Genomic DNA, 49,833 nt, shown 5'->3' on the forward strand with positions numbered 1-49,833 from the left:
GACGCACTTCGTGAATGCCCAAAGCCCATTATCGCCGCAGTCAATGCACACGCGATTGGCATTGGACTCACAATGCTACTTCATTGTGACCTCGTTTACGCACATGAAAGCGCTACTTTTGGCGCACCATTTGTAAAGCTGGGCGTTGTGCCTGAAGCAGCGTCATCCATGCTTTTACCTGAAGCAGTCGGTATGGCAGTTGCCAACGACATTTTGCTAGCAGGCAGAACATTAAACGCTCAAGAAGCGCTCGACTTTGGGCTAATATCGCGCGTCTTCAGCGATGCTGATTTCAAGCCATCAATAGAGGCCCTCGCGCACAGCATTGCAGGTTCAGCCCCTGAATCTATGCGCAAATCCAAGGATTTGATCCGCAATTATCGTGGTAATATGACAGACCACATGAATGCTGAATTCTCTGATTTTGCCGACCAGTTAAAATCACCCGAATTTGCCGAAAGCATCGCGGCTAAAATGCAAAAACGTAAGCCTGTTTATAAATAGGTCTTCGTATCAGAGGGCAGATACGCTGCCCTCATCACTTATCTAGAACCGCGTAAATTCGTAATCGCGCGGCCAATACCATCCACTGTCAGCGGATACATGCGATTATCAATGATTTCTCTAATCATTTGATTAGATTGCGTATAATTCCAATGCTCTTCACGCTCTGGATTAATCCAAGAGAATTTAGAATACACATCAACAAGCCTTTGCAACCAAACAGCTCCCGGCTCTTCATTCATATATTCAGATGCGCCGCCCGGCATAGCAATTTCATAAGGTGACATCGCAGCATCACCCACAACAATCACTTTGTAGTCATGCGGGTATGTGTGAAGTATATCCCACGTATTCAGCTTCTCAGTCCAACGACGTGAATTGTCCTTCCACACATAGTCATAGAGACAATTATGGAAGTAGAAATATTCCATATGCTTGAACTCAGCACGCGCCGCTGAAAACAGCTCTTCAACAAGTTTCACATATGGGTCCATTGACCCACCAACATCAAAAAAGATCAACACTTTCACAACATTGCGGCGCTCTGGACGCATCTTGATATCCAGATATCCAGACCGCGCCGTTGAATCGATTGTATTCTTTAGATCAAACTCTTCATCTGCTCCTGAACGTGCAAAATGACGAAGCTTACGCAAAGCCATTTTTAGATTCCGCGTTCCAAGCTCAACGCTGTCATCAAGATCTTTAAACTCACGTTTATCCCAGACTTTAACAGCCTTTTTATGACGGCTTTTGTCTTGTCCAATGCGGATGCCTTCAGGATTATAGCCATTAGCACCAAAAGGAGATGTCCCGCCCGTTCCAATCCATTTATTGCCGCCTTCATGGCGCTCTTTTTGCTCTTCAAGTCGCTTTTTCAACGTCTCCATCAGCTTGTCCCAACCACCAAGCGCCTCTATCTGCGCTTTCTCTTCTTCGGTCAGGAATTTTTCGGTCAGTTTACGCAGCCATTCCTCTGGAATGTCTTTTTCTAAACCTTCCGAAACACTCTCTAATCCTTTGAAAACATGCCCGAAAACTTGATCGAATTTATCTAAATTACGTTCATCTTTCACCAAACTAGCGCGAGAAAGATAATAGAAATTCTCTACCTTTTTTTCAGCAAGATCAGCATCCATGACCTCCAGAAACATAAGGTATTCTTTGACAGATACAGGAATGCCCGCCGATTTTAATTCATAGAAAAATTTTGTGAACATAGCGGATAAATCCAGCCAATCTATAAAAGCCTAGCGTTCTCTGCGCGCCATAAATGCCAAACGCTCAAACAAGTGAATGTCCTGCTCATTCTTTAGCAAAGCACCATGCAAAGGCGGAATCGCTGTGCGTGCATCATTCGTCCGTAAAGTCTCCGGATCTATATCCTCAGACATCAATAATTTCAGCCAGTCGATCAATTCCGATGTAGATGGTTTCTTTTTCAGACCCGGCACTTCTCGCATATCATAAAAAGTGCTCAAAGCGTTCGCGACAAGACGTTTTTGAATCTCAGGAAAATGGACATCCACAATGGCTTTCATGGTGTCTGCATCTGGAAATTTGATGAAGTGAAAGAAACAGCGACGCAAAAACGCATCCGGTAGTTCTTTTTCATTATTAGAGGTGATGATCACCAAAGGCCGTTTTTCGGCTTTTATAGTCTCTCCAGTTTCGTACACAAAAAACTCCATACGATCGAGTTCTTGAAGTAAGTCATTTGGAAACTCAATGTCGGCTTTATCAATTTCGTCAATCAGCAGGATTGGCTGGTCATCCGCAACAAATGCTTCCCATAATTTTCCGCGTTTAATGTAATTGCTAACGTCAGCGACTTTTGGATCACCCAACTGAGAATCTCTAAGCCGAGAGACTGCATCATACTCATACAGCCCCTGCTGGGCCTTTGTTGTGGATTTAATGTGCCATTCAATAAGCGGGCGACCAAGAGCTTGCGCCACTTCATGCGCCAACACAGTTTTACCTGTCCCCGGCTCACCTTTAATCAAGAGAGGTCGTTCCAGAGCAATCGCTGCATTCACAGCAACCTGCAGATCTTCAGTCGCGACATAGGTTTCAGATCCGGAAAATTTCATCGTCTCATCTCTTTTCGTATTTAATGCACTTAACATTAGATACGGCATAAACCCACGACATCAAGATCTAACGTCGGGGCATGCATGCGCACTATTTTTGTGTTTTGATATTATCATGAAACACTCACTAGATGCTGCTGACATATTTTTGTTGGTCACAAGGTATATAAAAGTCAGCATGAGACTGGCGCAACAAACTATGAGGAAGACACGTGTTCACAAACACTCACCCACAAAACACCTCAAAAGATGCAGATCTCGCTAAAAAATTTACAGCAGTTCGGGAACGCACAGTCTCGATGTGCAAAACGCTATCCGACGCAGATGCGACAGCTCAATCCATGCCAGATGCAAGTCCAGCCAAATGGCATTTAGCGCATACTAGCTGGTTTTTTGAAGAATTTATCATCGCCCCAGAATTAGATGAAAGCGCCAGATTTAATCCTGCTTACGCCTATCTCTTCAACTCCTATTATGATGCGGTTGGGCCGCGCCATTTGCGCAATAAACGCGGCTTGCTCACCCGCCCGAGCCTAGAAGAAATTTATGCTTATCGTAATCATGTAAACACGCATATGCATGCCTTAATCCAACAGGGTAAAGTTCCACTCGATATTCTGGAATTGGGCATAGCCCATGAAGAACAGCATCAGGAACTTTTCTTAACTGATATCCTGCATCTCTTTGCCCAAAATCCGCTAAAGCCAGCCTTTACAGAATTTCCCGCGCAGCCGGACACAAGCGCAGCAACCACTCCCCCACTTTCTTGGACACAATTTGAACCTGCTACACCGCAGATAGGACATACAGGAGATGGTTTTGCATTCGATTGTGAAACACCCCTCCACCCAGCTCTGACGCCAGCATTCAAACTCGCAAATCGTAATGTCACCAATGCTGAATGGATCAATTTTATAGAAGCGGGTGGATATGAAAATTCCAAATATTGGCTGTCTGACGGGTTTGCCACCAAGACACAAAATGAGTGGCACGCTCCTCTTTATTGGGAAAAAAAAGACAATGCATGGTGGACAATGACTCTTTGCGGCTTTGCGCCGGTCGAACTTGATGCCCCCGTGTGTCATATCAGTTTTTACGAAGCAGATGCATATGCCTGTTGGGCAGGTGCTCGCCTCCCCACAGAAGCAGAATGGGAACATGCTGCTAAACAAACGGGCGCAACAATTCCATCCTCATCTCCGCCACTAAAACCCCTGGCACAAACCGGTGATACACTTACGGGCATGTTTGAAAATGTCTGGGAATGGACTGCCAGTGCCTTCCTGCCCTATCCGGGGTTTCAAATAAATGACGGCGCTATTGGCGAATACAATGGCAAATTTATGAGCGGGCAAATGGTATTACGAGGCGGCTCTTGTGGAACTTCACCCGCACACACACGTTCCACTTATCGAAACTTTTTTCACCCTGATAAACGTTGGCAATTTTCCGGCCTTCGGCTCGCAAAGGATATCACCTAATGCAAGACCTCATGACTCGCCCCGATTGTGAATTTCTATCCGATGTTATCTCAGGCTTGTCCTCAGCTCAAAAACGCTTGCCATGCAAATATTTCTACGATGAAAAAGGCTCTGACCTTTTTGAACAGATCACAAATCTTGATGAATACTACCCGACACGCACCGAACTAAAACTTCTAAAAGAATGCGCGCCGGAATTCTCAGCTCATATTCCCCAAAATGTACGCGTGGTGGAATATGGTGCAGGCGCTCTACGCAAAATCCGTATTTTACTTGATGCGCTTGAAACACCATCTGGATTTGTACCCATTGATGTCTCCGAAACATTTTTGCTCAACGCGTCCAAACGCTTGCAAACAGCATATCCAGAATTAGAGGTTTCGCCCGTGACTGGAAACTTCCTCGACCCAGAACTAAACATCCCCTCAAGCGATGACCCATCTCTTGGTTTTTTTCCCGGCTCCACACTTGGAAATCTAAATGATAGAGAGATAAACACCTTCCTCTCAAAAGCCCGCCAAGACTTATCCGAGAATGGTCAATTCCTGCTTGGTGTAGATGTAAACCAAAATCCTGAAACGCTAATTCCTGCCTATAATGATGCAGATCAAATCACGGCGGAGTTCAACAAAAACCTGCTCGCTCGCATCAATAATGATCTAGATGCGGATTTTGATCTCAGCGCTTTTTATCATGACGCCCGTTGGAATGACGCAACTGACACGATTGAAATGCACCTCGTGAGTAAAGAAAACCAAACCGTTACGATAGATGAGCAAACTTTTGAATTTCTCGCTGGTGAAACCATCCACACAGAAAATTCACGTAAGTTTTCAGTTTCGAAAATTGATCAACTTGCCCAAAACGCGGGCTGGAACATCCAGCATGTATGGACATCACCCAGCCCCAGCATGGCTCTGTTTTTACTTAATTAAACCAGCTTCATTACCCAAGATAATGGCAAATTCCTCATTAGAAATCCCATTGGTGCCCAAGGCCAAGCGGGAACGCAGGCTTTCTCTTTCTTGGCCTCAATAGCTTTGACGAGAAGATCACACCCCTTATCATTCGAGACAATATAAGGCGTTTTCCCCTTAGGTGCCTGCGCTGTCATCTCGCTCTCAATATAGCCGGGGAATATCGTGGAAACTGTAATTTTTGGCTTTCGCAACATATCCGCCCGCATACATTCAGCTAAATGCGCAACCGCAGCTTTACTTGTGGAATAACAAGCAATTGAGCTTCTCAAACCACGCATCGCGCTCATAGAAGAAATGATGACGAGATGCCCTTCTCCTTGCTCACGAAATATCTGCATACTCGCTTCTGATTGAGCCAGAGCAGCAATAAGGTTTGTTTCCAGCACAGCTTTGTTTTTCTGAAAGCCGCCCTTCCCGATAGGTGCTCCCGAACCAATACCTGCATTGATGATGATACGATCAATTTTGCCAAACCGCGTTTTGAAATCTTCAAAAACGGTGAACACAGCATCATGATCATTCACATCTAAAGGTGCCAATTCAACGCGAGCCAAAGGCGCAGCAGATAAAATCTCAAATTTCAATTCTTCTAGTTTTTCAATACGCCGCGCACACAAAGCCAGATCATAACCTTTCTTTGCAAAGCGAACAGCCATACCTGCCCCCAGACCGGAACTTGCACCTGTTATAACAATAACTGGACGACGATCTGCTTTATCAGCGATGGGTGATGAGTTTGGCATCTTCTGCCTCCAAATGGTGATGTTGATTAAAAGCAATCATATGTGTGCGATTGGATGAGACCGAGATCGTGGTGACACTTGCATTATGAAGCACGCGCTCAACCTGACGTGTGGTTGCTTCGCTTAAGTCCATAACTTCTTGAACAACGGCGCTGATCGGACCGCCAGATGAAAACACAAACGCTGTTCCATCTTTTGGAAGCGAATTGGCTAGATCATGAATGGCGCTGCGAATACGCAATCGAAAATCAGATCTGCTTTCATTGTAGTCTTGATCATTTTCGCCATCTGCCCAGCGTTGAACAGCTGCATCATATATGGCCTGGAATTCAAGGTTTGGATTCTTGGATTTGGCAACGAAATCGCCAATAGCCTGCGAGGAGTCAAACTCAGGTCGCATCGCGCCAATGATATTTAAATAATCAAATTCATTCCATCTTGGATCTTGCTCATATGCCACTCCAGCGGCAAATCCCTCAGCGGTCTGACGATGACGCTTTAACGTGCCACTATAGAGTCTCCCTGCCCCCTCGCGCCACATTGCCTTTCCTAAGACCTTCGATTGTAAATGCCCGATTTCAGACAGATTATCGTAATCTTTAGCCCCAAAAGAAGCCTGTCCATGGCGGACGAAATGAAGTCTTGGCATCTTAATGCACTACCTTTTTGTCATCACAATTGTGATCTTTTAATTAGCTTTCAGGGCGAGCCATACGTTCAGCTATTTGCGCAACCTGTCCCCGCAGCATATTTAGGAAATCTGCAAAAGGCATTGATTGCTTTGCTTTTAATGCTTGTTCCGCTTCTGGATGCGTAAAAATGTGTGACGTATTCTTCCGAATGCCGTCAGCAATTTTTTCTGCAATTTCATCTGCGCCTATGCGTGCGCGCTCAACCAAACGCTTCGTCATTTGCTCCGATTCTGCACTACTTGAGCGCATATTCTTTGCCAGATCCGTTCTAAAAAAAGCAGGACATACAACTTGAACACCGACATTATACTTTTCAAACTCCAGCATAAGCGTTTCAGACATTGCAATAACGGCTGCTTTAGTCGCGTTATATGCCGCAGCATCAGGCATATAAAGATAACCCGCCATTGACGCGACATTGACAAAACGTCCAGAGCCTTGGGCTTTGAATAATGGCAGGAAAGCTTTGGTGGATCTCACAATTCCCAAAATATTGATATCGATAATCCATTGCCAGTCTTCAATAGACACCTTCTCAATGGGCCCCATTTGCGCCACACCAGCATTGTTCACAACCAGATCAACGCCGCTCCAATTGTCAGATAACCATTGTGCTGCATCTTCCAAATCGTTGGAAGTACACACATCACAATGCAGATAAGCAGCTTCGGCCCCTATATTTTTCAGCTCTGCAAGAGTTGCTTCACCGGCTTTGTCATCAATATCGGCAATGCAGACTTTCACCCCCTGTTTGGCGTAATTTAGCGCAAGTGCTTTGCCTAAACCAGCAGCTCCACCCGTTATAAATACACGATCTATTTTACGCATCTTCCGCCCCTATTTTGAATAATAGGCCCGTCCTACCAACGATACTGAGCCAGATTTTATTATATTCTGCACCATCTCCACACATCATTTAACGTGCGGGTCCATTTATGGATTTACGAACGAAACTAGCGCAAATCTTTTCGCAAAACCTTGCCTACAGGTGATTTTGGCAAAACGTCGATAAACTCTATGTGTTTAGGGCGCTTGTATCCGGTCAACTCATCGCGGCAGTATTGACGAATATCCTCTTCAACCAGATCCGAATGTGACTTCACAACAAACACTTTAACGGCTTCGCCAGTCTGTTCATCAGGCACACCAATAGCAGCTGCTTCTGCAACGCCCTCTAAGCTGGCGAGTACATTTTCAATTTCATTACAATAAACATTGAAACCAGAGACAAGGATCATGTCTTTTTTCCGGTCAATAATTCTTACATACCCTTGCTCGTCAAATCGACCGATATCACCGGTGGCAAAATACCCATTCTCACAAAAAGATTCTTTAGTGGCTTCAGGTCTATTCCAATAGCCCGCCATAACATTGGGACCTTTTATCCACATCTCACCATCTTCACCAATTGGCACTTCATTGCCGTTATCATCTCGAATGGAGATGAGAATAGATGGCGCAGGTAAACCAACTGAACCTGTAAATTCAGACTGCGGATAAGGCGTACATGTCCCCGCTCCGGTTGTTTCAGTCATGCCCCATCCCTCAAGAATGGGTTCACCCGTCAATTCTTTCCATTTTTCAGCAGTATTTCTATGCGTTGCTGTTCCGCCAGCGATAAAAACTCTCGATTTAGAAAAATCAACACTGCCAATATCTTTGTGACTAAGAAGGCCCGCATATAATGTGTTTAATCCCATCATCATATTGAATGGGGATTTGGCCATCACTTTTACCATAGAATCTTGATCACGCGGATTGGGAATAAACACTGAGCGCGCGCCCATAAATAATCCAAGTGATACAATATAGAGCGTAAACACATGATATAATGGCAAAGGTATCAAAAACTTTGGCACATCAATTTTGGGTTCAATATTGAGTGCAAGATCGACCCAAGCACCCGAACATTTCGCAGCAGCTAAAAGATTTTTCTGCTGAAGAATTGCGCCTTTTGAAACGCCTGTTGTCCCGCCAGTATATTGCAGAACTGCCACATCATCTTGATGATGTGTTTGCGGCTTCCATTGAAGAGATGCTCCGCGCTGGAGGAAGTCTTTATATTTCTGTGCCGCTGGAATATCAGATGGCAAAACACTCTTCTTCACATGGCGTTGAACAAAATTTGCCAAATGCCCTTTAACGCCGCCAATTGTATCACCGATTGTCGTAACAATCGTATGCTTCACAGGTGTTTTGGAAATCACTTCTTTTAGGGTTGTCGCAAAGTCTTCAAGTATAAAAACAACTTCTGCACCACTATCATTTAACTGATGCTCTAATTCGCGCGGCGTATAGAGCGGATTTACACTCACCGCAATCAATCCCGCCCTAAACACACCAAGCAAAGTCACAAGATATTGCGGGATAGTCGGCATCATAATCGCAACACGTGCGCCGTCATCCAACTTCATAGCTTGAAGAGATGCCGCAATCTGCGCCGATTCTTTATCTAATCGAGCATAACTCCAAACAGCACCAAGGCATTCAATCGCTTCACGATCAGCGAATTTTTTCATGCATTCATTGATGACTTCAATAAATGTATCATCACCCAGATCAATCGACGTGGGGATGCTATCAGGATAATTTTTTGTCCAAAATGGTGCTTGCGCACTTGTGTCGCTTGGCATTGTTTCTTCCCCGTAAACTGCTCGTATGAGCTAAGTCAGTCTATCTCTTCGGATGATCTGACATACATAGTGTATCACCTTCTCCCTTCATGATTGATGAATCAAGTGATATATATTAAACCAACACTATGAATAAAATTCACAACAGAACAGACAGACTCGATTTAAATCTGCTCAAAGTCTTTGAAGCGGTTTATCGAGAACAAAATCTAACCCGTGCGGCCAACCTCTTATCGCTCAGCCCCTCCGCCGTCAGTCATGCCTTGCGCCGCCTAAGAGCCCACCTTAACGATCCCCTCTTCGTCAAAGAGGGACGCATCATGCGACCCACGCCTGTGTGCGCCCGTATGGCACCAGATTTACTCGATGAGATAGACCGGCTGCGCGCCCTTCTGCAAAGCTGGGGAAAATTTGACCCAGCTCAAAGCAAAATCGTTTTCACCATCGGAATGCCCGATGCCATGGAAATTGTTTTCTTTCCTGAATTTGTCGAAAAAATCCGGCAATTGGCTCCAAATGTACGCATTATCAGCGCCAGATATGATCGCAATGAGATGGTCGCCTCTCTATCAGGCCATACACTCGATATCTGCGTAGACATCGCGCTCCCAACCTCAAAGCAATTGCGCCACCATCCACTCACGGCTGATGATTGGTGTATTGTTTCCAAAACCCACACAATACAAACGGCAGCCGATTATCTCGCCCAAGAACACATCGCTGTATCCGCCAGAACCGTTGGCACAGTGCTTGAAGATTCTGCATTGGAACAACGCGGCATTTTCAGAGACGTCAGAGTTCGTTGCCAAAACTATCTTAGCGCATTGGCCATCGTTGAGCGCTCGGACCGAATTTTAACCATGCCCAAAAGACTGGCCCAATCCATGATACAATCGCGCCCGCTCAAAATTCAAGATGTACCATTCTCCATGCCGCCTATTGAGCTAAACCTATATTGGCATTCCGACAATGAAGCAGATTCAGCCAATAAATGGCTGCGTGAAATTGTGATAGATACAAATGATATCTTCTCCTAAACTCTAAAACAGGCATGTCTAGGCGTAAATTAATTTGTCAAATCGTAAAGAAGTTGACATTTTTTTGAGCGCGTTCATCGTATAAAAAAACAATCAAAATAAGTGAGGAAACACATGTCTGAGTCGAACGCCATGAACAAAGAACCCGGTTTTGGTATTCCCGATCCGGCAAATTTGGAATCCATAAAAGGATCTGTGTCTGAAGCAGAATGGAGTTTACGTTGCCAGCTTGCTGCCACCTATCGCCTCTGCGCCATGTATGGCTGGACAGACCTTGTTTTCACACACATTTCTGCCCGTCTTCCTGATGAGCCCAATGCCAATGGCGACATGGAAGAGCGTTTTTTGATCAATCCTTATGGCTTGCTTTTTGGTGAAATCACGGCCTCCAGCCTCGTCAAAATCGACCTGAATGGAAACATCTGTCAGGACACACCCTATTTCATCAATCCAGCCGGTTTCACCATCCACAGCGCCGTGCACGCCGCACGTGAAGACGCCGGTTGCGTCATCCATGTCCACACACCTTATGGCATTGCAGTATCCGTTCAAAAAGCCGGCTTAAGACGCTACACCCAGTTTTCAATGCAGGTACAAGATGATCTCGCCTATCATGATTATGAAGGCATTGCGCTTGATCTTGATGAACGTGAGCGCATCGTCAAAGATTTGGGTTCCAAAAGTCTACTCATGCTACGCAATCACGGCACATTAACAGTCGGCCCCAATTGCGCCATTGCTTTCTTGCGCATGTATTTCCTTGAAAATGCCTGTAAGGCCCAAATACTCGCTCAAGCTGCTGGCAGCGAAGATGCTTTGCATGAAGAACCCGCAGAAATGGGAAACAGGGTTTATTCTCAAGGCGCTGCCGCCTTCATGCCGGGCATGGGGGACAATCTTGTGTGGCCTGCCCTCATCAGAAGCTTAAAAAGAACCAATCCTGGCTATGATCAATAATCCTCTCTTAGCATAAAGGCGTGCCTCACCCTTTTTCAGGAGCGCACGCCTTAAACGCCCTCTCCCTTTAAAGCTTTATCCGACTTTAAAAGGTCCAGTAACCGCGTCACTTTCGGCAATAAGTGACGCCGCTCAGGGCACACAGCCCATATTGGTTCAAAGACGCGGCTTTCAGTCTCCAATACATGCACCAATTTCCCCGATTTGAGATAATCAGCGACATAAAATTCCGGCAATTGGCATAACCCCATTCCAGATAATGCGGCATCCCTAACGGCCACCCCGCTATTGCATCGCCACCGCCCCTTGGGCAGCCAACTCACTTCTGATCCATCAACTTTAAATCGCCAATGCGTCGATGTTCCGGCCAAACAATTGTGATTTTCTAAATCAGCAATGCTTTCAATGCGACCATGTTTTTCAAGATATTCTGGCGCAGCACACAAAATAAGCCGACGCGAAGCAATCCGCGTGACGACAAGCTTGGAATCCTCAAGATACCCCGTGCGAATAGCCAAATCAAAGCCTTCTGATGTCAGATCAATAATCCGGTTTGTCAGATGAATAGACACAGAAACATTGGGAAATTGCTCTGCATATCGCAGCAATATTGGCGCAATAAAACGCTCGCCCATAGACATAGAACACGTCACCCGCAATTCACCTTGCGGCTCACCACTTCCCGTTACCATGGCTAAAGCTTCATCGCGGTCATCCACAAGCTGGCGACATTGTTCAAATAATGCACGGCCTGTATCTGTCAGCGTCACCTGCCGCGTCGATCTAAAAAACAATGGCGCGTGGATACGGTCTTCAAGCCCCATCACTGCACGGCTCACATGCGAGGTTGATTGCCCTAGATATTCAGCCGCCAGCTTGAAATTTCCGCGCTTTGCCACCGCCACAAATTCTTCAATCCCAAGCCATTTATTCATCAACACATTCTCTTATTTCCAATCAGATGGGCTTCAATCTCTTTTAAAATTCATGACAAGATAATTATCCCTATATTGCAATAATATATTTCAATATTGTTTGTTTATCGCAATACTAGGATTAGGTATACTTTCCAAAATTGCAAAATCCAGAATGAGTTTCCATCATGAAGACACGTGCCGCCGTTGCATTTGAAGCAAAAAAACCACTCGAAATCGTCGAATTGGACCTTGAAGGCCCAAAGGATGGCGAAGTCCTCGTCGAGATCATGGCAACGGGTATTTGTCACACCGATGCTTACACATTAGATGGTCTTGATTCTGAAGGTTTATTTCCATCTGTCCTCGGTCATGAAGGCGCAGGAATTGTCCGTGAAGTGGGTAAAGGCGTCACCTCTGTAAAGCCCGGCGATCACGTCATCCCGCTCTACACACCCGAATGTCGCCAATGTAAATCCTGTCTTTCAGGTAAAACAAACCTATGTACAGCCATCCGCGCGACACAAGGCAAAGGCGTTATGCCGGATGGGACATCTCGTTTCAGCTATAAAGGTCAAACAATTTTCCATTATATGGGCTGCTCCACTTTCTCAAACTTCACAGTCTTGCCAGAAATTTCTGTCGCAAAAATCAGAGAAGACGCGCCATTTGATAAATCTTGTTATATTGGTTGCGGCGTGACAACCGGCGTTGGAGCCGTGACAAATACAGCCAAAGTAGAAGCTGGAGACAATATCATTGTTTTCGGTCTTGGCGGTATCGGCCTCAATGTTTTGCAGGCCGCTCGCATGGTTGGTGCCAATAAAATTATTGGTGTTGATATCAACAATGACAAAGAAGAATGGGGCCGCAAATACGGCATGACCCATTTCGTCAACCCAAATGAAATTGAAGGCGATATCGTTCAGCACCTCGTCGAGCTAACTGATGGCGGCGCAGAATACACATTTGATTGTACAGGCAACACAGTCGTGATGAGGCAGGCACTAGAAGCATGTCATCGCGGATGGGGTGTTTCCATTGTGATCGGTGTTGCAGAAGCAGGCAAAGAAATTGCCACACGACCATTCCAGCTGGTGACGGGACGCGTCTGGAAAGGTACGGCCTTTGGCGGCGCCAAAGGTCGTACTGATGTCCCTAAAATCGTTGACTGGTACATGAATGGGAAGATTGAAATCGACTCCATGATTACCCACACCCTTACCCTAGAGGAAATCAACAAAGGATTTGACCTGATGCATGAAGGCAAGTCTATTCGATCTGTCGTGGTTTACTAAATAGGGAGAAAACAATGTACAGTCACATGATGGTCGGCACAAACGATATGGAAAAGTCGAAGGCTTTTTACGATGCGCTCTTCACATCGGTCGGAGGCAGACCAGGACGGATAGACCCCAAAGGTCGCTGTGTTTATGTTCACAATGATAATGTATTCCTTGTGACACCGCCAATCAATGGCGAGCCAGCCACATGCGGCAATGGCATGACGATTGGATTTGCGATGGCAAACCCAGAAGAAGCCGACGCATGGCACAAGGCCGGCGCTGCTGCGGGTGGAGAAATGATTGAAGATCCTCCCGGTTGGCGCGAAAGCGGAGACATACGCCTTTATCTCGCTTATTTGCGAGATCCAGACGGCAACAAATTATGCGCCTTACACCGCGGATAACTTAACCTGACATATATCCCGAAAATGCACTGTGTTTTCGGGATATTTTTAATTCTATCCCCAGCGAGCATTTCATGACCCTGACAACAATTTCCACCAATTTATCTCATGGCGGCGTACAAGGCGTTTATTCACACGCCTCCACATCCACAAACACAGATATGACATTCTCTGTGTTCGTCCCGCCGCACAAAGAAGGTGAAACCTTACCAATCATCTGGTATTTGTCCGGCCTTACGTGCACGCATGCCAATGTCACTGACAAAGGTGAGTTTAGAGAAGCTTGCGCCAGACTTGGCGTCATACTGATTGCACCTGACACCTCCCCCCGAGGAGAAAATGTGCCTGATGATCCAGATAAGAGCTGGGATTTTGGTTTAGGTGCTGGCTTTTATGTGGATGCGACCCAAGCCCCATTCGATAAGCATTACAAAATGCGCACATATTTAGAAAAAGAATTGCCGGAACTTATCGTTTCATCTTTTCCGGTCGATATGTCTCGCCAATCCATCATGGGCCATTCTATGGGCGGACATGGCGCGCTAACAATTGGATTGCGCAATTCTGACCGCTTCAAATCTGTATCTGCATTTGCCCCTATCGTGTCGCCACTCAATTGCCCTTGGGGTGAAAAAGCACTCACTGGCTATATTGGCCCCGACAAATCCAATTGGCGTGAATATGATTCTTGCGCATTGATTGAAGATGGTGCCCGCGTTTCTGATCTGCTAGTCGACCAAGGCAGCAAAGATAATTTTCTGGAAGAACAGCTAAAGCCAGAACTCTTAAAATCAGCGTGTGAAACCGCAGGACAAAAACTCACATTGCGGATGCAAGAAGGTTATGATCACAGCTATTATTTCATCTCAACTTTCATGGCCGACCATATCGAATGGCACGCTAAAAAACTGAAAGCCTAATTCCATAGAAAGGGATTTATCTCTTCGAGATGATGATTTGATATTCAATTGATATTCATTGCAGACAAAGCGCGCAAAACCGCACCACTACGACAACAAAAACGACGCATTTTTGGCACAAAAGTTCGACATAAACACGTCACTAAATTGAGTTAGAACTGTTCTTTCAAGAGAACAAACCACATGTCTAACGGTCATTAAAACGAAAAAACCAGCAACCCGATTTTCACATCCGGTTGCTGGTTTTTAAATGCGTTTACATTTCTTCGAGGGTTTTACCCATTGTTTCTTTTACAAACTTGAAGACGAAGATCACAGATATTCCAGCAGCAACCGCATACAGCGCATAAGCACTAAACAAGCCTGTTGTCGCGAGCAAAATCGGGAATGTCATCGTGATGCCAAAGTTGGCAACCCATTGGAAGAATCCACTGACAGCCAGACCTGAACCACGCACCTGATTTGGGAACATTTCGCCAAGCATAACCCACATGACCGGTCCCCAACTGAAGTTGAAGAATGCCACATATATAACAGCAGCAATCAATGCCACAGGCCCTAGTCCAGCCGGTAATGCAAGCCCTGTTTCTGTGACCGAAGCCATAGAGAAGACACCTGCCATCACTGCCAGAGATGCCGCCATCCCAATAGAACCAATTAATAACAATGGCTTACGGCCCATTTTATCAATAAGCGCCATCGAAACTAACACAGCTCCAATACTTACAGCCCCCATGATGACATTGGTCAACAAACCGTCTTCTTCGGTGAAGCCAACAAACTCCCAGAGAACTGAACCATAGTAAAAGATCACGTTAATACCAACAAATTGTTGGAACACGGCCAAACCAATACCAACCCAAATAATTGGACGAATGCCCTTACCTTCTGGATCAAAAATATCTTTCAAGCTTGGCTTGTGATCAGCTGCAAGTGTGTCTTCAATTTCCTTGACAACAACACCGGCTTTTTGCTCACCCGCAAGACGCGTCAGAACACCGTGTGCTTCATCCTTTTTACCGGCCGAAACAAGATATCTTGGGCTTTCAGGAATAAGGAATAGTGCAAAGAAGAAAATCGCCGCTGGGATTAATTCCACCCAAAACATCCAGCGCCATGCCTCAAAGCCCATCATGAATTCAGCCGTTGAATCACCAGCGACTTTCACAATGAAATAATTGCTAACAAAAGCAGCCGTCAAACCAACGATAATCGCAACCTGCTGAATAGACGTCAAACGCCCACGTAGATGAGGCGGTGCAATCTCACTAATGTATGCAGGTGCCATCACACTAGCTGCACCCACTGCAAGACCACCTAAAATACGATAAATGATAAATTCATTCGTAGTGCCAGCAATACCAGAACCCCAAGCACTAATGACGAAAAACACTGCAGACATTAGCAATAATGGCTTACGTCCGAACATGTCCGCCAAACGGCCAGCAGCAGCAGCACCGACAGCACAACCAAGCAGCATTGAGGCCACGCTAAATCCAGTTCCAACGGAGTTAGATTGAAAAGCGACCTGCAAACCTTTAACAGTGCCGTTAATCACGCCACTATCATACCCAAACAAAAAGCCGCCAAGTGTGGCGACCGTTGTAATCAAAATAGCTAAACCGATACCATGAGTATCAGGTTGAGCACTTGTCGTTTCCTCTAAGGACATACCTTTTTCCCTATTTTTATTGAATTGGAGGTCGCCCGTATTGTCCCGTATTCTCGTTGTATTTTTAATTTTTTTTCACACAAGCAAATTTGAGGTCAAAAATCAATCTTGAAGATCAGATTTACCATAAGAAATTCAATGCATAAGAAAGTCGCCCTAGATACAATGTAATCTTTTTAGCTCTGTATCATTGCCCCTTGTAACTTGATCCAAATACATTTTTCAGACAAATTGAAACCATGTTTCTAACTTGTTTTAGAAACACATTACGAAATTTAGAACTTGCGTTTATATTGACTTAGCGGGTTTTCAACAGCCTCACCCTATTCTATTCATAGACTGAAATTTACATCACGATGAAGGGTGCCCAAGAAAAACAATGGATATTTTTTCACCCGAAGAAAATGCTCGCGCATTTCGAAGCGCTCTAGGTAGCTTTTCAACTGGTGTCACTATTGTCACTACGCAGTCAAAAGACGGCCCAATCGGCATAACAGCTAACAGCTTCTCTAGCCTTTCACTCAATCCAGCTCTTGTCATGTGGGCACCTGCAAAACAATCATCACGATATGAGGCCTTTATAAACGCAGAATTTTTCGCAATTCACGTACTGACCTATGAACAAAAATTTGTATGTGATGCATTTGCCAAATCCAAAAACAAATTTGAACACTGCGATTATCTTCTAAACGAATACAATATACCTATTATAAATGATTGTTTGTCTGTTTTTGAATGCAAAAAACATAAAATACACGATGCTGGAGATCATTCCATTATCATTGGCAACGTTCTTAGAGCACGTCAAAAACCCGGAAACGCGTTGATATTTTCTCAAGGCTCATTTATCTCGGCGAGCGCATTTCAACCAGACTAGCTCTATTTACGCTACGACAATATTTAACTTTGAAGAATTCATTCCTATATTAAAGGTCTAATACACCCCCAGCTTCAATATAAGGGATCCCCAATGGGAAGGAGTGAAATAGAAATCGCAAAAGCAATTGATATTTCCATGGAAATTTTCAAACGCGACGGATATGAGCGCACGGGAATAGATAGTCTAGTTGAAGCGACTGGATTGAATAGATACGCAATCTACCAACAATTTGGCGGCAAAAGAGAACTATTTCTAGCAGCCTTGCATCGTGATCACGATCTCACCATTACTGAATTAACAGACCGCTTGGAAAATCGTAAGACGTCTGCAATGGCCACATTGAAAGAATACATGCTCGGCCCACTAGAAGACCTTGTCGGAGCATGTTGCAGCTCAGAAATGCCTGGATCACTAGTATGTCAGGCAACTTTTGAGCTGGCACCACACGATCCTGTTATTGCCCAAAGCGTGAAAGTTTTCATGGACAAAAAAGTCTCTGCTATGGAGAAAATTTTCCAGATAGCCCAAGACGATGGATCACTTCGTGAAGGGATCATGCCAAAGGATGCTGCGCTAATGGTTATAACCACCATGTATGGCTTAACCGCCCTGTCACAGTGTTCAGAAAGCAAACATTTATTAGAAGCTTCTATGAACTCAACCTTGGCAATATTGTCAGCAGAAAAGCTCTAATCAATTGCACCCAGAGTTTGCCCTAACCCTTGATTAATGAGTAGCGAAATACTTTCAGCAACCTCTTCAGCATTCATATCAAGTTTACCTGAGGCATGCGCTTCTAAAACTGAGTTCACTGCCCCAGCAACAAAATGCGTAGACACCTCAATATCTAAAGCGGACAAGCCAGAATGCGGTACTTTTTCAGCCCGAATGAGAACCATCTTCATCCAGTAACTGCGCATCAATTCCAAGGCTTCATTACCAGCGCGCCCCGCAGCAGCACTAAGCAATATTCCATCATTTTCTTGTAACATCTCAATATAATAGAGCAGCAGAACTTTTACTCGCTGTCGCGGCAACAACTTCTGATCCACATCAATTGTCCTAAATTTTTCCAATAAAGTTTGCATCAACTCATCGACATATTCGATAGCGATCGCCTGCAAATCCTTATAATTGGAATAAAAAGTCGGTCGTGTGACATGTGCAGCTTTTGATATTTCTTCTATTGTTATTTTTTCTAAGCTCTTCGTCCGTAGTATTTTTGCTAAAGCCTTTTTTAATTTCTGACGACTTTTAACCCGACGACCATCCAATTTGATGATTTTAGAAACATTCTCTCTCACAATTTCCACCCCTACTATTCTCGCCTTTTCAATTCTAGATTTTTTCTAGAACGAATTTGACGACTTCTCATTATCTCTTTTTTCTCAACCGAACACTTACCTAGAATTTATTTACGCCAAGTATACAAACTTGTAGCTGCGTAATTCCACACCGCGCCAACGATAATGCCTGCTAAAGCCGACAACACCCAGTGCATTTCTTCTGCATACAGGAAATTCGCTATGCCAACATTTGCAGCCCCTCCCAGAGAGCAAATGCCCATGAAACTCAACAAACCGGTGAACCAATGTATTTCTGTTCGGCGTTTGTCTCTATAGGTGAGCTTATTGTTGAGCCAATAATTAAAGACCATCGAAATTGCCATCGCGGCAGCCTGCCCCAAAAAAAACGACTTCTCCACCACTTGATAAATCACAGTCAGAGTCAGGAAGTGCACGATTATTCCAAGCCCACCCACAAAGGCAAAAGAAACAAAACGCACAGGTAGCAAAAAACCGACTTTTTTATCTATCAACAGCATCGTAAAATCCCATGCTGCCGAAGTATCCAGCTTGCTCTCGCCTTCTTCTCGAATGCGGAACGTGTATGGGATTTCTGCAACCTTAAGCGCTGGGCGCGCAGTCGTCAGAATATCTAGTAAAATTTTAAAGCCCAAGCCTGACAATCCATGCACGACACCAAGTAATGTTTGTCGGCCAACGAGGAAAAATCCACTCATCGGGTCGCTAAGTTTAACTCCGGTCATTTGCTGTGAGACCCACGTTGCAAAGCGACTAATTTTCTCACGGGTTCCATCCCATTCTCCCGTTGATCCCCCCTCCACATAACGAGTGCCGATAGCGATATCAGCTCCGTCTTTTACAGCTGTTAGCATTTGAGGAATTATTGTTTCATCATGCTGCAAATCACCGTCAATAACGGCAACATATTCAGCCGTTGACGACATCATGCCTTCAATCGCTGCAGACGAAAGTCCACGCCGACCAACACGGTGAATTAACCTGACACGGCGATCTGTTGAAGAGATGTCACTGACGGCGCCGGCGGTTCCATCCGGAGAGTCATCATCAACAAAAACAACTTCCCATTTTATACCGTTTAAAGCCGCATCAAGCGCCGCCACCATGCGATCCACATTACCAACCTCTTTGAAAACAGGAACCACAATCGTCAATTCAATGCATGGAGACAATCTATCAGTTTCACTAACAAGGCTATTTTCCATCGACATGACCAACTCCCACCTTGTCGCAATGTTCAAGCTTATAGGCTAATTCCCTCGTGCTACAAACCGCGAGCGACTTCATCTCCCCCAGACTAAGCTTAAAGGCCCCCCAGCGGTTACAGCCCCAAGGCCGCTACGTTAAGTTTATCTTTTTTAAGCTGGCTTTGATTTAGGTGTTTTCAACCTCCATTTTCAATGCAAACCTTAAGAAAAAGCACAGAAAAAAGCATTGCATATTGAGGGGAAGAAACACTCATGATCAAATCACACGCGGCGCTCATATCCATTAGCTTAAGCGCGCTCTTTTTAAGTCATTGCACAAGTCACGAAACGATTGCACCTCCTGAAACGGCCAAAGTATCGCATCTTTCAGAACCAATATCTCAGCCTATAGCCGCTTCTGATAAGGGACAATTTATAAAAATTGCTGAGTTTGAATCACAATTCATACAACCGCGCGGTCTAACGATATGGCTCCCCCCCGGATATGATCCGAATAACCAAAAATATCCTGTGATTTATGCTCATGATGGCCAAAACCTTATGGAAACAGAAGGTTCATATCGCGGTGTTGAGTGGAATTTAGATGAAGTTTCAACGCGGCTAATAAAAGAAGAAAAAGCACGCCCTGCAATTATTGTCGGCATATGGAACACGGATAAACGTTGGTGGGAATACGCCCCTGAAAAAATCATCAACAACCTTCCTGAAGAAGCCTTTGCTGTTTCTGAGGATAACCCTGAAGGCGTTAAACCCGAATTATATAGCGATGCATACCTGAAATTCATCGTCGAAGAACTAAAGCCCTATATCGACTCAAAATACGCCACTGCCCCCGGGCGGGAAAATACGTCTATCATGGGCTCAAGCATGGGCGGTCTCATCTCTTTATATGCCCTTGGTGAATACCCAGAGGTGTTTAGCAAAGCCGCTTGCCTCTCCACGCATTGGGTTTTGGCTCGTCCTGAATCTCCCGCTGCAAACGCAGCCACACAAGCTATATTGGCTTACCTTGATAGTTCTAAAATCGGTGAATATCCCCAAACCATTTGGTTTGATCACGGCACTATCGAACTGGATCAATACTATGCCCGTCATTCAGTCGACATTGAAGCATGGTTTCGTGAAAATGGTTGGGATAAAAATGCCGCCCAATTCCGCGTTTACGAAGGAACTGGTCACAAAGAAGAATACTGGGCATCAAGAGCACACGAATATCTTGCATTCTTAATGGCACAATAATGACTCAAAATGACGGTGTACAATATGAGGTTCGCCCTTGTACTGCACACCGTCAATTATTGGCTCTAGATATGTTCGTCATTATATAACGTCCAACAAAACAGATATTCAATCGGTTATGCTGCCGTCGCCGGTTCGCGTGACACATTATTGCACATGCCTCGCACGATCTTCACTTTATTTGTGATTTTTTGATGCCTGTTTATCTGTTCTAACTTGCTAATTACGCTTTTGGTTACGTTTTGCCCAGCTGCCAGAAGTAACCGGCCACTACTATCGTGAAGGTCCTCCACGAGAACATCACCTTCTAACAAATAAAATGCTTCAACCTCTTTCAGCACCGCATTCGAAGCATCTGTTTGATCACTCAAAATACCACGTAACAATGCAAATATGGACTGGCTAACTGGCGCAAGTCCATTGCTCAGCTTATCGAGATGTTTCAACTCGACTGAACCAGTTCTCAAATCTGCATAAAAAGATGCATTTATAAGCAATTGTAAAAGCAGTGCTGATTTTGGCCGTGCCTCTGGCGCAACTGCCTGACACGCGCCATCACAACTCAACAGCAAAATACGCGAGATTTCACTGACCCTGGGAATATTGTTCAGCAACTGTGAGATAGATAAATATGATGCGGCCAGCAATTTATGATCTTCAGTGTTCAAATCCTCTCCAGCATTTCTTTTCGCAATCAGATCATCTGGCAGCAAAAGATAACTGAGCGGCCAAAGCTTTGATGCGACCTCCAATTCCCAAACATCATCAATGTCCAGAAATTTCGCTGCTTTTACAGCCCATGTATGGACGAGATTTGCACGCTGAAATGCTTTGGGATGAGTCATAGATAGCATGTCGGTCAGCAAGTTAATGCTACCTGTCAATGTTTCCTCGAGGATTAATCGTTCATTTTTCAACATCAAATGATGTGCATGAGCCTGCTTGACCACTTCCAGTATTTCATCTGACGTACATGGCTTATTGAGAAATTTAAAAACAGCACCATCATTAACAGCCGATACAGCTGTTTCTTGGTCATTATTTCCAGTAAATAAAACCCGAACTGTCAGAGGGAAATGCTTGGCAATCTTGGCCAAAAAGGTTGTGCCTTTCACTTGGGGCATATTCTGGTCTGAAACAACAACCGAAAACGGCCCTTTTTTCTCCAAACACCTCACGCCTTCCAACGCACTCTCTGTTACGGTGAGATCAAATTCCTTACGAAATTGTCTCTTTAAGCCCTGTAAAAGCGCTGGATCATCATCCACAAATAGCACACGTATTTTATCACTCATTACGCTACCGCCTTATCAAACATAAGTGAGGCCAGCGCGTTGGCGCGATCACTCGGATCGACAAATCTATCCGATTGTTGTGTGTTCAAAGATGAAATCATTGCGCTCATATGTGCAGGAATGCCCAATAAACATGCCGCATATCCAGAAACACTAATTGCATTCAAATGCAGAGACGCAGCATCCAAGCCCATATCAGTCCCAGCCACGAGAGAATCTCCGGCCCACGAAAGTAAACCTGTTGAATAAGCTGCCTCTGCTTCTGTTTCGCTTGTCCCTCGCTCAAGGGCCAGTTCATACAACATTTGCGCACACTTCACTGCGCAACTGGAAATGTCTTTGAGCGCTTCATTATTTGATTCGGTGGTTACTTGATCGACGAGACGGTTCGTCTCAAGTAAGGATCTAAGAACATCCGAACCAATGGTTGTCACCGCCTCGTATATGCTCAACGTATTGGCCGGTTTTCCAAAATACGCTGAATTTGCTAATTGAAAAATTCGTAAGGCCAATGTGGGTTCTTTGGATACTATATTCGCAAATTCACTCAACCCTGCTTCACGAGACAATGCTCTCTTGGCTTGCGCAACAATATCGGCCGCGCAAGGCAATGTTCTCAAAGCAGATGCCACTCTAGCCTGATCATTGGACGATAGCCGGCCTAAAAATGAAACAGGCAGATCTATTGCACGAACAAGTTCTATATTTTGACAAGGCTTCGACAGAAACTGATGGGAACTAAGAACAGTTCGATATGTAAGTTCCTTGTCTGCCTCGCCCGACAATACGATTCTGACATATCCCTTATTGTTTTCAGCGGCGAAATTTAAAACATCCGCACCATCTTTAACCGGCATACGCATATCGCTCACAATGGCATCTACATCATTCTCAGATAACCATTGGATGGCCTCGGGACCGCCTTCCATAAACACCATATCCCATCGGTTTCTCTCAGGGCGCAACATGCGTTTCAAGCCGCGTAAAACATTTGGCTCATCATCGACAAACAAAACTGTGGGATTGCTCATGATACACCTCCAAATTCACGCGGTAATGATATCGTAAATGTAGTGCCTGCGCCTTCGCTCGATACCACCTTTATATCGCCACCGTGCTTTTGCTTTATTATATTGTAAGAAATGGCTAGGCCTTGCCCAGTTCCTTTTCCCACATCTTTTGTTGTAAAAAACGGATCAAAAATACGACCAACAACGCTCTCATCCATGCCACATCCAGTATCTGAAATATCCAGATAAATGCTCGTATCATCAAATCTGGTTTGCAGCGTAATCGTGCCTTTATCCCCTGACCCCAACTCATCAATGGCATCAGCCGCATTTACAATCATATTCAATAGAACTTGATTTACATCTCCTGGGTAACACACAACTTCAGGCAGATTAGGGTCAAAAAGGAATTCAACATCAGCGAGATATTTCCACTGATTTTTACAAAGCGTTGAAGAGGAAGAAGCAAGCTCATTTAGATTTATCGATTCAGCATCGCCTGAACCGGGATGAGAAAATTCTTTTACAGCTTTTACAATTCGAGCAACTTGATCAAGGCCATAGAGCGACTGCTCTAATGAGGCTGGCAATTCTGCTTCCAAAAACTCAAGATCAATTTCTTCTTTTTTTGCTTCAAGCTCCGCGTCCGAATACTTTGAATCTTGCAAACGCATCAATGCCATCAAATCCGCAAAGCTGTCTTGCAAGAAACGCAAATTGTCTCCAACATACTGAATAGGCGTGTTAATTTCATGCGCGACGCCACTAGCTAACGTTCCCAATGCTTCAAGTTTTTGCGCTTGGGCCAGCTCTTTTTCTAGCACTTCTCGTTTTGCATCATCTTGTTTACGTCTCGTGATATTGCGAACAATCCAAACATATTGCTTGGACCGTGGCGCATCTTGTTTAACTAGTGTCACGCCAATCTCTATAGGAACTTGATCTCCATAAATCGTTATTCCGACTGTTTCGTATATTCTTGCCTGACCGAGTTCTTTTTGTGCTTGTCGTACGACATGTGGAACATCGAGATCTGCATGAAAAAGATCGATGATTTTTAGATCCAGCAAGGTTTCTTGACACAGATTAAAAATCTCCATGCCAGCTTTATTCACCCGCAAAATGTGAAAATTCGCGTTGGTGAGAAAAATACCACCGACAGTATTATCAAGAATAATATCAAGCTGCTGTCTTTGTTCTTCTAAATGGTGCGCAACTTTTTCGAGTGCTTGATTAGATGCGATGAGCGATTTGCTTTTATCCTTCAAAAGACACTCAGCACTTTTGCGTGCAGCGATTTCCCGCTGAAGGCGCTTTTCTAACTGTTCATAAGATTTGCTGCCTGAAAGTGGCGCTGCATGTGTTGAAACGGCCCCCATGAAATCCTCCTAGATCTTGCTAACCTTCTCCCTCCAAAGGCTTGAAGTTGATCCATAATATTTCACAGATTTGATATTTAACTTATCCCCATATGGGGACAGATTTATTCGCTCAGCCATGCAAAATCAGATAAAATGCAGAATGGAGGCTGAATTTGACCACCCATAGTGAGATTTTGAATTTCCCCCAACGTCCGGATAAATCAACGAGTTATCGGATCCTCATGGTTGATGATGAATTGCCTGTATTATTGACAATTAAACGTCGCTTACGCATGCATTTTGATATTGTGTCGGTTCTTAGCCCAACTGAGGCGCTGCAGCGCATAGCCACTGACAAGCCTTTTGATATTGTCATTTCAGATATGCGAATGCCAGAAATGTCTGGTGTTGAATTTCTAAGCAGGGTTCGCAAAATCGACCCAAGCATTGCTCGTATCATGCTAACTGGAGACCATGACCGCGAAACACTTCTTCAGGCTGTCAATAAAGCTGAAGTATCCAAATTTCTTGAAAAACCCGTCTCTTCAGATCAATTATGTGAAGCGATAATGGAAACTGCTGCAGAAAGAGATGTAAGGAACACGATTAATTCAACATCGTCCCATCTGCTGGCAAATATTGAAGAAGAATTTCAAACACCTCTAAAACACATTATTGGTTTTGCGAACATCATTTCAACCTCTAATCTACCTGCAAAAGACATAAAAGAATATGCAGGATACATTATTGAAAATGGCAATGAAATTCTCGCTGCAAGTCAATCTCTTGCAATCCTTTCAAAAATTGAAAGCGGGGATTATTTGTCCCAAGTTAGTCAATTCGACTTACATGATATCATACTAGAAAACACCAATCCGCTAAGACGTAAGGCCAAAAGCCGAGACTTGAAATTCGATATTGATATGGAAGCCTCAAACACAGTTGTGAAAGCAGACATGCATATCTTTTCACTCTTGATATCAACTTTGATGTCTTACGCTATCAAACATGCCCAACCGTCCAGCAAGATTTCTATCAAAACTTGGCTTGTGAACGCTGATTCAATTGTCATGGAAATTAATAATCACAGCTCAGCTGGGACGAAAAAGATGCCCCCCGTTTCGCAGACACCTCTTACCTTAGTAGACATATCAGCGAGCAAAAAACTGAATGGCCTGGAACTAGGGCTACGCCTTTTAAAAGCATCATCGCCTTATTTGAAAAAAGAACCACTTATCAAATATCAAGAAAACAGCGGTTTTTCAGTAAAATTACTGATACCCATTCAAATATCATATTCTCAAGCCCATAATGTCGGGAGCTAACGCGATGTTGGTAAAAGATTTCCTGTCGTCGCGCATATGCTTGCAACAAGTGCAGCTTGGCTTGAAGTACCTGTTTTTTGATACGCACGCTTGAGATAGGTTCTAGCACTAGAAAGTGCGACACCTGAAGCGGACGCGGCTTCTGCGAGAGGCAAACCATTTGTCAATGCAAGCACAATGCGCGCTTCAGCGGCGGACAGTTGGAAAACCACTTGAATCGCTTGTAGAGATACATGCGCATCCTTTTGGGATGGTGAAAGCAGGATCGACACAACCCTACGCCCGTTTGACATTATTTTGGGTTGAAGCACCATTCCAACGGGAAGTCGGTTTGCCGATACTTCCAACCTTAACCAAATAGGTCGATCACAATTTCCATTGAAAACAAGCTTTAAACTATCCTCAAATTGTTTTCGGTAGGTGCTATCATTAATCCTGCAAACCTTGTCATTTCCAAAAGAAAATACATCTCCTTGCTGGAAAAGCGCATCAGCGGCCTGATTAGAATATATCAATCGTGCGCTATCATCCAATATAAAAACAGGTGCGCACATATCTCCCATCGTTATTTCTTGCAGCTCATAAGATTGGGAGCCATCTTCTTCTATCAGCTTCAGGCAGGCTTCAATTTCAACAATAAGTTCATTGCAAGAAAATGGTTTGGAATGAAAGCGCGATATATTTAGCTGGTTAATTGCTGTCATCGCGGTGCTATAATCACCAGACCCTGTTAGCATAATAAAGCGTGTGTGTATGTTTGGATTCAACGCCTGCATCTTGGATACTAGATCCAAACCATCCATTCCCGGCATACAAAAGTCTGTCACCACAATGTCCGCACCTCTGCTTCGAAATGCTTCCAATGCGTTTTCTGGTGTTTGATTTTTGTGAACAATCCAATCCGGTCGTGAACGTTTGACTTGCCGAACGAGACTGTCCAACAAGTTCCCATCATCATCTACAAATTGTATGACCGGAGAATGTACCATCTCAGATACATACAATAATAATGTAAAATATAGCCCTCACAAGAGTATAAAATTTCTACTCTACGTTTACTATAAAACAAATAGAAACCAACAACAGAACAATATGCCGAAAACAACTATCAGCCAAAACCAAATTCATTGTAAAATAAATGGTGCGCGGTACAAGGTTCGAACTTGTGACCCCTACGATGTCAACGTAGTGCTCTACCACTGAGCTAACCGCGCGCAAGCCATCCGGCTGCATTGAGAGAGCGGTTTCTAGGGGTTTTCGACATTGTTTGTCAATCTCCTCATCTCATTTTTCAGCAATTGAGCTAATCCCAATAGGATTAAAGACTAGACGCAGCAATTGTGATTGCGCATAACCCCCTAGTTTCTTGTAGCGTGAGGTCTTGATAGCCATGTCCAGTCAGACGTCTTTTGTTAAAGTGGACAATTTAAACCACTCCTATGCCGGCTCCTCAAAACCCGCCTTATCCGATATTAGTCTCGTTATCCCTAAAGGAGCCTGTTTTGGTCTGCTTGGCCCCAATGGCGCAGGGAAAAGCACGTTTATTTCTCTCTTAACGGGCATGATAAAAGTTCAAGAAGGCACGATCGCAATCAATGATGTTGCAATAGATAAAAATGGAAAAACGTTTAAATCCATTTCCGCCATTGCCCCACAAGACCTCGCTTTTTATCCCAAGCTGACGGTCAAAGAAAATCTGACATTTTTTGCCGGTGCCTATAATCTAAAAAGAGAAACGCTAAACGAACAAACAGCCTTCGCTATCAAAGTCTGTGATCTGGAAAACGTCCTCAACCGGCGCAGTGATACGCTATCAGGTGGCCTCAAGCGACGGCTCAATCTGGCAATTGCCCTACTCAACAAGCCAGACATCCTCTATCTTGATGAACCAACTGTCGGTATTGATGCGCGCTCGCGTCAAACTATTCTCAACGCCATTAGCGAAATGAATAAGCTCGGCTGCACCATTGTTTACACCTCCCATTATATGGAAGAAGTCGAAGCTATTTGCGATCATATTGGTATCATTGATGGCGGCAAATTGATTGCACAGGATACCAAAACAGCATTTCTGGATAAAGCTGGTCGCCAAAGCTTGCACATAACCATGAGCGAACCACTTCCCAGCTATGCCACAGACGAACTAACTGCACGTCGCGCCAAATTGCTCTCCCCTCGGGAATTTATCATTGAAGGCCTCAACCCTGCACTCATGACAGACGTGATCAATCTTGTCGCCGAATTGGGCGGCGAAATCGAACAATCCCATTATGGAAAAAGCCGCCTTGAAGATGTCTATCTGGATCTCCTCAATCAAAATGAGGCGCAATAAATGATAAAACCTTTAAGCGCTGCCATCACAAAAGAATTTACACTTTTGAGCCGAGACAAGCATGGTCTAGGTTTGCTCTTCATATTGCCGATTGTTTTCATCCTCATCATGTCCCTTGCTCTTCAAGGCAGTTTTGAAAGCCGTGGCGGCAAAGGCATAGATGTTGAAATACTCGATGCGGATCAGTCAGATGCCTCAAAGGCCCTCATTGCCCGCCTCAGCGCCAATGATGCTTTCAATGTTGAAACACGCGCAACAGAAAATGCGCCAGCTGAGCTGGGACAACTCCTAGCCAATAAAGATCTTGGCTTTATTGTCTCCATTCCCACTGGGTTTGATGAGTACCTGCTTGAGGTTAGAGACGAACAAAAAACAATAGATATCGCCGTATCTTCTAAATCCGACCGGCGCACATCCCTGATTTTCACTGCTTCTGTTAAAGAAGCCATTGGCCGCATCAAAACAGAAGCCATGATTAGCGGCATGATGGATGAAGCAGACACATTAGGCATAGATGAAATATCCGCTAGCGATTTAGAAGCGCCCGTCAATGTCTCCTATGCCTATTCAGGTGCAACAGATAAGCCGCCCACAGCTGTGCAACAAAACGTGCCGGCTTGGCTGGTTTTCTCAATCTTTTTCGTGGCTATCCCTTTTTCAAACACCTTTATAAAAGAGCGTGATTTAGGCATGCAGCGGCGTTTGCGCACGACGCATTTAGGGCCGCTTTCTCAATTTGCCAGCAAGCTTATTCCTTATTTCATCGTCAACCAGCTTCAGGTCGTTTTGATGTTGGCTGTGGGTGTATTCTTGGTGCCATTATTTGGCGGTGAATCTCTTATTATCCAGGGGCACCCACTCGCATTGGCGGCACTCTCCGCCAGCATTAGTTTTGCTGCATTAGGTATGGCGCTATTTATTGCAGTCATCTCTAAAACGACAGAACAAGCCACAATGATGAGCGGGTTGGGCAATATTTTATTGGCAGCCGCTGGTGGTGTGATGATCCCTAAATTTGTTATGCCAGAAAAAATGCAGATATTTGCCAGTCTTTCCCCAATGTCTTGGGGTTTAGATGGCTTCCTCGAACTCTTCCTTCAAAACGGTGATGTGATGAGCATCTCGTCATTTTTAATAAAGCTAATTGGCTTTGGTTGCGTAATGCTAATATTATCTTGGCTGGTACAATCACGACAACGCGCTTAAACAGTGATGATTGATTACGGGGAAAATAATGGCCGAGCTAGATAAAGACACCTTGATGGCAGAACTCAAAGCAATGATCGTTGATGAATGCGACACAGAAGTTGAAGCTGATGAAATCGACAATGATATGCGCCTTGTCGGTGAAGGTCTTGAGCTAGACTCCCTTGATGCTCTTCAAATCTCTTTGGCAATCAAAGATAAATACAGCGTCCGTATTGAAGGCGGTCCTGATTCCAGAGAAGCTATGGCCAGTGTTTCCTCACTTGCAGACTTTATCCTAAAGGCCAAACAGGCTGCCTGATCTTTCACATGTCATTTAATCTATTTCTGACCGGTCCCAGCCTGCACACAAGCCTTGGTATGGGTATGGAAGCACATGCAGATGCATTGCGTGCGCCCTCTCCTGCTCTCTTGGCACTTCCGCCCAAAATCAAATTACCCATTCAGCTGAGCGATGCAGATGCCCCAACAGAAATTCCATATCATTTGGCATCAGGCAAACCACTGGAAAACACCCAAACCCGCTATTTTGATATTCTTGAAACAATTATTGCCGAAACGCTACAAAGCGCAGACCTGACACCAGAGCAAATTCGCAGTACTGGCCTATTCCTCGGCACCTCATCTTCAGATGTTTGCCTCATTGAGTCAGCTTATCTTGATGCACTTAGCAAAGATGAAAACGCACAGCCTTTAAATCTGTTTTGCAGCATGGATAATCTGGGGGCACATCTACGCCGCAAATTTGACCTTTCCCCGATGGGCATGTCGGTCAACACAGCCTGCACCGCCAGCGCCAATGCTTTAATATATGCCGCAACAGCCATCAAAGCTGGAAAATTAGAACACGCCCTTATTGTCGGTGCTGAAATTCTTAACATCACCACTGCATACGGATTTCAAGGGCTTGAACTCCTCACCCAAACGAGCATGCGTCCATTTGATAGCCGCCGCGATGGCCTCATTCTTGGTGAAGCTGCTAGTGCAGTCATATTAAGTGCGAAAAAGCCAGACACACCCTGTATGCAACTTCTTGGCGGCGCAACATTAAGCGATGGATATGGTATGTCGGCTGCCAATCCAGATGGCACATCCATTGCCCGCGTTATCCAACAGGCTATCCGACATGCTGGCGTGAATGCATCTGATATCAATGCCATCAAGGCACATGGTACGGCAAGTCTCCTCAACGATGAGGGAGAAAGCGCGGGTCTTCAACGCATTTTTGAAACACTTCCTGTCATCACTGCTTTAAAACCCTATATTGGACATACATTCGGCGCGAGCGGCCTCACTGAATTGTTAATTCTGAACGCTTGCCTAAATGAAGACTTCTTACCAGCGACACCAGGCGTCTCCGCGACCCCATGCGAAAAGCTCGGCATCACACTTAATCAGTCTGCTAAACAGATGCACAATCCAACAATTTTATGTAATCAGTTTGGTTTTGGTGGGAATAACACATCATTGGTGGTGCGCCATGGATAGATCAGCTTTGCCAATCTATGCTGTCAGCGGTGTTGAATACGGGCCATCAGAAGCGCTCGACTTCAAATCGCTCATCAAAGAGGTTTTCGGCAAACAAATACGCCGCATCGGTCCCTTCATTCAAATGGCGTTGATCGGTGCTAACGACACTATTCGATCCGCCCCCCTGCCTGAAAACACCAATGTTTATCTTACCTCAGCGTCTGGTGACATGGACGTCACTATAGACGTACTAAATCGCACGGTGAGAGACAGACAAGTCCCAAAACCTCTATCCTTCATCAACACTGTTTCAAATGCTGCGTGCTATTATTTCACCAAACATTTTAACATAGGCGGCTCAACCAGCTTCCTTTCGACACGTGAATTCGCTCTGGAATCCGCCTTTATCCAAGCCTGTCTGGATATCACAACATTGGGCGTGGAAACTGCCCTTGTTGGAAGTGTTGATATCATCACCCAACCTGAAACAACTCACAGAATACGCGTCGGAGCCTTGGAAAATGACCCCCTCGCGCAAGGCTCTCATTGGTTTCGTTTAGGTCAACCAAATAGCGATAAATCCTCAACAGAAAAACCGCTTGGATATCTAATCGATGCTTTCTTATTTAGAGACGCTAATGCATTGATAAATCATGTAAAACCACTACTGAAAAACACTGATAAAATCAGTTTTGGGAACCGTATAAAACCGCAAACCAAACAAGAAATCCAAAGCCAATTTGAAAATTCAGAATATGCTCTAAACATACCCGCCAAAGGCCATTACGGCACAAATGCAGGCCATGTTTTAAGAGATTATCTCACACATGAAAAATTAGCCGAAACTCAGCTTGTCTATATCCAAGAAAACACACGCGGCGAACTCAGCTTTATCTTACTTCAAAAGCCCTAAACAGCTGTTTTTACACCCTTTAGCATATCCCAAACAGCTTGTTCTTTCTTCGCGCACACATCTAGCAAATCATACAATGCATCCGCATCCATATCCTTGCGCCCGCGACACATCTTCGTTGCATTCAGTGCAAAACGCCGCCATTCATCGCCCGCATCCGTCATCGCATCACCCGCTTCCGCAAGTAGCTTGGAATTTAGCATTTCAGCACTCTCTTTGAGGAATGCAGCATAGATAAACCGAAACCCGGCACCGCCTGTCCCAATCTCTTCCTGCATACGCACAATATGCCCCAGATATTGCTTGAGATAGTCTGATTTTGTCGGGTTTTTGGCCAATTTCTGAATCTGACGCCCCATATAGCGAATACCTTTGGTTCCCACCATCGGTACCATCGGTGCTTTCATCAGCTTGCGGTTACGCTCAATCGCTGCCGGAATAGCTTTTTCATAATTGATATTATTTGGCGCTTCTAAAAGCTGATACATCCGCCCCTTGGGTGCCATCACCCCTTTAACAAAACGCGCTTTTTTCAATGAGGCCGCATCCGTACGCTTTAGCTCGGGAAATACCGGATCAGACACCACATATTCATCCCCCTCTTTGTGAGAGACGACCAAATTATGCGCATTAAAATGAAACCGCATATCCTCAGGCACGTAAGGCAGCCAATAAATGCTCGTTTGCAGTCCCACAGATTTACCTGCATCCAGCGCCCTATCTAGGGCTGCCATGCCTTCATCTGCATTCGAAAAAGTCTCAGACTGCCAATTTGCATTCATCGCCTTGGCGGAGCCTTTCATAATGCTCCCTGGCAACATGCGATAGGCTATTAGAGGCATCCCCGCCATTTTCACCATCGGCAAATAAGCAAAAATCAAACTGGATGATAAGCCAAACGCCATTGGTTCGCTCATCGGGACGCCAGAAGCAGAAACCAGATTTGCCACCACACCGCTTTCACAATGTGCTGATTGACGATGTTCAAATTGGGTCATGAATTGGCTTTCGGCGTGTCTGTATCAGCATCAGGCAGGCTTTTCAGCGTCTGCAAATCTATACCCATCGCCTCACAATATGGCGCGAGTTTCGAATCCGGTAATGCATTGAATATTTTAGGTTTTAGATGGCGCTTCACACGCCAAGCACCATATCCAGTTGAAGATGTCAGCGTCGCCATATCCATGCGTTTATCAAACATATGGTATTCTAGCGGCGATGTCTCACCCGCTTTCCCGCGCAATAAAGCCGCATTGCGTTGCGCCTCTAAAGCTTCCACCGCCGCCACAGTTGCATAGGTTTCAACTTCCCAGCCAGAGGATGCAACGCCTGTATATTTACCATCATTATCAACGGCATACATCAGCTTGCTTTCACCGCCATATGTGCGGGATTTATCCTGCGGGACCTCATCCTTTTTCATGATGGCTAACTCCTAGAAACCTTTAGACGACAGTAAACAGCATGAAAGCTGTGCTAAAGCGCCCACTTTCTGGCACCCAGCACATGATCTTTTCACCAGATTTCAGCTTACCTGATTTGAGCAACTCATCCAGCATAATGTAGATAGATGCTGATCCTGTATTTCCTTTGGTAGAAAGGTTAGTGAACCATTTCTCCATGGGAATTTCAAAGCCACCCGCCTTGAGCGCATCAAACAAACGCACGCGGAAATAATCAGACGAATAATGCGGAACAAACCAGTCTACATCATCAGGTGTTATTTTGTGTTTCTCAGCGACTATAGGCACCGGCTTTTGCGCGGCATACATCATGATATTTTCGTTTAACAGTTTTACATCCTGCTTCACAGACATCACGGAATCTGCATCGCGCTCTTTGGCTGTCATGCTTGTCCAGCCACGTGTCGTGCCATCTTCGTTTTTGACCGCCCCTGCATACATACAGGTTTCCATCTCACCAGCATAAGAATAGACATCAATCCATTCCACTTTCAGATTAACGGCTCCATCACGCGGCGCACTTTCAAGCATAAGCGCCCCTGCGCCGTCAGAAAGCATCCAGCGGATAAAATCTTTTTCAAAAGCGATTTCAGGATTTTCTTCCAAAGCTTCTACTTTTGCATCAAGTTCTGCTTCAAAATTATGCGCTGATAAAATAGTCGATGCATTTTCAGAACCTGTCGCCACAGATGTATCTGCCTCACCCGAAGCCACTGACATATATGCATACTTTAATGACGTCACACCTGCCAGACACACTCCCGCAGTCGCACTCACTTCAATAGGTGGTAATTTTAATTCTCCCTGCACCATAACACCATGGTTTGGAAAAATCTGATCCGGCATGGATGTCCCACATGCCAAAACCTGCACTTCATTCAGCTTAGATGGTTCATCTAACCCGCGAACAGCTTCGGCTGCCAGTTGTGCGTTGGAATAAGTTGGCTTGCCTGTTTCTGGATCAATCGCATAATGACGTGAAACGATCTTGTTTGAACGCAAAATCATACGGCGCGCACGTGAGGGACGTCCACCAGCTTGCCCGAGGATTGCCTCCATCTCATCATTGGAAACGGCTTCTCCCGGCATAAATGCCGCACTACGCGTTACATAAACAGATCTAGTCACTTTACACTGTCCCTTTTTCGAGCTTTTCGGCTTGCTCTACATCCCATAATTCACGCCCCTCGCCTGAAGGACGCGCAAAATATGCTTTCTGACTTGCCACTTTTGCTTTTGTAAATGGCTTCAACAATTTTTTGACGACCGCCAGTATTGGCATAATTGTCAGCACAATGATCGCTAAAAACGTGAAATAGATTATCAAAATAAACTTACGTGCGATCGCATCAGGATTACCAAATTTGCGCATCAATCCTCCCCACATACGGAAATTACGCTTGGCAACTTTCTCCGATGCAATCAGACCCTCAGAGATTCTCACAGCTCCAAGACCAGACATCATGGGCGATGTGTCAGCAACATCTCTATTGGGCAATTGACGCACAATCGCATCCCCAAAACGAGACGCGTTTTCAATCTGCTCATCTGTCAGGCCGGCTTTGGGAATTTTGCCATTAAAATATGGTCCCTTATTTCCCGTCAACATCCAGATCGGCGTTGAATAGAATGTATAGGCAGCATGTGCTTCATCAACCAGCACCACATTATCAATCAGATGGCCGCCTAGATCATCAACACGTTCTTTGATGCTCTCTTGTGCCATCAACCACATATTGCGGCATCCAATTAACGTCATCACAGGTTTACCATTGATGATTTTACGCGCTGCTTCAGATTTCAAAAATGAAATAATCGGCGGACAAGGTGATAAAAACCATGCCTGATATCCAAGAATAATCAGATCAAACTCAGCATCGGTATCAAGACCTTCTGGCTCAATAGCCGGTGCGTCTTCATACACACATTCAGGCATTGTATCGAAGAAATTGAAGAAATTCCAAGGAAACGGAAATTTACGGTGCGTCTCTAAAGTAATCCGAGTGACTTCAATCTGAGTCGATTCATTTACTGGCCCCAAAACTGAATCCATTAACCGACTTAGTTGACCTGTTTGGGAAAACCCAACTGCCAATACTTTAAGCATCCCCGCATATCCTTCATGACCCGATATTGCCAACTGGCAATATCATCCTACTCATCACCCGTGCTTTTCATCTTCAATCAGCACAAAGAACATCACATGTACGACACTGTTATCCAAATGCCCACTGCGCTAAAATGAAATCCCACCTGTCTATCGTGAGTCATTTAGCAGCTATACTTAAAACCCCAACCCCTGTGCTGAGGAATTTCAACGGAATGACACAAATTTGATTTTTCCCAAGCAATTATATGCTGCTATTGCTGTATAAATGCCAATGAACTCGACGATAAGATAAGCGTAACACACACGACATCAAGTTGACTTAAGGACACTTTGAAATACCCTGTTTTGGTTTCCTCAAACGCTATCTCAAATTCAATATCGGGTTTGATAAGCGCCCTCAATTTCAATTTGGAAAAACCACATAGCCGCTCAATATTTGCGTGCTCCAAAACGACCTGTTGCGCGGCTTCAACGAGCAATGCTGCTGGGATAACCGGATCGCCGGGAAAATGCCCGGGTAAACTAGGATGGTCAGAACTGATAGTTTGATTTACACGCATTTGCCTTAATCCAGTTCTACGCTCAACCTTGTTAGATTTCTTCCGCAATAAAGACAGATGAACATGACCGCAATATCAGACCTGATACCACATACCGGAAACATGGTGCTCATCAATACTGTACAGTCTTGCAACCAAGACGACATTATTTGCACAACTGACACACATTTTTCGCCCACAAACCCACTACGAAATGCACACGGATTACCCATTAGCGCCGCACTGGAATATGGCGCACAAGCAATCGCGCTTCATGGCGCAATGAATAAATCCCAGTCGGAAAAGTTCCCAAAAGCGCTAATCGTCGCCGTTAGACACGCTGATTGGACAACAGATTGGCTTCACACAATTGATTCAGAACTCATCATACAAGCGAGCATAGCAACACGCATGAATGCGCTTGCCCGCTACACGTTTAAAATCTCTTCAAAATCAGATAATAGCTATATATATCAAGCTGATGTGTCTGTTTCGATCAGCTAGCATCAATTGCATTTAGCAATTGTCGTAGATCCGATGCATCCTCAAGAAACAATGTATCTCTTGCCTGATAATTGCGTTCACGGGCAGCTAGGTATTCGTCCCAATCAGCAGATTTTAGAAACGCGATCAAAGCCTCGCTACTTGCCTCTGGTAACACATAGCCTAAATTGTGTTGCGCCACATAATTTGCACTCTCTTGTCCCGATATTGTCAGTGGGACAACACCTAGTGCACCGCCCTGATATACACGGTTAGGAAGCAATAAAGGCGAATTACCTTCAGGGTCAAAATAGTCAGCACACCAATTAAAATGCGCAGATCCATATATTTCTTCTAAATCATCAGGCGTGCGGTATTCGCCGCCAAATTCCACATTTTCAATGCCTGAAAATGTCTGCTCAAAAAGCTCAGGATAGATGGTCTGCTTACCACGCAGATAAAATTTTACCTTTGAACCCATAGCCTTAGCAGTATCGGCCAGTATTTTCATAGAAGCCGGACAACGCAATGTTCCATGCCAACACACAACCCAAGGCGATACGCCCTCTTCCGGCTTTACGCGATGGGCATTCATTTGCTCTGGCGTTGGCATGTCACCCATTTGTTCGGAAAGAAGCTTATTCTCCCAAACAAAATGCTTGCCGTTATAATTTTGATATTTCTCAAAATATCCACGTATAAACCCCGGAGATGTCACAACCAGTAAACTGATCTGATTGAGAATGATCTTCTCTAACCCCCGAAACACTTTTCCCTTGAGACCTTTGCCAAAGAAAAATTCTTGAATATCAGGTACATCATAAATCAGCTTCGCTTTTGAACCCGTCAAAACTTTTGCCAACATACCAATAAACATCATATCAAAATTGCGTGCCATTATGAATTTGGCACTGCGTAAATCCTGTTTATGATCAACAAGTATCTTCAGCCCTTTAAGCAATGCGGGCACCCGCTTTGCGTAATTATTATCAGCAGTAATCCCTAACTCGACATTGTCCCATTCGGGTTGATAATCAGCGTTATTTTTTTCACGACGGAAGAAAAAACCTTTTAATTCAACCCCTGCACTCTCTAGCGCGAGCGTGCGTTTGCGTGCATCAACATGTGTACAATCATGTCCTAGAAAGACACCTTTTCCATAGCTGACTAAAGAAGCGCGTTCTTGAGCATCTGAGTTATTGGCCATAAAAATCTCTATCCAAAACGAAAAATCGGTACAAACATTCTTCAAAACAACTGCAATCGATACGCCAGACAAGCGAACACTTTATAAAAATGGACTCAAGAATTGGAAACAAGCACATATAGCTGCAAAAAAAAGCAGCAAATCAGCAGGCATTTGTGAGATTCATGAAATTTCGGACACGAAATCATCGACATATCGCCATGGCTGGTTAGATTACACCTAATCATTTCGTATTAGAAACAAAGATCGTTCACGCGGGGAGCATTTCGTGGAAACTTTAGTCGGTCTCATAGACAATGTGAGCAATTTCATTTGGGGTGGCACATGGGGAGATCAACGTATTCTTCCTGTTGGTCTTCTCGCAGTATTTTTGGTCGGGACGGGCATCTATATGATGATCCGTTTAGGAGGACGTCCGTTAACTCGCTTCATTCCTGCTTTGAAAGAAGTGTGGGATGGCCGTAAGGCTCAAGGTGAAGAAGGCGCGATTACACCGTGGCAAGCTCTTTCTACCGCCCTTTCTGGTCAAGTTGGAACAGGTAACCTTGCCGGTGTTGCCACTGCATTGGCATTGGGTGGTCCCGGTGCGATTTTCTGGATGTGGGTCACTGCCATATTAGGTATGGCACTCGCATTCTCTGAATCTAGTCTAGCCATAAAATATCGTGAATGGGATGAATACGACCGCGTAAACGGTGGTCCAATGTATTACATCAAAAACGGTTTAAGCAAAAACTGGGGTTGGCTAGCTGTCCTATTCTGTATCGGGACACTCGCTTCAGCGATGGCAACTGGATCTATGATTCAGGCTAACTCTATTACTGAAGCCGCAAAAGAAGTGGCTGCTTCGAGCTTTAATTTCCACCTTCCCGGCTGGGCTGTTGGGGCTGTCATCGCAGCACTTGTGTTCGCAGTCATCGTCGGCGGTATTAAATCTATTGGTTCTGTTGCCGGTAAAGTCGTACCTGTTATGGCAGGGCTTTACGTTGTAATCGCTTTTGTCGTTCTAATGATGAACATTACAAAAGTACCCGGCGCTTTTGCAGATATTTTCACATATGCATTTGGCTTTAAACAAGCCGTTGGGGGGGCCGCAGGTTATGGTGTGATGCAAGCTGTTCGCTTTGGTATCGCTCGCGGTCTATTCTCAAATGAAGCAGGACAAGGATCCGCGCCTATCGCTCACGCTGCAGCGCAAACCAAAAATCCAGTGCAACAAGGTGAAATCGCTATGATTGGTGTGTTCATTGATACAATGGTGATTTGTACAATGACTGCATTGGTGATCCTGACTGTTCAGGGTGATTTCAGACGTAATTCTGCAACAATTGCAGCAGATGCATGTTTTGCAGCCGACCTTATTTCAATACCAGCCCACCCAATTGAAGGTGAGAGCTATTCCAAAGGTGACCTATTCCCTACAGCAACACAAATTGGACGAAATTCACTTCTTGCCCATAATGGAGCTGTTGCGCAGGAATTACTGCTTTCATGTCAGGAAGCGGATGCAAGTCTCGTATCTGACGAAGCTATAAAAGCGTCATACCCAGATGTATTTAGATCTATTTCTGGTGATCAATATGACATACTTATAGCCGCGCAATCAGATTCAGAAACAGATCCAACGCTGCTAGAAGCCACGATAGAGCGACTTGCAGATATTGAAGCCCAAGCGGATTCAACTCTGACAAAAGTCAAACACGCATGGGAGTCGGATGCCGATTCTGCAGCCATTACCACACGTGCCTATGGCGCAGCCTTCCCAGGTGGTGAGTGGGTTGTACCAATAGCGCTCTTCTTCTTCGCATTCACAACAATTATTGGTTGGTCTTATTATGGGGAACAAGCACTCACATATCTTGTCGGTGAATGGGCAACTCACCCATTCCGTTTTGCTTGGGTCGCCGTTGTCTTTGCCGGAAGTCTCGTCACAAACACAGATTCATTGTGGCGCTTAGGTGATATTGCCAACGCGACAATGGCAATTCCAAACTTGATAGCGATTATAGCACTATCAGGTGTGGTTATCGCTATGCATAAGAAAAACGGTGATCCTGATGCACCAGAAATTTCTGAAGAAGATAAATCAGTCTAATCCTGATAATCGGATTTAAAACAAAAAAGGCCGCATCATACTTAAAATGATGCGGCCTTTTTTTAATGCTGCATTATCAGTCCGTTTTAAAGGAAGAAATCAGCGTCTAATTTGTAGATTTTTCATCCCAATTCAAACGGTTCCGTACAGAATATTCTTGTGGGCGTTGAAACCGTTTTTGGCTTGTTAATGGAGCTGGCTGACGAATAAGCTGATCACCTGATTCCACAATTTCGTGTTCAGCATTCAAAAGCTCTTCTTCACTCATATAACTATATGAAGATACACCATGCTCAAGCATCTGGTCCGCAGCTTGGCGTCCTGTAACTGCTGCTGCATAAGCTTCAAATTCACTCGCCATACTCTCGGCGCGATCCATTGTTTTTTTCTCGTGTAAAACTTGGCGCACTGGCGCTTGATATGCATTGTGACGCTCAGCTTCACGCGTTTCCAAAATCACTTCATGTGCGGGTGCTTGAGGCATAATAGTGTGTGATTGCGGCATGATTTCCGGTTGGAAATGTGATTGATTTTGAACATGGTTTTGCACAGGCGCTGTATAAACTGGTTCTGAATAAGACGATGTCTGAGAGTGCGATGATAATGCTTGACGTGAAGAAATTCCGCCACCCAGCCCCAAATGGCGCATTGTTTCCATCGTTACAAACCCCTGATGAGGCAGGCCATTTGCTGCTTGGAATTGACGCACAGCCTCTTCAGTCTGTTTGCCGATAATCCCATCGATTGGTCCAGAATAGAAACCACGCTCGCGCAATGCAATTTGCAAGTCACTTATTGAAGATGTCTGAGCATTTGTATCACAAAGAACCTCAACCCACTCAAAACGCTCAGGCGCACGCAATACAGTGCGTTCTACAATTGCTGTGCGCGGAGCAGTCATGGATCTAGACGTACTTGCCGGAGAGATGATTTCTTGCGTAGATAATGTCTTAAATTCTGGCGGTGTTGGAATTTCTGCCACACCACCACGATCGACCAATACCTGTTTTTGAACAGTCGCATATTGTGCTTCTACAGGGATACGTGTCACCTGCTCAGGCTGAACCATCACGCGACGAGTCACAGTGCGCGTTTTTGCAGGCACATCAACCAGACAATAAACCTGCCCAGTTTGTTCATCTATTTTGCGATGAGATGATAGGTTCGTACCCGCTTTCCAAACTTTGCGGGCTTCTTCAACAATGATTGTTTCTGTCACATCTTCAAATCGAGCAGCAATCACCTGAAGACGCTCATGCGCTGGTTTCACCAAGACTTGTTCTGTGACTGTTTCATATACGGGCTGACGCACTTCATAGCGTACACCTTGATCTTTGACCTGAACATCAATTGATGACGGCCCAAATTGAGTGTCATTGACGACAAGACGTTCATGCGCGTCTTCCACCACAACTGTTTCAGGAACAATATCATATACAGCTGGCAAAGTGATGCGTGCAAAACACTGACCCGCTTGCGCATCAGGCAAAGCACCAGCAGGGCTAAATGCACTATGTCCATTTGCATGGGGTCCGGCTGCTTGGGCCGACCCAGCAAATCCTATAGCTATCGCTGCCGCTGCCAATAACTTCTTTTTCATTTCAAAACCCCAATTAAGTGTCCGAACTGGCTATAAATCTTCGCTCATACAGCGAATTTCATCAAAGATCAGCAAATTCGGTGCCAGCCAAAGTCTCCGGTTTGACCGTATAATCTTCTTTCTCAGGCATTAAACAACAATCTTATTGGAATATAGCTAACGTCGTGAAACTAAGTTTTTCAGGAAAATTAGTATATCGACAACACTTTAGTCTGTTTGACCAACTTAGGTGTTTGCAGTCTTGTCTCGGACGGGCTATGTCCTATTTCTAAAAGAATTACGGGACATCGGGAGTTTAGTATGACCACGCCAGACCTAGAGCCACGCCAAAACTGGACGAAGGATGAAATAGCAGCAATTTATGAATTGCCATTACCAGATCTTTTCCTAGCAGCTCAACAGGTCCGCAAAGCAAATTGGCCTGAAGGCCGTATGCAAAAATCGCAACTTCTCTCCATTAAGACAGGTGGATGCGCCGAAAACTGTGGCTATTGTTCCCAATCAGCTCATTTCGACACAGGCATTCCAGCATCTAAACTAATGGATGTTGAAGCCGTTGTTGGAGAAGCCCGCAAAGCCAAAGAAAATGGCGCAGACCGTTTCTGTATGGGGGCAGCTTGGCGCTCTCTCAAAGACCGTGACCTGCCTAAAGTCTGTTCCATGATTGAAGCAGTAAAAGCTGAAGGCATGGAAACATGCGTGACTTTGGGTATGCTAAAAGATGGTCAAGCAGAAGCGCTCTCACAAGCTGGCTTGGACTATTACAACCACAACCTTGATACTTCGCGCGAATATTATGAAAGCGTTGTGACAACACGCACTTATGAAGATCGAATCGAGACACTTGGCAAAGCCCGCAATGCTGGCTTAAACCTCTGTGTCGGCGGTATTCTTGGTATGGGTGAAGGCCGCCACGACCGTATTGGTCTACTTCATGAGCTTGCTCAACTTACACCTCACCCTGAAAGTGTTCCAATCAATATGCTAGTGCCAGTTGAAGGCACACCACTTGGTGAAGCTGCTACGAAACCACTTGAAATCGTTGAACTTGTTCGCGCTATAGCAACAGCTCGTATCATCTTCCCCAAAAGCTGGGTACGTTTATCAGCAGGACGCGAAGCCATGTCCTCTGAAGGACAAATGCTCTGTATCTTGGCGGGTGCCAACTCAATCTTTGTTGGCAACAAATTGCTTACGGCTGACAACCCAGAAATGAGTGAAGATGACAGCTTGCTTGCTGCTATGGGTGTTGAACAAGGTACGATTGCTGACAAACCACCAGCTTGCGCACCAACAGCAATACCCGCTGAATAAGTAAATCATTCTACAAACAAAAAAGCCTGCTCACTCAAGCAGGCTTTTTTTATATCAGTTTTCTAGTGCTTTAATCTTGATTGAAAACAATCACAGACGCCAGAACGACCTGTGATGCACCTTTGCCTAATTGTTTATCGACAGCACGCTGCATGCGTCCTTCAAGAATATCTAGATCTGGCACCATACCCTCGCGATACGGCCCATTCGCGTATCCTGTCACAGCAATACGCAAATTATCCATAATGCGCGGGCGAATTGCCTCTACATGTTTGCGTGTTTTCGATTTTTCTATGTGCAGGCCAGCATCAACAGCCATAACTGCGGATACAGCAAACCCTGAAGCAACAGAAACGCGAATTCCAAAAAATGGTACATAATCCTCAGAGCCAGATATTTTCTTCGCTGTTGGATCAATCTGACCGGAAGAAGCTTTCGCGGCTGGTGCCAATGCATACGCCATTGGGCTGGCCAACGCCAACACAATAGTCGCAATAAGAGCAAATCGTGCAGAATAGAATGTCATAACACCCTTATACACCAACACACTTAAGCACTCGTTACACTGTTGAGGCCACATTAAGGCTATTTTACATCACAAAGCGTTCATCTTCTTACCTCTTCCTCTTGTAATCGCACCAGATAACTCTTTAGTGCTTAGTAGTTTTAAGAAAATGGAATGATTTGTGCGTATAGTTTCGCAAACTATATTCCTAAGGAGATAAGAAATATGCTGGCTGTGCTCGATGTCGTTATGATGGCCCTTCAATTATTGGTGTGGGTTCTCATTGCACAAGCTGTGTTATCTTGGCTGATTGCATTTGGGATTGTGAACACTCGCAACCAATTTGTATCAACAATCTATAGTATCACGCACCAAATCTCTGATCCTCTGACTAAACCAATTCGAAGATTTATCCCTTCTATGGGTGGTTTGGACCTGTCTTTCATTGTTCTGATTTTTGCAATCTACTTCTTGCAAAGCTTCATTGTGCGCTACCTCTACCCTGCATTCAGCAGCGCAGGTATCTAGCGCATAATTGATGTCCACTTTCTGGAAAACTCGCGACGATGATTTAGACATCGTCGCGCGCGTCACACCTAATGCATCAAAAGACGCCGTTGAAGCACCAAAACAAGACGCCGCAGGCAGAACCTACCTAAAACTCCGTGTGCGCGCTATTCCCGACAAAGGAAAAGCCAATAAAGCCGTCGAAAAACTACTTGCGAGCCATTTTAACCTTCCCAAATCAAAAGTAGCTGTAGTCAAAGGGTCCACGGATCGGTTAAAGACCATTCGCATCAGCGACGGTGCTGACTTATCCAGCCAACTTGCAGAAAAGTATGGAGATAGACATGGCGACAAGAATTGATGGAAAAGCGATTGCAGCGGATGTGCGCGTCAATGTAGCCAAGGCAGTCTCAGAACTCCCATCTCAGCCTACACTAGCCGTTATTCTTGTCGGAGAAGACCCTGCCAGCCAAGTTTACGTCAACTCCAAAGTCAAACAAACGCAAGAATGCGGTATGCGCTCGCTCCATAATGTCCTACCGGCAAACGCCACGCAGGACCAAGTCGAAGCAGAAATCGCTAAACTAAATGATGATCCTGAAGTCGATGGAATTTTGCTTCAACTTCCCTTGCCAAAAGGCTTGGACGCTGATGCGGCGATAGAAAAAATCAGCCCAGATAAAGATGTAGATGGCCTAACAGAAGCCTCAGCGGGTCGTCTCGTTTTGGGGAAACCTGGCCTTCGTCCATGCACACCCTCAGGATGCGTCATCCTAGCCAAACGCGCTTTAGGAAATGACCTTTCAGGCAAGAATGTTGTGGTTGTTGGACGTTCAATTTTAGTTGGAAAACCAGCTGCTCTGCTTTTCCTCGCTGAAAACTGCACCGTCACAATTGCGCATTCACGCACCAAAGACCTTGCAGCTGTTTGCCGCGAAGCTGATATTCTTGTGCCTGCCGTTGGTCGCCCACAAATGCTTACGGGCGAATATGTAAAACCCGGCGCTGTCGTCATTGATGTTGGTATTAACCGGATTGATGCCCCTGAACGCGGCGAAGGTAAAACACGTCTTGTCGGTGATGCTGAATTTGACAGCTGCGAGGCTGTAGCTGGACACATCACACCTGTTCCCGGCGGAGTTGGACCGATGACAATCGCTTGCCTCTTGCAAAACACTGTGCTGGCAGCATGCGCGCGTCGAGGCTGGAAAATACCCGATATTTTAAACAGCTAAATGTCTGGCTCAAAATATCGCAATCGCCTCCCCCATGCTTGGTTTCAATCTCTTTGGACCAAGCAAGATGGCAATTGCGCAATTTGCGGTGAGCCTATGCCAAATTCACGCTTTGAAACGCCACATGCAAATGTTTGGAAAAAACAGCGGCCGACATTTGACCATATCATTCCCAAATCAAAACACGGCGATGACAAAATAGAAAACCTGCAACTTGCTCACGCGATTTGCAACAAAACCAAGGGCAATCGCCTATAAATCCACGCCTTAAGAATGGGAAGTTTCCACCAAGACTTCAAATCTGACTTTCCCTCGCTCTATCTTCCTGCCATAGTTAATGCGGGGACAAAGCAAGGGATATGCTATGAGAAACGGACTAAGACCAAAATCACTAGAGACACACCTTTTTAGTGACGGACCTAAACGTATATTGGCGTTAGATGGTGGCGGCGTCCGTGGCATACTCACATGCGGTATTCTTGAGCAAGTCGAAGCAAAACTTGCCGGACGATTGCCTGAAGCAGAACGTGAAGATTTTCGCCTTTGTCATTATTTCGATTTGATAGCCGGCACCTCCACAGGCGCAATCATGGCGACCCTGCTGGCGATGGGATATAAAGTCAGCGAAATAAAATCACTCTACAGAACACTTGCCAATGATGTATTTGGTCAGAAAAAACACGGCATTATTGGCATGGTGCCCAAGTTTGACTCGCGTAAACTCACTAAAGTGATCAATACATGTTTTCGTGATTTCCTGATCAGCAAAGGCGCTGACCCAGCGCATAGGCTAGAATTAGGGTCTGAATATCTGCAAACCGGATTAATGATCTGCTCAAAGCGGATTGATAAAGGCAGCCCGTGGGTACTCACCAACAATCCCAAATCGAAATATTGGGAATGGAATTCTCCACATTGGCAAGGCTATTACGATGCAAATGGCGGCCCCGGCGAAAAATTTATCGCCAATAAGCATTACATCCTTCAAGAAGTAGTGCAGGCATCAGCGTCAGCCCCTTTCTTTTTAAGCCCTGTTGAAAAGCAAATTTCATCAGCCGAAAAAGCGCTATTCTTTGATGGCGGTGTCAGCCCACACAATAATCCGGCCATGCAAGCCTTTCTTGTTGCAACATCAAAATGGCGCGACAATGCCAAGCCTTGGCCAAAGTGGAATGGAGAACCAAAATCTCCTTTCGGTTTTGGATGGAAGACAGGGCCAGAAAACATCTCTGTATTGTCCCTTGGAACTGGTGCATACCGGCCAACATTCAGCGTAAAAGATTTTAAAGGCAAAATGGCTGGCCTAAAAGCAATTGAGGCCCTGCGCGGCATGATACCAGACACATCAACAAATGGTCTCACATGGCTTCAAGCTATGTCCGATCCCGCCTTCCCAGTCAAAATCAATTCAGAACTTGGCGATATGGATGATCTGGGCATTATGAATGACTCCCTACTCCACTTCCAACGCATTGATCTGGACCTTGATGAACCAGCCGTACGCGACATTATTGGCGATGATGCCTTTGAGGGTGAAAATTTCCTCGGAGCCTTTGAGAAAAAAGGCGTTGATGGATTAATCAATTCTATGCGCGCTCTGGAAAACTCGGCCAGCACCAATATGGATCGCCTTGAATCTATTGGTGAACATTTAGGGCAATACTGGTTTGGCATGGACCGTTTTGGACGCAAACCTACCCCCTCAAGAGGTGATCCAAAAGCAGATCCAGCATCTTTAATTCTTCCTCACCACTTTGACGGTTAAACTCTTACTTCACTATTTCGGGTATATGTGAAATAAAGCCGGAAAAATGCTTCCTGGAGCATATTTGAGTGGAGTTTATCATGCCCGTACAAAACCGGTTATCACTGCGTGTTGGCTTATCTATTTTGATGCTCGGCTTTTCCAGCAATGCCTTTGCGCAAGAAGAACCATTCCGTTTTGACAACCACCTCCCCGAAGACATTAGCGTGTCTGGCGAAACTCGCATGCGCTATGAAGCGCTTAATGGGCAATTTCGCGCTGGCGGTACGGGTAGCGACCAGATGTTGTTATTTCGGACACTCATTCACGCAAAACTGGATACCGGACCAGTCACTTTCGGTATAGAACTTCAGGACAGCCGCACATATCTAGACGATAAAGACTCTCCAAATTCCAGCAGCATCACCAACCCGCTCGATATTCTGCAATTATACGCCAATTTCCAAACACCAGGCCTATTGGGTTCTGGTTCACAAATGGACATCACACTGGGCCGACAAACTGTCAGCATTGGCTCAAAACGCCAAATTGAACGTGTCTCATTTGCCAATGTCATAAAAGCCTACACAGGCATCCATGCTGTCTCCACAAATGATCGCGGCGATGAACTTCATCTCGCTTATGTTGTACCAATAGACCGCAATCCTGCTGATCCTTCAAATGATTTGAATGACAATTCTCTTTCAGGTGACAGTGAAGAATGGGATCGCCACATCTGGAGCGTTCACTACCGCCGCTCAGATTTCATACCTTCTATTGCAAAAGATATATGGGGCGAAATCTTCGTTTACGGACTAAATGAAAAAGACAATGCAATCACAGCCACACCAAATAAAGAGTATATCGGCCCCGGCTTCCGACTCTACCGCAAACCAATATCTAGCCAATGGGATATGGATATTGAAGGCGTATGGAGAACCGGTACGCGCCGTTCCACTTCATTAGTCTCAGATACAACAGATTTAGATGTCGATGCACAAATGCTTTTCTCAGCCATTGGTTACACATTCGATACACCTTGGCAGCCCCGCCTTGCGCTTGAATATTACTATGCATCAGGCGATGAAGATCCAAATGATGACAAATATGACCAATATGAACGCCTGTTTGGATCTCGCCGCACCGACCTCAACAACACATCAATTCACGGTCCGCTAACACCCGCAAACTTATCTGCCCCAGGTGCGCGTATCCAAGTAAAACCCAATTCGCGCTGGGATGCTCGCCTCGCCTATTCTGCCGCTTTCTTGGCATCCAGCACAGATAACTGGGTAATTGCCAAACAACGCGACATCACAGGCCAATCAGGTGATTTCATCGGGCACACACTCGATGGCCGCGCGCGTTATTGTCTCATTCCAGAAAGTTTGCGTCTAGATGTCGGTGCATCTGTATTTCTCAAAGGTGATTTTGCGAAAAATGCACCAAACGCATCCAATGAAGATGAGACATTCTTTGGCTATTCTTCATTTATTTTCAGCTTTTAATTGGCTTCCGTACAAACATTCACTTGTTGTGAACACATAACGCGCTTACATGAGAGTCTGGTGGTTTGCTGCGGCGTTTGTGTAGGGAAGTTTTATTCCAGCGACCTTACATTTTCATCAGGGAGCTGGCTCTGGTCTGGATCGTGGTCCTAACTACCTGGTGCCCACCTAGCTTGCTGGGTCGATGGGAATACACATACCCCACGGCGTTTGTGGCGCCACCTCTATTAAACTGGATAGGAATAAAATTTGTCATCTCCGAACGCGCAGCAAAAAGACCTTCTTCGAGCTCACATGAAGGAGATTCGCGCCGAATCCGCAGCGCGAGACCCTGATGCTGCTGACAAACTAGCAAAACGTTTTCCATTAAAATTACTTGATCGCTTTGGTCCCGTTGTGGCGGGATATCGCGCCATTGGCGATGAGCTTGACCCACTTCCCCTTCTTAATAGATTGAGAAGAAAAGGCGCAAAAATCGTTCTGCCACGTGTGGAAAGCTCTGGAGAAATGACTTTCCGCTTGCATGAAAAGCCAGAAGATCTCGTCAAAGGTCCGTTTGGTTTGCTGCAACCTGCTTCCGACGCTATCGAGATCCGCCCCAAACTTGTTCTCGCGCCCATGCTTGCCTTTGATGCACGCGGCACGCGCCTTGGATATGGTAAGGGCTATTATGATCGCGCCATAAAAGAGCTGCGCGCAGATGGCCCCTGCTTTTTTGTTGGCCTTGGTTATTCCCAGCAACAAGTGGATGCTGTTCCATCCGAAGCGCATGACATCGCGCTAGATTGGGCAGAAACACCAAATAATTCTGTACCTTTGTTTCTTGCGCGCGCAGCACCGCAAAACCAAAAAGACGAATAGCGCCTCGAATACTTCCCAATTGTATGATCTAATTGATTCAGACGGTCACTTAGCGACACGCAAAACAGGAAGCCAAGATGAAAACCATTTCTTCCATATCAAAAGCTATAACGCTTGCAGTATTGGCAACAATTGGATTGAACGCTTGCTCCCATGCCAATCAAGACGATGATCACGGCAAAGACACACAGGCCTGCAAATTTCAGATCGAAAATGCTTATGCTTGGGTCAATCATATGCCTCAGCCGCGCATTGAAAATGCCAAGACACCTCAAAAAAATCGGATCTTACATATCAAAGCCGAGCTCGTCCCTGCAGACGCATTCGCAGCTTTAGAGCGAAATAATGAGATGACGACAGAAACAAATTTAGTTCTCAATATCGTCGAATCCGACACTACTTTATCAAACGAAACAGGCGCTAAATATTCCGAAGGCATGGCAAGACCGCCTTTTGAAACAGTCTCTATTCACTGTAACGGACTGCAAATTTTCACGATAGATGAAATCACGAAGGTTCACTAACAACGCCCTAGCTATTCACAATCGGCCGACAAAGGCGTAAAGCCTCCCTTTTACGCCCCTTGCCTATGTGGACTTCTCTATGCGTTTAGCCTTTTTCGGAGATGTGGTCGGTAAATCCGGTCGCGCTGCTGTTATTGATAATCTTCCAGACGTCAAATTTGACCTTGGTCTGGATTTTGTCGTTGTAAACGGTGAAAACGCTGCCGGCGGGTTTGGCATAACCGAAAAAATCGCAAACGATATTTTTGACGCTGGTGC

General features: G+C 45.1%; 51 protein-coding genes, 1 tRNA gene and 1 other RNA gene. 30 read left to right on the plus strand and 23 right to left on the minus strand.

The genetic code is table 11. The annotated features are described in order from the left end of the window. Window positions 1–504 (plus strand): enoyl-CoA hydratase/isomerase family protein (locus AC5EF3_RS13260; RefSeq protein ID WP_493548386.1); only part of this gene is annotated, 504 nt, incomplete at its 5' end. Window positions 505–542: 38 nt separating this feature from the next. Here the strand turns inward: AC5EF3_RS13260 and AC5EF3_RS13265 are convergent. Together AC5EF3_RS13265 and AC5EF3_RS13270 are read right to left on the minus strand one after the other, a co-directional pair. Continuing rightward, the gene (locus AC5EF3_RS13265) at window positions 543–1,724 is read right to left on the minus strand and encodes a vWA domain-containing protein (protein ID WP_493548387.1); all 1,182 of its coding nucleotides are present in this window, start codon (window positions 1,722–1,724) and stop codon (window positions 543–545) included. 30 nt (window positions 1,725–1,754) lie between these two features. After that, window positions 1,755–2,597: an AAA family ATPase gene (locus AC5EF3_RS13270; RefSeq protein ID WP_015828678.1), complete on the minus strand. Its 843-nt coding sequence runs from the start codon at window positions 2,595–2,597 to the stop codon at window positions 1,755–1,757. Window positions 2,598–2,809: 212 nt separating this feature from the next. On the opposite strand from AC5EF3_RS13270, the gene egtB reads away from it, so the two are divergent. Together egtB and egtD are read left to right on the plus strand one after the other, a co-directional pair. Next, window positions 2,810–4,078 carry an ergothioneine biosynthesis protein EgtB gene (gene egtB, locus AC5EF3_RS13275; RefSeq protein ID WP_493548388.1) on the plus strand — a complete coding sequence of 423 codons (1,269 nt, stop codon included), beginning with the start codon at window positions 2,810–2,812 and terminating at the stop codon, window positions 4,076–4,078. Further along, window positions 4,078–5,013 carry an L-histidine N(alpha)-methyltransferase gene (gene egtD, locus AC5EF3_RS13280; protein ID WP_493548389.1) on the plus strand — a complete coding sequence of 312 codons (936 nt, stop codon included), beginning with the start codon at window positions 4,078–4,080 and terminating at the stop codon, window positions 5,011–5,013. The genes egtB and egtD overlap by 1 nt, the downstream gene beginning before the upstream one ends. On the opposite strand, the gene AC5EF3_RS13285 is transcribed toward egtD, so the two are convergent. From AC5EF3_RS13285 to AC5EF3_RS13300, 4 genes are all read right to left on the minus strand, one after another. After that, window positions 5,010–5,801 (minus strand): SDR family oxidoreductase, encoded by a 792-nt coding sequence (locus tag AC5EF3_RS13285; protein ID WP_493548390.1) that lies wholly within the window; start codon window positions 5,799–5,801, stop codon window positions 5,010–5,012. The two genes, egtD and AC5EF3_RS13285, sit on opposite strands and share 4 nt — an antisense overlap. Continuing rightward, window positions 5,776–6,450 carry a histidine phosphatase family protein gene (locus AC5EF3_RS13290; RefSeq protein ID WP_493548391.1) on the minus strand — a complete coding sequence of 225 codons (675 nt, stop codon included), beginning with the start codon at window positions 6,448–6,450 and terminating at the stop codon, window positions 5,776–5,778. The genes AC5EF3_RS13285 and AC5EF3_RS13290 overlap by 26 nt, the downstream gene beginning before the upstream one ends. 43 nt (window positions 6,451–6,493) lie before the next feature. Beyond that, on the minus strand, window positions 6,494–7,321 hold the full coding sequence (locus AC5EF3_RS13295) for an SDR family oxidoreductase (protein ID WP_493548392.1): 828 nt from the start codon (window positions 7,319–7,321) through the stop codon (window positions 6,494–6,496). Window positions 7,322–7,446: 125 nt separating this feature from the next. Continuing rightward, window positions 7,447–9,126, minus strand: a complete 1,680-nt coding sequence (locus tag AC5EF3_RS13300; RefSeq protein WP_493548393.1) for an AMP-binding protein — start codon at window positions 9,124–9,126, stop codon at window positions 7,447–7,449. A gap of 128 nt (window positions 9,127–9,254) precedes the next feature. Between AC5EF3_RS13300 and AC5EF3_RS13305 the strand changes: the two genes are divergently transcribed. Together AC5EF3_RS13305 and AC5EF3_RS13310 are read left to right on the plus strand one after the other, a co-directional pair. Beyond that, window positions 9,255–10,163, plus strand: coding sequence for a LysR family transcriptional regulator (locus tag AC5EF3_RS13305; protein WP_493548394.1), 909 nt, complete (start codon window positions 9,255–9,257; stop codon window positions 10,161–10,163). 114 nt (window positions 10,164–10,277) lie between these two features. Then, complete coding sequence (locus AC5EF3_RS13310; RefSeq protein ID WP_493548395.1) at window positions 10,278–11,120, plus strand: class II aldolase/adducin family protein; 843 nt, start codon at window positions 10,278–10,280, stop codon at window positions 11,118–11,120. 50 nt (window positions 11,121–11,170) lie between these two features. Here AC5EF3_RS13310 and AC5EF3_RS13315 read toward each other — a convergent pair whose 3' ends face one another. Further along, on the minus strand, window positions 11,171–12,055 hold the full coding sequence (locus AC5EF3_RS13315; RefSeq protein WP_493548396.1) for a LysR substrate-binding domain-containing protein: 885 nt from the start codon (window positions 12,053–12,055) through the stop codon (window positions 11,171–11,173). Between the two features lie 167 nt (window positions 12,056–12,222). Here AC5EF3_RS13315 and AC5EF3_RS13320 point away from each other — a divergent pair, with 167 nt between their 5' ends. From AC5EF3_RS13320 to fghA, 3 genes are all read left to right on the plus strand, one after another. Further along, window positions 12,223–13,332 carry an S-(hydroxymethyl)glutathione dehydrogenase/class III alcohol dehydrogenase gene (locus AC5EF3_RS13320; protein WP_015828688.1) on the plus strand — a complete coding sequence of 370 codons (1,110 nt, stop codon included), beginning with the start codon at window positions 12,223–12,225 and terminating at the stop codon, window positions 13,330–13,332. 14 nt (window positions 13,333–13,346) lie between these two features. Continuing rightward, window positions 13,347–13,724, plus strand: coding sequence for a VOC family protein (locus AC5EF3_RS13325; protein WP_493548397.1), 378 nt, complete (start codon window positions 13,347–13,349; stop codon window positions 13,722–13,724). A 74-nt stretch (window positions 13,725–13,798) separates the two neighbouring features. Then, window positions 13,799–14,644, plus strand: a complete 846-nt coding sequence (gene fghA, locus AC5EF3_RS13330; protein WP_493548398.1) for an S-formylglutathione hydrolase — start codon at window positions 13,799–13,801, stop codon at window positions 14,642–14,644. Window positions 14,645–14,900: 256 nt separating this feature from the next. Here the strand turns inward: fghA and AC5EF3_RS13335 are convergent, their stop codons facing one another. After that, window positions 14,901–16,316 (minus strand): sugar porter family MFS transporter, encoded by a 1,416-nt coding sequence (locus tag AC5EF3_RS13335; protein ID WP_493548399.1) that lies wholly within the window; start codon window positions 16,314–16,316, stop codon window positions 14,901–14,903. A gap of 379 nt (window positions 16,317–16,695) precedes the next feature. On the opposite strand from AC5EF3_RS13335, the gene AC5EF3_RS13340 reads away from it, so the two are divergent. Together AC5EF3_RS13340 and AC5EF3_RS13345 are read left to right on the plus strand one after the other, a co-directional pair. Beyond that, window positions 16,696–17,193 carry a flavin reductase family protein gene (locus tag AC5EF3_RS13340; protein ID WP_493548400.1) on the plus strand — a complete coding sequence of 166 codons (498 nt, stop codon included), beginning with the start codon at window positions 16,696–16,698 and terminating at the stop codon, window positions 17,191–17,193. Window positions 17,194–17,286: 93 nt separating this feature from the next. Beyond that, on the plus strand, window positions 17,287–17,889 hold the full coding sequence (locus tag AC5EF3_RS13345) for a TetR/AcrR family transcriptional regulator (RefSeq protein ID WP_493548401.1): 603 nt from the start codon (window positions 17,287–17,289) through the stop codon (window positions 17,887–17,889). Here AC5EF3_RS13345 and AC5EF3_RS13350 read toward each other — a convergent pair. Continuing rightward, window positions 17,886–18,500: a TetR/AcrR family transcriptional regulator gene (locus AC5EF3_RS13350; protein ID WP_015828694.1), complete on the minus strand. Its 615-nt coding sequence runs from the start codon at window positions 18,498–18,500 to the stop codon at window positions 17,886–17,888. The genes AC5EF3_RS13345 and AC5EF3_RS13350 overlap by 4 nt on opposite strands. A gap of 107 nt (window positions 18,501–18,607) precedes the next feature. Next, the gene (locus AC5EF3_RS13355; RefSeq protein ID WP_493548402.1) at window positions 18,608–19,732 is read right to left on the minus strand and encodes a glycosyltransferase; all 1,125 of its coding nucleotides are present in this window, start codon (window positions 19,730–19,732) and stop codon (window positions 18,608–18,610) included. Window positions 19,733–19,981: 249 nt separating this feature from the next. Between AC5EF3_RS13355 and AC5EF3_RS13360 the strand changes: the two genes are divergently transcribed. Next, window positions 19,982–20,968, plus strand: a complete 987-nt coding sequence (locus tag AC5EF3_RS13360) for an alpha/beta hydrolase (RefSeq protein ID WP_493548403.1) — start codon at window positions 19,982–19,984, stop codon at window positions 20,966–20,968. Between the two features lie 116 nt (window positions 20,969–21,084). On the opposite strand, the gene AC5EF3_RS13365 is transcribed toward AC5EF3_RS13360, so the two are convergent. Genes AC5EF3_RS13365 through AC5EF3_RS13375 form a run of 3 tightly spaced genes read right to left on the minus strand, consistent with a single transcriptional unit; the run spans window position 21,085 to window position 24,652 of the window. Further along, window positions 21,085–22,263: a response regulator gene (locus AC5EF3_RS13365; protein WP_493548404.1), complete on the minus strand. Its 1,179-nt coding sequence runs from the start codon at window positions 22,261–22,263 to the stop codon at window positions 21,085–21,087. Beyond that, the gene (locus AC5EF3_RS13370; RefSeq protein ID WP_493548405.1) at window positions 22,263–23,294 is read right to left on the minus strand and encodes an HDOD domain-containing protein; all 1,032 of its coding nucleotides are present in this window, start codon (window positions 23,292–23,294) and stop codon (window positions 22,263–22,265) included. Before AC5EF3_RS13370 ends, AC5EF3_RS13365 begins: the two co-directional genes overlap by 1 nt. Further along, window positions 23,291–24,652, minus strand: coding sequence for a sensor histidine kinase (locus AC5EF3_RS13375; RefSeq protein WP_493548406.1), 1,362 nt, complete (start codon window positions 24,650–24,652; stop codon window positions 23,291–23,293). Before AC5EF3_RS13375 ends, AC5EF3_RS13370 begins: the two co-directional genes overlap by 4 nt. Window positions 24,653–24,807: 155 nt before the next feature. On the opposite strand from AC5EF3_RS13375, the gene AC5EF3_RS13380 reads away from it, so the two are divergent. Beyond that, a complete protein-coding gene (locus AC5EF3_RS13380) occupies window positions 24,808–25,959 on the plus strand; it encodes a response regulator (RefSeq protein WP_493548407.1) in 1,152 nt (383 codons plus the stop codon). On the opposite strand, the gene AC5EF3_RS13385 is transcribed toward AC5EF3_RS13380, so the two are convergent. Next, on the minus strand, window positions 25,956–26,948 hold the full coding sequence (locus AC5EF3_RS13385) for a DNA-binding response regulator (RefSeq protein ID WP_493548408.1): 993 nt from the start codon (window positions 26,946–26,948) through the stop codon (window positions 25,956–25,958). The genes AC5EF3_RS13380 and AC5EF3_RS13385 overlap by 4 nt on opposite strands. Window positions 26,949–27,098: 150 nt before the next feature. Then, window positions 27,099–27,173: transfer RNA gene (locus AC5EF3_RS13390), tRNA-Val, on the minus strand. A gap of 176 nt (window positions 27,174–27,349) precedes the next feature. Here AC5EF3_RS13390 and AC5EF3_RS13395 point away from each other — a divergent pair. From AC5EF3_RS13395 to AC5EF3_RS13415, 5 genes are read left to right on the plus strand one after another with little or no spacing between them, the layout of a single operon-like run. Continuing rightward, window positions 27,350–28,291 (plus strand): ABC transporter ATP-binding protein, encoded by a 942-nt coding sequence (locus AC5EF3_RS13395; RefSeq protein ID WP_493548409.1) that lies wholly within the window; start codon window positions 27,350–27,352, stop codon window positions 28,289–28,291. Next, window positions 28,292–29,497 carry an ABC transporter permease gene (locus tag AC5EF3_RS13400; protein ID WP_493548410.1) on the plus strand — a complete coding sequence of 402 codons (1,206 nt, stop codon included), beginning with the start codon at window positions 28,292–28,294 and terminating at the stop codon, window positions 29,495–29,497. Between the two features lie 28 nt (window positions 29,498–29,525). After that, window positions 29,526–29,798: a phosphopantetheine-binding protein gene (locus AC5EF3_RS13405; protein WP_015828718.1), complete on the plus strand. Its 273-nt coding sequence runs from the start codon at window positions 29,526–29,528 to the stop codon at window positions 29,796–29,798. Between the two features lie 8 nt (window positions 29,799–29,806). Beyond that, a complete protein-coding gene (locus tag AC5EF3_RS13410) occupies window positions 29,807–30,985 on the plus strand; it encodes a beta-ketoacyl synthase N-terminal-like domain-containing protein (RefSeq protein ID WP_493548411.1) in 1,179 nt (392 codons plus the stop codon). Next, on the plus strand, window positions 30,978–31,880 hold the full coding sequence (locus tag AC5EF3_RS13415) for a hypothetical protein (protein WP_493548412.1): 903 nt from the start codon (window positions 30,978–30,980) through the stop codon (window positions 31,878–31,880). Before AC5EF3_RS13410 ends, AC5EF3_RS13415 begins: the two co-directional genes overlap by 8 nt. On the opposite strand, the gene darH is transcribed toward AC5EF3_RS13415, so the two are convergent. The 5 genes from darH to AC5EF3_RS13440 form a co-directional block, all read right to left on the minus strand. Further along, entirely contained in the window at window positions 31,877–32,878 is a 1,002-nt protein-coding gene (gene darH, locus AC5EF3_RS13420; protein ID WP_493548413.1) for a BtrH-related acyltransferase DarH, read from the minus strand. The two genes, AC5EF3_RS13415 and darH, sit on opposite strands and share 4 nt — an antisense overlap. Then, entirely contained in the window at window positions 32,875–33,303 is a 429-nt protein-coding gene (locus AC5EF3_RS13425; RefSeq protein ID WP_015828722.1) for a DarG family dialkylresorcinol biosynthesis protein, read from the minus strand. The genes darH and AC5EF3_RS13425 overlap by 4 nt, the downstream gene beginning before the upstream one ends. A gap of 22 nt (window positions 33,304–33,325) precedes the next feature. Next, window positions 33,326–34,471 carry a beta-ketoacyl-ACP synthase III gene (locus tag AC5EF3_RS13430; RefSeq protein ID WP_493548414.1) on the minus strand — a complete coding sequence of 382 codons (1,146 nt, stop codon included), beginning with the start codon at window positions 34,469–34,471 and terminating at the stop codon, window positions 33,326–33,328. A 1-nt stretch (window position 34,472) separates the two neighbouring features. Continuing rightward, window positions 34,473–35,450 carry a dialkylresorcinol condensing enzyme gene (locus AC5EF3_RS13435; protein WP_493548415.1) on the minus strand — a complete coding sequence of 326 codons (978 nt, stop codon included), beginning with the start codon at window positions 35,448–35,450 and terminating at the stop codon, window positions 34,473–34,475. 254 nt (window positions 35,451–35,704) lie between these two features. Then, entirely contained in the window at window positions 35,705–36,061 is a 357-nt protein-coding gene (locus tag AC5EF3_RS13440) for an ApeI family dehydratase (RefSeq protein WP_493548416.1), read from the minus strand. Window positions 36,062–36,076: 15 nt separating this feature from the next. Here AC5EF3_RS13440 and AC5EF3_RS13445 point away from each other — a divergent pair, with 15 nt between their 5' ends. Then, entirely contained in the window at window positions 36,077–36,496 is a 420-nt protein-coding gene (locus AC5EF3_RS13445; protein WP_493548417.1) for a hotdog family protein, read from the plus strand. Here AC5EF3_RS13445 and AC5EF3_RS13450 read toward each other — a convergent pair. Further along, on the minus strand, window positions 36,489–37,682 hold the full coding sequence (locus AC5EF3_RS13450; protein WP_493548418.1) for a glycosyltransferase family protein: 1,194 nt from the start codon (window positions 37,680–37,682) through the stop codon (window positions 36,489–36,491). The genes AC5EF3_RS13445 and AC5EF3_RS13450 overlap by 8 nt on opposite strands. Before the next feature lie 268 nt (window positions 37,683–37,950). Here AC5EF3_RS13450 and AC5EF3_RS13455 point away from each other — a divergent pair, with 268 nt between their 5' ends. Beyond that, on the plus strand, window positions 37,951–39,777 hold the full coding sequence (locus AC5EF3_RS13455) for an alanine/glycine:cation symporter family protein (RefSeq protein WP_015828727.1): 1,827 nt from the start codon (window positions 37,951–37,953) through the stop codon (window positions 39,775–39,777). Between the two features lie 106 nt (window positions 39,778–39,883). Here the strand turns inward: AC5EF3_RS13455 and AC5EF3_RS13460 are convergent, their stop codons facing one another. After that, window positions 39,884–41,377: a peptidoglycan-binding domain-containing protein gene (locus AC5EF3_RS13460; protein WP_493548419.1), complete on the minus strand. Its 1,494-nt coding sequence runs from the start codon at window positions 41,375–41,377 to the stop codon at window positions 39,884–39,886. Between the two features lie 300 nt (window positions 41,378–41,677). On the opposite strand from AC5EF3_RS13460, the gene bioB reads away from it, so the two are divergent. Further along, complete coding sequence (gene bioB / locus AC5EF3_RS13465; protein WP_015828729.1) at window positions 41,678–42,691, plus strand: biotin synthase BioB; 1,014 nt, start codon at window positions 41,678–41,680, stop codon at window positions 42,689–42,691. Between the two features lie 70 nt (window positions 42,692–42,761). Here the strand turns inward: bioB and AC5EF3_RS13470 are convergent, their stop codons facing one another. Continuing rightward, the gene (locus AC5EF3_RS13470) at window positions 42,762–43,217 is read right to left on the minus strand and encodes a hypothetical protein (RefSeq protein WP_015828730.1); all 456 of its coding nucleotides are present in this window, start codon (window positions 43,215–43,217) and stop codon (window positions 42,762–42,764) included. Between the two features lie 204 nt (window positions 43,218–43,421). Here AC5EF3_RS13470 and AC5EF3_RS13475 point away from each other — a divergent pair, with 204 nt between their 5' ends. The 10 genes from AC5EF3_RS13475 to AC5EF3_RS13520 form a co-directional block, all read left to right on the plus strand. Beyond that, window positions 43,422–43,724 (plus strand): YggT family protein, encoded by a 303-nt coding sequence (locus tag AC5EF3_RS13475; protein ID WP_015828731.1) that lies wholly within the window; start codon window positions 43,422–43,424, stop codon window positions 43,722–43,724. A gap of 10 nt (window positions 43,725–43,734) precedes the next feature. After that, window positions 43,735–44,064 carry an ACR/YggU family protein gene (locus AC5EF3_RS13480; protein ID WP_493548420.1) on the plus strand — a complete coding sequence of 110 codons (330 nt, stop codon included), beginning with the start codon at window positions 43,735–43,737 and terminating at the stop codon, window positions 44,062–44,064. Continuing rightward, the gene (gene folD, locus AC5EF3_RS13485; protein WP_493548421.1) at window positions 44,048–44,938 is read left to right on the plus strand and encodes a bifunctional methylenetetrahydrofolate dehydrogenase/methenyltetrahydrofolate cyclohydrolase FolD; all 891 of its coding nucleotides are present in this window, start codon (window positions 44,048–44,050) and stop codon (window positions 44,936–44,938) included. The genes AC5EF3_RS13480 and folD overlap by 17 nt, the downstream gene beginning before the upstream one ends. Continuing rightward, on the plus strand, window positions 44,939–45,196 hold the full coding sequence (locus AC5EF3_RS13490) for an HNH endonuclease (RefSeq protein ID WP_493548422.1): 258 nt from the start codon (window positions 44,939–44,941) through the stop codon (window positions 45,194–45,196). 106 nt (window positions 45,197–45,302) lie between these two features. Next, entirely contained in the window at window positions 45,303–46,703 is a 1,401-nt protein-coding gene (locus AC5EF3_RS13495) for a patatin-like phospholipase family protein (RefSeq protein ID WP_493548423.1), read from the plus strand. Window positions 46,704–46,783: 80 nt separating this feature from the next. After that, window positions 46,784–48,190 (plus strand): alginate export family protein, encoded by a 1,407-nt coding sequence (locus tag AC5EF3_RS13500; protein ID WP_493548424.1) that lies wholly within the window; start codon window positions 46,784–46,786, stop codon window positions 48,188–48,190. 62 nt (window positions 48,191–48,252) lie between these two features. Beyond that, window positions 48,253–48,413: non-coding RNA, 6S RNA (ssrS, locus tag AC5EF3_RS13505), on the plus strand. Window positions 48,414–48,439: 26 nt separating this feature from the next. After that, window positions 48,440–49,051 carry a 5-formyltetrahydrofolate cyclo-ligase gene (locus AC5EF3_RS13510; RefSeq protein WP_493548425.1) on the plus strand — a complete coding sequence of 204 codons (612 nt, stop codon included), beginning with the start codon at window positions 48,440–48,442 and terminating at the stop codon, window positions 49,049–49,051. 77 nt (window positions 49,052–49,128) lie between these two features. Beyond that, on the plus strand, window positions 49,129–49,575 hold the full coding sequence (locus tag AC5EF3_RS13515) for a hypothetical protein (protein ID WP_493548426.1): 447 nt from the start codon (window positions 49,129–49,131) through the stop codon (window positions 49,573–49,575). Window positions 49,576–49,654: 79 nt separating this feature from the next. After that, a partial coding sequence (locus AC5EF3_RS13520) for a YmdB family metallophosphoesterase (RefSeq protein ID WP_493548427.1) occupies window positions 49,655–49,833 on the plus strand: 179 nt, incomplete at its 3' end.

Source organism: Hirschia sp., assembly GCF_058892565.1.

Bases quoted from the DNA above. Each gene is read 5' to 3' on its own strand.
- AC5EF3_RS13265 (WP_493548387.1), bottom strand. From the start codon at position 1,724: ATGTTCACAAAATTTTTCTATGAATTAAAATCGGCGGGCATTCCTGTA.
- AC5EF3_RS13270 (WP_015828678.1), bottom strand. From the start codon at position 2,597: ATGAAATTTTCCGGATCTGAAACCTATGTCGCGACTGAAGATCTGCAG.
- egtD (WP_493548389.1), top strand. From the start codon at position 4,078: ATGCAAGACCTCATGACTCGCCCCGATTGTGAATTTCTATCCGATGTT.
- AC5EF3_RS13285 (WP_493548390.1), bottom strand. From the start codon at position 5,801: ATGCCAAACTCATCACCCATCGCTGATAAAGCAGATCGTCGTCCAGTT.
- AC5EF3_RS13290 (WP_493548391.1), bottom strand. From the start codon at position 6,450: ATGCCAAGACTTCATTTCGTCCGCCATGGACAGGCTTCTTTTGGGGCT.
- AC5EF3_RS13295 (WP_493548392.1), bottom strand. From the start codon at position 7,321: ATGCGTAAAATAGATCGTGTATTTATAACGGGTGGAGCTGCTGGTTTA.
- AC5EF3_RS13300 (WP_493548393.1), bottom strand. From the start codon at position 9,126: ATGCCAAGCGACACAAGTGCGCAAGCACCATTTTGGACAAAAAATTAT.
- AC5EF3_RS13305 (WP_493548394.1), top strand. From the start codon at position 9,255: ATGAATAAAATTCACAACAGAACAGACAGACTCGATTTAAATCTGCTC.
- AC5EF3_RS13310 (WP_493548395.1), top strand. From the start codon at position 10,278: ATGTCTGAGTCGAACGCCATGAACAAAGAACCCGGTTTTGGTATTCCC.
- AC5EF3_RS13315 (WP_493548396.1), bottom strand. From the start codon at position 12,055: ATGAATAAATGGCTTGGGATTGAAGAATTTGTGGCGGTGGCAAAGCGC.
- AC5EF3_RS13320 (WP_015828688.1), top strand. From the start codon at position 12,223: ATGAAGACACGTGCCGCCGTTGCATTTGAAGCAAAAAAACCACTCGAA.
- AC5EF3_RS13325 (WP_493548397.1), top strand. From the start codon at position 13,347: ATGTACAGTCACATGATGGTCGGCACAAACGATATGGAAAAGTCGAAG.
- fghA (WP_493548398.1), top strand. From the start codon at position 13,799: ATGACCCTGACAACAATTTCCACCAATTTATCTCATGGCGGCGTACAA.
- AC5EF3_RS13335 (WP_493548399.1), bottom strand. From the start codon at position 16,316: ATGTCCTTAGAGGAAACGACAAGTGCTCAACCTGATACTCATGGTATC.
- AC5EF3_RS13340 (WP_493548400.1), top strand. From the start codon at position 16,696: ATGGATATTTTTTCACCCGAAGAAAATGCTCGCGCATTTCGAAGCGCT.
- AC5EF3_RS13345 (WP_493548401.1), top strand. From the start codon at position 17,287: ATGGGAAGGAGTGAAATAGAAATCGCAAAAGCAATTGATATTTCCATG.
- AC5EF3_RS13355 (WP_493548402.1), bottom strand. From the start codon at position 19,732: ATGTCGATGGAAAATAGCCTTGTTAGTGAAACTGATAGATTGTCTCCA.
- AC5EF3_RS13360 (WP_493548403.1), top strand. From the start codon at position 19,982: ATGATCAAATCACACGCGGCGCTCATATCCATTAGCTTAAGCGCGCTC.
- AC5EF3_RS13365 (WP_493548404.1), bottom strand. From the start codon at position 22,263: ATGAGTGATAAAATACGTGTGCTATTTGTGGATGATGATCCAGCGCTT.
- AC5EF3_RS13370 (WP_493548405.1), bottom strand. From the start codon at position 23,294: ATGAGCAATCCCACAGTTTTGTTTGTCGATGATGAGCCAAATGTTTTA.
- AC5EF3_RS13375 (WP_493548406.1), bottom strand. From the start codon at position 24,652: ATGGGGGCCGTTTCAACACATGCAGCGCCACTTTCAGGCAGCAAATCT.
- AC5EF3_RS13385 (WP_493548408.1), bottom strand. From the start codon at position 26,948: ATGGTACATTCTCCGGTCATACAATTTGTAGATGATGATGGGAACTTG.
- AC5EF3_RS13395 (WP_493548409.1), top strand. From the start codon at position 27,350: ATGTCCAGTCAGACGTCTTTTGTTAAAGTGGACAATTTAAACCACTCC.
- AC5EF3_RS13400 (WP_493548410.1), top strand. From the start codon at position 28,292: ATGATAAAACCTTTAAGCGCTGCCATCACAAAAGAATTTACACTTTTG.
- AC5EF3_RS13405 (WP_015828718.1), top strand. From the start codon at position 29,526: ATGGCCGAGCTAGATAAAGACACCTTGATGGCAGAACTCAAAGCAATG.
- AC5EF3_RS13410 (WP_493548411.1), top strand. From the start codon at position 29,807: ATGTCATTTAATCTATTTCTGACCGGTCCCAGCCTGCACACAAGCCTT.
- AC5EF3_RS13415 (WP_493548412.1), top strand. From the start codon at position 30,978: ATGGATAGATCAGCTTTGCCAATCTATGCTGTCAGCGGTGTTGAATAC.
- darH (WP_493548413.1), bottom strand. From the start codon at position 32,878: ATGACCCAATTTGAACATCGTCAATCAGCACATTGTGAAAGCGGTGTG.
- AC5EF3_RS13425 (WP_015828722.1), bottom strand. From the start codon at position 33,303: ATGAAAAAGGATGAGGTCCCGCAGGATAAATCCCGCACATATGGCGGT.
- AC5EF3_RS13435 (WP_493548415.1), bottom strand. From the start codon at position 35,450: ATGCTTAAAGTATTGGCAGTTGGGTTTTCCCAAACAGGTCAACTAAGT.
- AC5EF3_RS13445 (WP_493548417.1), top strand. From the start codon at position 36,077: ATGACCGCAATATCAGACCTGATACCACATACCGGAAACATGGTGCTC.
- AC5EF3_RS13450 (WP_493548418.1), bottom strand. From the start codon at position 37,682: ATGGCCAATAACTCAGATGCTCAAGAACGCGCTTCTTTAGTCAGCTAT.
- AC5EF3_RS13460 (WP_493548419.1), bottom strand. From the start codon at position 41,377: ATGAAAAAGAAGTTATTGGCAGCGGCAGCGATAGCTATAGGATTTGCT.
- bioB (WP_015828729.1), top strand. From the start codon at position 41,678: ATGACCACGCCAGACCTAGAGCCACGCCAAAACTGGACGAAGGATGAA.
- AC5EF3_RS13470 (WP_015828730.1), bottom strand. From the start codon at position 43,217: ATGACATTCTATTCTGCACGATTTGCTCTTATTGCGACTATTGTGTTG.
- AC5EF3_RS13475 (WP_015828731.1), top strand. From the start codon at position 43,422: ATGCTGGCTGTGCTCGATGTCGTTATGATGGCCCTTCAATTATTGGTG.
- AC5EF3_RS13480 (WP_493548420.1), top strand. From the start codon at position 43,735: ATGTCCACTTTCTGGAAAACTCGCGACGATGATTTAGACATCGTCGCG.
- folD (WP_493548421.1), top strand. From the start codon at position 44,048: ATGGCGACAAGAATTGATGGAAAAGCGATTGCAGCGGATGTGCGCGTC.
- AC5EF3_RS13490 (WP_493548422.1), top strand. From the start codon at position 44,939: ATGTCTGGCTCAAAATATCGCAATCGCCTCCCCCATGCTTGGTTTCAA.
- AC5EF3_RS13495 (WP_493548423.1), top strand. From the start codon at position 45,303: ATGAGAAACGGACTAAGACCAAAATCACTAGAGACACACCTTTTTAGT.
- AC5EF3_RS13500 (WP_493548424.1), top strand. From the start codon at position 46,784: ATGCCCGTACAAAACCGGTTATCACTGCGTGTTGGCTTATCTATTTTG.
- AC5EF3_RS13515 (WP_493548426.1), top strand. From the start codon at position 49,129: ATGAAAACCATTTCTTCCATATCAAAAGCTATAACGCTTGCAGTATTG.